At 44.1% G+C, this 57,671-nt stretch carries 49 protein-coding genes (2 of these 49 running past the window's edge); 30 read left to right on the top strand and 19 right to left on the bottom strand.

The window, feature by feature from the left end; all coding sequences use genetic code 11:
* On the top strand, window positions 1–561 hold the 3' portion of the coding sequence (locus OIK42_RS19715) for a hypothetical protein (protein WP_273642898.1). Its footprint begins 381 nt before the window's first position; the window shows 561 of its 942 coding nt (coding positions 382–942); the start codon falls outside the window, past its left edge; its stop codon occupies window positions 559–561.
* A gap of 55 nt (window positions 562–616) precedes the next feature.
* Here OIK42_RS19715 and OIK42_RS19710 read toward each other — a convergent pair whose 3' ends face one another.
* The 7 genes from OIK42_RS19710 to OIK42_RS19680 form a co-directional block, all read right to left on the bottom strand.
* A complete protein-coding gene (locus OIK42_RS19710) occupies window positions 617–1,972 on the bottom strand; it encodes a hypothetical protein (RefSeq protein ID WP_273642897.1) in 1,356 nt (451 codons plus the stop codon).
* A gap of 167 nt (window positions 1,973–2,139) precedes the next feature.
* Entirely contained in the window at window positions 2,140–5,136 is a 2,997-nt protein-coding gene (locus OIK42_RS19705) for a phosphoadenosine phosphosulfate reductase domain-containing protein (protein WP_273642896.1), read from the bottom strand.
* Window positions 5,137–5,207: 71 nt separating this feature from the next.
* Entirely contained in the window at window positions 5,208–5,468 is a 261-nt protein-coding gene (locus tag OIK42_RS19700) for a hypothetical protein (protein ID WP_273642894.1), read from the bottom strand.
* Window positions 5,461–5,712 carry a hypothetical protein gene (locus OIK42_RS19695; RefSeq protein ID WP_273642892.1) on the bottom strand — a complete coding sequence of 84 codons (252 nt, stop codon included), beginning with the start codon at window positions 5,710–5,712 and terminating at the stop codon, window positions 5,461–5,463. The genes OIK42_RS19700 and OIK42_RS19695 overlap by 8 nt, the downstream gene beginning before the upstream one ends.
* Window positions 5,709–6,935 carry a DNA sulfur modification protein DndB gene (locus tag OIK42_RS19690; protein ID WP_273642890.1) on the bottom strand — a complete coding sequence of 409 codons (1,227 nt, stop codon included), beginning with the start codon at window positions 6,933–6,935 and terminating at the stop codon, window positions 5,709–5,711. The genes OIK42_RS19695 and OIK42_RS19690 overlap by 4 nt, the downstream gene beginning before the upstream one ends.
* A gap of 116 nt (window positions 6,936–7,051) precedes the next feature.
* Window positions 7,052–7,327 carry a hypothetical protein gene (locus tag OIK42_RS19685; protein WP_273642888.1) on the bottom strand — a complete coding sequence of 92 codons (276 nt, stop codon included), beginning with the start codon at window positions 7,325–7,327 and terminating at the stop codon, window positions 7,052–7,054.
* Between the two features lie 301 nt (window positions 7,328–7,628).
* Window positions 7,629–7,886, bottom strand: a complete 258-nt coding sequence (locus tag OIK42_RS19680) for a hypothetical protein (protein WP_273642887.1) — start codon at window positions 7,884–7,886, stop codon at window positions 7,629–7,631.
* Window positions 7,887–8,044: 158 nt separating this feature from the next.
* On the opposite strand from OIK42_RS19680, the gene OIK42_RS19675 reads away from it, so the two are divergent.
* Genes OIK42_RS19675 through OIK42_RS19655 form a run of 5 tightly spaced genes read left to right on the top strand, consistent with a single transcriptional unit; the run spans window position 8,045 to window position 13,274 of the window.
* Window positions 8,045–8,782, top strand: coding sequence for a thioredoxin fold domain-containing protein (locus OIK42_RS19675; RefSeq protein WP_273642886.1), 738 nt, complete (start codon window positions 8,045–8,047; stop codon window positions 8,780–8,782).
* Window positions 8,779–9,570 carry a thioredoxin domain-containing protein gene (locus tag OIK42_RS19670; protein ID WP_273642885.1) on the top strand — a complete coding sequence of 264 codons (792 nt, stop codon included), beginning with the start codon at window positions 8,779–8,781 and terminating at the stop codon, window positions 9,568–9,570. The genes OIK42_RS19675 and OIK42_RS19670 overlap by 4 nt, the downstream gene beginning before the upstream one ends.
* A 31-nt stretch (window positions 9,571–9,601) precedes the next feature.
* Complete coding sequence (locus OIK42_RS19665) at window positions 9,602–10,342, top strand: TraV family lipoprotein (protein ID WP_273642884.1); 741 nt, start codon at window positions 9,602–9,604, stop codon at window positions 10,340–10,342.
* Between the two features lie 2 nt (window positions 10,343–10,344).
* Window positions 10,345–12,918 (top strand): TraC family protein, encoded by a 2,574-nt coding sequence (locus OIK42_RS19660; protein WP_273642883.1) that lies wholly within the window; start codon window positions 10,345–10,347, stop codon window positions 12,916–12,918.
* A gap of 11 nt (window positions 12,919–12,929) precedes the next feature.
* On the top strand, window positions 12,930–13,274 hold the full coding sequence (locus OIK42_RS19655; RefSeq protein WP_273642882.1) for a hypothetical protein: 345 nt from the start codon (window positions 12,930–12,932) through the stop codon (window positions 13,272–13,274).
* A gap of 585 nt (window positions 13,275–13,859) precedes the next feature.
* Here OIK42_RS19655 and OIK42_RS19650 read toward each other — a convergent pair.
* From OIK42_RS19650 to OIK42_RS19640, 3 genes are read right to left on the bottom strand one after another with little or no spacing between them, the layout of a single operon-like run.
* Window positions 13,860–14,945, bottom strand: a complete 1,086-nt coding sequence (locus tag OIK42_RS19650; RefSeq protein ID WP_273642881.1) for a hypothetical protein — start codon at window positions 14,943–14,945, stop codon at window positions 13,860–13,862.
* 12 nt (window positions 14,946–14,957) lie between these two features.
* On the bottom strand, window positions 14,958–15,872 hold the full coding sequence (locus OIK42_RS19645; protein ID WP_273642880.1) for a hypothetical protein: 915 nt from the start codon (window positions 15,870–15,872) through the stop codon (window positions 14,958–14,960).
* 11 nt (window positions 15,873–15,883) lie between these two features.
* Window positions 15,884–16,726, bottom strand: coding sequence for a recombinase RecT (locus OIK42_RS19640; protein WP_273642879.1), 843 nt, complete (start codon window positions 16,724–16,726; stop codon window positions 15,884–15,886).
* Window positions 16,727–16,872: 146 nt separating this feature from the next.
* Between OIK42_RS19640 and OIK42_RS19635 the strand changes: the two genes are divergently transcribed.
* The 5 genes from OIK42_RS19635 (at window position 16,873) to OIK42_RS19615 (ending at window position 21,018) form a co-directional block, all read left to right on the top strand.
* Window positions 16,873–17,973, top strand: coding sequence for a PD-(D/E)XK nuclease-like domain-containing protein (locus OIK42_RS19635; RefSeq protein WP_273642878.1), 1,101 nt, complete (start codon window positions 16,873–16,875; stop codon window positions 17,971–17,973).
* A gap of 84 nt (window positions 17,974–18,057) precedes the next feature.
* Entirely contained in the window at window positions 18,058–18,819 is a 762-nt protein-coding gene (locus tag OIK42_RS19630) for a hypothetical protein (protein ID WP_273642875.1), read from the top strand.
* Between the two features lie 12 nt (window positions 18,820–18,831).
* Window positions 18,832–19,311 carry a metal-dependent hydrolase gene (locus OIK42_RS19625; RefSeq protein WP_273642874.1) on the top strand — a complete coding sequence of 160 codons (480 nt, stop codon included), beginning with the start codon at window positions 18,832–18,834 and terminating at the stop codon, window positions 19,309–19,311.
* Window positions 19,312–19,318: 7 nt separating this feature from the next.
* Entirely contained in the window at window positions 19,319–19,912 is a 594-nt protein-coding gene (locus OIK42_RS19620) for a hypothetical protein (protein ID WP_273642873.1), read from the top strand.
* 155 nt (window positions 19,913–20,067) lie between these two features.
* Window positions 20,068–21,018 carry an NYN domain-containing protein gene (locus tag OIK42_RS19615; protein ID WP_273642872.1) on the top strand — a complete coding sequence of 317 codons (951 nt, stop codon included), beginning with the start codon at window positions 20,068–20,070 and terminating at the stop codon, window positions 21,016–21,018.
* 77 nt (window positions 21,019–21,095) lie between these two features.
* On the opposite strand, the gene OIK42_RS19610 is transcribed toward OIK42_RS19615, so the two are convergent.
* The 4 genes from OIK42_RS19610 to OIK42_RS19595 all read right to left on the bottom strand — a co-directional run bounded on the left by OIK42_RS19610 (window position 21,096) and on the right by OIK42_RS19595 (window position 24,513).
* The gene (locus tag OIK42_RS19610; protein ID WP_273642871.1) at window positions 21,096–21,563 is read right to left on the bottom strand and encodes a single-stranded DNA-binding protein; all 468 of its coding nucleotides are present in this window, start codon (window positions 21,561–21,563) and stop codon (window positions 21,096–21,098) included.
* A gap of 44 nt (window positions 21,564–21,607) precedes the next feature.
* Window positions 21,608–22,276: a ribonuclease HI family protein gene (locus OIK42_RS19605; protein WP_273642870.1), complete on the bottom strand. Its 669-nt coding sequence runs from the start codon at window positions 22,274–22,276 to the stop codon at window positions 21,608–21,610.
* Window positions 22,276–23,661: an RNA-guided endonuclease IscB gene (gene iscB / locus OIK42_RS19600; RefSeq protein WP_273642869.1), complete on the bottom strand. Its 1,386-nt coding sequence runs from the start codon at window positions 23,659–23,661 to the stop codon at window positions 22,276–22,278. Before iscB ends, OIK42_RS19605 begins: the two co-directional genes overlap by 1 nt.
* Before the next feature lie 357 nt (window positions 23,662–24,018).
* Window positions 24,019–24,513: a hypothetical protein gene (locus OIK42_RS19595; RefSeq protein ID WP_273642868.1), complete on the bottom strand. Its 495-nt coding sequence runs from the start codon at window positions 24,511–24,513 to the stop codon at window positions 24,019–24,021.
* Between the two features lie 147 nt (window positions 24,514–24,660).
* Here OIK42_RS19595 and OIK42_RS19590 point away from each other — a divergent pair, with 147 nt between their 5' ends.
* The gene (locus OIK42_RS19590) at window positions 24,661–24,999 is read left to right on the top strand and encodes a hypothetical protein (RefSeq protein WP_273642867.1); all 339 of its coding nucleotides are present in this window, start codon (window positions 24,661–24,663) and stop codon (window positions 24,997–24,999) included.
* A gap of 24 nt (window positions 25,000–25,023) precedes the next feature.
* Here OIK42_RS19590 and OIK42_RS19585 read toward each other — a convergent pair whose 3' ends face one another.
* Window positions 25,024–25,692 (bottom strand): hypothetical protein, encoded by a 669-nt coding sequence (locus OIK42_RS19585; protein WP_273642866.1) that lies wholly within the window; start codon window positions 25,690–25,692, stop codon window positions 25,024–25,026.
* A gap of 170 nt (window positions 25,693–25,862) precedes the next feature.
* Here OIK42_RS19585 and OIK42_RS19580 point away from each other — a divergent pair, with 170 nt between their 5' ends.
* The 12 genes from OIK42_RS19580 (at window position 25,863) to OIK42_RS19525 (ending at window position 44,474) form a co-directional block, all read left to right on the top strand.
* Window positions 25,863–27,350, top strand: coding sequence for a hypothetical protein (locus tag OIK42_RS19580; protein WP_273642865.1), 1,488 nt, complete (start codon window positions 25,863–25,865; stop codon window positions 27,348–27,350).
* Between the two features lie 168 nt (window positions 27,351–27,518).
* Window positions 27,519–31,694 carry a hypothetical protein gene (locus tag OIK42_RS19575; RefSeq protein WP_273642864.1) on the top strand — a complete coding sequence of 1,392 codons (4,176 nt, stop codon included), beginning with the start codon at window positions 27,519–27,521 and terminating at the stop codon, window positions 31,692–31,694.
* 645 nt (window positions 31,695–32,339) lie between these two features.
* Complete coding sequence (locus tag OIK42_RS19570; RefSeq protein ID WP_273642863.1) at window positions 32,340–32,729, top strand: hypothetical protein; 390 nt, start codon at window positions 32,340–32,342, stop codon at window positions 32,727–32,729.
* A 185-nt stretch (window positions 32,730–32,914) separates the two neighbouring features.
* On the top strand, window positions 32,915–34,279 hold the full coding sequence (locus tag OIK42_RS19565; RefSeq protein ID WP_273642862.1) for a Fic family protein: 1,365 nt from the start codon (window positions 32,915–32,917) through the stop codon (window positions 34,277–34,279).
* Between the two features lie 134 nt (window positions 34,280–34,413).
* Entirely contained in the window at window positions 34,414–34,953 is a 540-nt protein-coding gene (locus OIK42_RS19560) for a hypothetical protein (RefSeq protein WP_273642860.1), read from the top strand.
* 91 nt (window positions 34,954–35,044) lie between these two features.
* Window positions 35,045–36,802: a DUF7380 domain-containing protein gene (locus OIK42_RS19555; RefSeq protein ID WP_273642858.1), complete on the top strand. Its 1,758-nt coding sequence runs from the start codon at window positions 35,045–35,047 to the stop codon at window positions 36,800–36,802.
* A gap of 291 nt (window positions 36,803–37,093) precedes the next feature.
* Window positions 37,094–37,588, top strand: coding sequence for a signal peptidase I (gene lepB, locus OIK42_RS19550; protein WP_273642857.1), 495 nt, complete (start codon window positions 37,094–37,096; stop codon window positions 37,586–37,588).
* Window positions 37,575–38,942, top strand: a complete 1,368-nt coding sequence (locus OIK42_RS19545) for a TrbC family F-type conjugative pilus assembly protein (RefSeq protein WP_273642856.1) — start codon at window positions 37,575–37,577, stop codon at window positions 38,940–38,942. Before lepB ends, OIK42_RS19545 begins: the two co-directional genes overlap by 14 nt.
* Window positions 38,939–39,079 carry a hypothetical protein gene (locus OIK42_RS19540; protein WP_273642855.1) on the top strand — a complete coding sequence of 47 codons (141 nt, stop codon included), beginning with the start codon at window positions 38,939–38,941 and terminating at the stop codon, window positions 39,077–39,079. Before OIK42_RS19545 ends, OIK42_RS19540 begins: the two co-directional genes overlap by 4 nt.
* Window positions 39,080–39,211: 132 nt before the next feature.
* The gene (locus OIK42_RS19535; protein WP_273642854.1) at window positions 39,212–40,366 is read left to right on the top strand and encodes a TraU family protein; all 1,155 of its coding nucleotides are present in this window, start codon (window positions 39,212–39,214) and stop codon (window positions 40,364–40,366) included.
* A gap of 167 nt (window positions 40,367–40,533) precedes the next feature.
* On the top strand, window positions 40,534–43,866 hold the full coding sequence (traN, locus tag OIK42_RS19530; RefSeq protein ID WP_273642853.1) for a conjugal transfer protein TraN: 3,333 nt from the start codon (window positions 40,534–40,536) through the stop codon (window positions 43,864–43,866).
* A 35-nt stretch (window positions 43,867–43,901) separates the two neighbouring features.
* Window positions 43,902–44,474 carry a hypothetical protein gene (locus OIK42_RS19525; protein WP_273642852.1) on the top strand — a complete coding sequence of 191 codons (573 nt, stop codon included), beginning with the start codon at window positions 43,902–43,904 and terminating at the stop codon, window positions 44,472–44,474.
* A gap of 34 nt (window positions 44,475–44,508) precedes the next feature.
* Here the strand turns inward: OIK42_RS19525 and tenpIN are convergent, their stop codons facing one another.
* A complete protein-coding gene (gene tenpIN, locus OIK42_RS19520) occupies window positions 44,509–44,970 on the bottom strand; it encodes a type III toxin-antitoxin system TenpIN family toxin (protein WP_273642851.1) in 462 nt (153 codons plus the stop codon).
* 389 nt (window positions 44,971–45,359) lie between these two features.
* Here tenpIN and OIK42_RS19515 point away from each other — a divergent pair, with 389 nt between their 5' ends.
* The 3 genes from OIK42_RS19515 to OIK42_RS19505 all read left to right on the top strand — a co-directional run bounded on the left by OIK42_RS19515 (window position 45,360) and on the right by OIK42_RS19505 (window position 50,174).
* Entirely contained in the window at window positions 45,360–45,839 is a 480-nt protein-coding gene (locus OIK42_RS19515; RefSeq protein ID WP_273642850.1) for a hypothetical protein, read from the top strand.
* Entirely contained in the window at window positions 45,836–46,258 is a 423-nt protein-coding gene (locus OIK42_RS19510; RefSeq protein ID WP_273642848.1) for a hypothetical protein, read from the top strand. Before OIK42_RS19515 ends, OIK42_RS19510 begins: the two co-directional genes overlap by 4 nt.
* A 106-nt stretch (window positions 46,259–46,364) precedes the next feature.
* Window positions 46,365–50,174 carry a conjugal transfer protein TraG N-terminal domain-containing protein gene (locus OIK42_RS19505; protein ID WP_273642847.1) on the top strand — a complete coding sequence of 1,270 codons (3,810 nt, stop codon included), beginning with the start codon at window positions 46,365–46,367 and terminating at the stop codon, window positions 50,172–50,174.
* A 63-nt stretch (window positions 50,175–50,237) separates the two neighbouring features.
* Here the strand turns inward: OIK42_RS19505 and OIK42_RS19500 are convergent, their stop codons facing one another.
* The gene (locus OIK42_RS19500; protein ID WP_273642846.1) at window positions 50,238–50,510 is read right to left on the bottom strand and encodes a hypothetical protein; all 273 of its coding nucleotides are present in this window, start codon (window positions 50,508–50,510) and stop codon (window positions 50,238–50,240) included.
* Between the two features lie 818 nt (window positions 50,511–51,328).
* Here OIK42_RS19500 and OIK42_RS19495 point away from each other — a divergent pair.
* Window positions 51,329–52,825, top strand: coding sequence for a hypothetical protein (locus tag OIK42_RS19495; protein ID WP_273642845.1), 1,497 nt, complete (start codon window positions 51,329–51,331; stop codon window positions 52,823–52,825).
* A gap of 59 nt (window positions 52,826–52,884) precedes the next feature.
* Here OIK42_RS19495 and OIK42_RS19490 read toward each other — a convergent pair whose 3' ends face one another.
* Window positions 52,885–53,841 carry a hypothetical protein gene (locus tag OIK42_RS19490; protein WP_273642844.1) on the bottom strand — a complete coding sequence of 319 codons (957 nt, stop codon included), beginning with the start codon at window positions 53,839–53,841 and terminating at the stop codon, window positions 52,885–52,887.
* Window positions 53,842–54,031: 190 nt separating this feature from the next.
* On the opposite strand from OIK42_RS19490, the gene OIK42_RS19485 reads away from it, so the two are divergent.
* Both OIK42_RS19485 and OIK42_RS19480 read left to right on the top strand, forming a co-directional pair.
* On the top strand, window positions 54,032–55,873 hold the full coding sequence (locus OIK42_RS19485) for an ATP-dependent helicase (RefSeq protein WP_273642843.1): 1,842 nt from the start codon (window positions 54,032–54,034) through the stop codon (window positions 55,871–55,873).
* Window positions 55,874–56,013: 140 nt separating this feature from the next.
* Complete coding sequence (locus tag OIK42_RS19480; RefSeq protein ID WP_273642842.1) at window positions 56,014–57,156, top strand: RNA-guided endonuclease InsQ/TnpB family protein; 1,143 nt, start codon at window positions 56,014–56,016, stop codon at window positions 57,154–57,156.
* Window positions 57,157–57,278: 122 nt separating this feature from the next.
* Here the strand turns inward: OIK42_RS19480 and OIK42_RS19475 are convergent, their stop codons facing one another.
* Window positions 57,279–57,671, bottom strand: partial view of a hypothetical protein gene (locus OIK42_RS19475; protein ID WP_273642841.1) — the 3' portion only. It continues 105 nt past the right edge of the window; only the last 393 of its 498 coding nucleotides appear in the window; the start codon falls outside the window, past its right edge; it ends in the stop codon at window positions 57,279–57,281.

Below are 57,671 nucleotides of genomic sequence, written 5' to 3'. Positions count from 1 at the left end.
GCACTTCAGGATGAAGTAATGAATGTTTGCAATAAGGTGTTTGGAGGACGCAAGGTAAAATCAGGAAGCTACCTCTTGAGCGATGCCGCCAAAATACTTGATGCCGTAGAGAGAAAAATGGAATCTGATTACTTATCAGGTTTTAATTTTCTTACTCAAGAGACATATAATAATCTACAAATTGTAAATCGAAGTATTTCTTTTCATTTGAATAAGTTCAAAATGCAAACTTCTGAAACAATGCTGGGCTTTATTAAAGATGACAAACTTACAGATGAAGAGAAAGAATCATTTATAGCGCCAATTTATCTGGATTTGTACAGTGCAAAATTTAAAGTGATTATTCTTGATTACAGCGTTAATTACGATGTGATTCAAACTCTCAAAGCAAGAGATAATCTGGCAAGCCGGAGTTTTAATAGCGCTATACGCAGACAGTTTAAACTTTTCACTGATGCTGTAAAGAATAGTCATAAAAATATGCATTATGACGTAAGGTGTAGAAGGGCTATTCGACGTGTTGAAAATATGTCTGATGTATGGCTGGACAAGGTCAAATGACTGTTTAATTAGTTAATGTGACCAAGCGTAATTGACATAGCCACACTTTGAAATTTCACCTAACCTGGTTTTTCTTATTTGCTATTTTTATCATGTGTCTACTGTAAAGCACTGCATCGCTCAGAAAGCGGATCATTCCATAGATGCTATTAATTTCGGAGCGCTTGTCGTCGTCACTATATTGTTCTAAGGATGTGGCGTAACTTTTCATTAGCTCTAAATACTTTTCTACCTGAAACAGCTGAGACTTGGCTTCCTTTGCGTTGAGTTTTCTAAGCCCCAAGAAATATACGTCTTTAAATGATTTTCTATCGTCAGGGTTAGCCCTGTTCCAGGCTAGTACCGCTCCATGCCCCTTACTGCTGTAAGGGGTATCAGACATGAACCCACAATTCTCGCATTGAACGTGAAAACGCTTTGCATTAGTGGAAGGATGTCGGGTTTGATGCATCTTCCACCGGCTGTTGCATTTATGGCATTTGTGCGCTGGAAGGTTGGCCGTTGAAGGATTATTAAAAATTGGATATAGCAGTGAGTGTAAGTCATGAGACTGAACTTGGTCGAATATCTGCTCATGCTCTGGTTTTGCTGGAGCGTCAGATTGATTAGCGAGCTGTAAAGCTTTTGCTTCCATTTCCCGAACGCATGTCTTGCCATGGTGTTGCTCAATGAACTCCGACATCAATTGGATTAAATGATTTTTTCTGACCGCCTCAAAAACCGGCTGTTTTCTTAATCGTCGCTTAGTCGCTTGCAGTTGCTTGCTGACGGCATCAAGCTGGATGAGATGTAATTCAATCTCATCAGAGATTACCTTGGGAATAGAAGAGTTACGAAGCTCTGCAAGACGCACTTTTGCATTATCTGTTTTGGCAATCCAGGCGTTGGTTTCTTCTTCGTCAGCGGGTTCGCAATCGTATATAGATTCCACAGCTGCAAGAAGAGGTGCTGGAATTTCATCTATGACCGCGAGCTTGTTTTTTAAATGGCGGCCAGGTTGGCCGATTTTGATGTTTCTTGGTGCGTGAATGTGAAACTCATTGTCACCAGAAAAAAATATGTAAATGCCAGATTTCCAAACTTCAACAAAATCATCCATTGTCAGACCCGTAGCGGTCATGTTGAACGAATGATTAACCTGTATTCGTAAGTGCAGCGTTGAGAGATTTATATCTGTTCGTGCATCTTCCTGGGCGGCAAAGCTAACTGGTGTGACAGATAGCACAGAAGGCAGTTCGACAAGCAAATTTGCATCGCCATCTGTGAGCGATTTGAAAATAATGCGAGTGGCAGAATGATTGATCCAATCAAGCGATTCCTCTGGAGAACCGATGAATTGGAGGTGAATCCCATTTTTGAAAGGAGTAAGTGACTGATTTTCAATAGTCAGTTTTGCTGCAGAGTTATTCAATTTCTTATTCCTGAAAAATGGAAACGAATCTCCCATGTTGAATGGTGATAAAAACGTCCAATAACCGGACAAAAAACACCTTCAACTGTTTTGCATTGTTAATGCGGGATTGGGTTTTTCCGTTTCCTATGGATTAAACGCGAACGCCTCTGAGGCCCGATAATGAATTACCACGATATGTCGGTAACGCCAGAGATGTCCGAATTAAGGTTAAATGTATCGTTGAACGAATCAACAGCGTAGCTGGTATCTAGTTCAATTGGCCATATTAACTCATCGATGCCATTGTGCATCAATACGGCGCTGTCCTTCGACAATAGGAGCCGCTTTTCCACTTGTTCTATGGTGTGGGCCTTCACCTGCTCTTTGATTCCACGCAGAGACTGAGATAGCTTGCTACTGTAAAGCACAATCTCATGTTTAGCCAAGGTGTTGTCTTCAATATGGCGCTTTGTATTGCGAGGGACGATGCCGAGCAAAACGTTCATGTCTGAAAAGTGAACCTCAATATAGCGCATGACACCTAAATTCAACTTCAGAGACTGACGATAATCTTCACCATCAAATGCATATATCTGGCTCTGGATAAGCGTATTGGCGATCAGAATTTTCTTTACGGCTGCCTCATAGCTGTCTATTGCATCATTCCACATTGAATTAAGCATTGCCTTTACCTCGGCAACCGGTTTTGATTTAAAACCCTCAGAAGACTTTTTCAGGCTCTTCCGTATTAGATTTCGCTCAGACCTTAGCTTAAGAAGTATGCCTGCCTTGTATGTCCGATATTCATCCATAGGATAAATGGCTTCGATGTTTAAGTGGCGATTAGCTTTAAAGTTATTACGGTAGCTTGACAGCTTAGTGTCTTCCAGCAGGCCCCGGCGCTCAGATATCGCGACCACAGCAGATTCATCTATATCGAAAAGGCCGATTGAATGGAAGTATGCAGTCCGTGACAGGATCCGGAGCGTGTTGCTCTTGGCTGACTTGTTCAGCTTCAGCACGCCATACCGAAGGAATGACTCGAATGCGCCAATGCCACCGTAGAAATAAACCGACTCGTCATGCTTCTCGTGCAGCGCTACGAAGTCATCATGCTGGCGCAGGGCCTCTTCCGCGCCACCGAACTGATTCCAGTCGTGCATGGCTGCATAATCAATGTCGTAGCCCACGATGGCGTCAGGATTATCCGCCAACAACAAATCCTTATCCCATGAAGTCGCTTGTTTGTAGATGGGTAGGCTTGTGGTCAAACGTTCTTCAAGAGATGGCTTGGCCTCACGCTGGGAGAACGATGGGCTGTCTAAGCTGGTTCTGCCACGCTCAGTTACCTTGTACTGGCCGCCTTTACGAGAAACCTTCTTGATTGCTCGCTTGGAAAACCGGTGCTTCACTGGTTTGTTTAATGGTTCGTCCCTGTAAATGCGCGACCAATGTTCACTTGTCAGTCCCTGAATTTGAACTTTATCGGAATTCCGAAGGCCCTCTATGTGTTTAGCGTCATCGCCTTGAAGAAAATAACGGGCGTGAGAAACCGGCATAGTCAGTGAATGCTGCTTGGAGTAAGTGTCACATCCGGTTGAGGCTTCTTCGTCTAATAGTGCCTGGCTTAGGATGCTTGGGCGCTCTACGCCAGGAGTTGGGATAACCATAATGGCGTCGGGAATGTCATCAACGATGGCATTTTTAGGATCAACTTCCGGGTAGGGGATGCGAACATCTTTGCTGGTCTGATCCCAAATGTATAACGCCCGGTTTGGTGGAAGCCGAATACCATCCCGGCTATGAATAGCGGATAAGTATATTGCAAGCTCCAACGACATTGGGGAGATCAGAGGGTTAACTGCATAGTCTTTATAGACCTTGGCCATTTCAGCGCGGTCACGGTCATCAAGCGTTGAGTCATTGATAATGTCTGCATACCCGGGATCTTCCATCTCGCGACCCTGAGCAACCAGATTGCGGAATTCCTCTGCACGGATGTCATCATCCCATGTGGCTTGAGAAAGGAGCCATATTAGCTTGTCTATGGTTTGGGCATTCAGAACATTAGGTTGCAATGCTATTGTTCCAGTTGTCAGGTCAACGGCTCTTGAGTGATAAGTTCTGTAGCGGATATCTTGGGCAACGTACATGATGTAGTTGCGTACCTTCAAAATATTGCCGGAAATCTGGCTGTGCCTAACCATTTTTGCTTGGGCTTCACCGGATTTGTCGGTAGTGGATTTAGCGCATAGATAGCACCCTGTGCGAGCTGAGCCGCCGCAGCCGCCTACTTTTGCTGTTTCGCCTTTGATTCTCTTTGCACTGACTGGGCAGCTGCCTTCTTTCGAGTCAGAGTAGATCATGTGCAGTAAGCGGTGATTACGTGCATAGCTTGGGATATTGTCATTGCCTGACAATGATATTTGGATTGGCAGCGTGCCTGCCTGGCGGATAATGGTCCAGATGTCATCGTCTGTCATATCCATGATTGGCGCAAACACTCGCTCACCAGAATCGGTGTTATCCAAAAGCGAATCAACGCTTACCTTGTCAGTCCCTCTCTTTCGCATATTGGCGCCTCGTCGAACGCTTTCAGATAGGCGTGAGCCAAGTAGGGTGACAACCTGACCTGTATAGTCGTTTTCGATGCTGCGCTCAATACGAGCAGCATTTTCCACTTTCATTATTTCGCTGCAGTCATTATTCGTTCTGGCCGAGCTAATAATTTTTAACCCAGACAGGAATAGGGCTGCCCACTGCTTGGCCAGAGGTGGTTTGCCAACACGCAAATCCAAGTTAATGCCCTTTTGCTGGCAAAATTCTTTTAGGCGGTCACGCTCGTATAGTGAGAGCATTTGAACCAAGTGATTCTCAACCAGGGTATCGATGTGAGAAACAACAAACGGTGATGAGCCGTCCAGCACACCCTCTTCCATAAGCTCAATGTGAGCCCGTAAAGCAGCCAGAAGCACTACAGTCGAATCTTTCCCGAACGAAGTCGCGCAGACCGTGATGTAATGACGACGGATGGCCTTAATGTTGGCTACGGCTTCATAGAACTGCTCGTAAGCACCTGACTCGATGTCGTCTACAAAGCTTTTGGCGTCAAACACTTCTACAAGAGGATTTGAGTTTCCACCCTCGAGTAGATTGATTGGTATGTTTAGTGAAGCGTCCATCAGGTACCATCTGCTATTGATTGATACCTGGTATTTTACTGATTGCTGGATTATCGCAATTGAATGACGTGTTAGGTGAGCGGGGGAGGGAGTTTAAGATCGTCGAAATCAGGCTCACGCCAGTTTTTCATGGATAAGGTTAAAGAGTCGCCAGCGCCGGTAATGGTTACGTAACCAGAGTTGGAATCAGTAGCTTTCAAGCCAGTAAAGAAAGCCTTGGCAAACCAACGGGCGCTATCGGTATCGATGTTGAATGATGCAGCTTCATCGCCACCTGCACCACCGGCTCCGTCATGGCCAATTTTTATTTTATAAAATCCACTATTAAACATTTTGAACGCTCTCCGCTGAGTGTTTATCAACTATAAAATGGTGTAAGTCACCTTCGACATGATTTTTAAGCTTCCATCCATATACCGAGCAAATATGCTTCATACGGGCATGAGCTCTTGGTTCTTCCGTGACAATATGAGCGAGCTTACCATTAGGCAGCTCATTTAAGAATCGCCTGACGGGAAGTGAAAATGCCGGGCACTTCAACTGCCTGGCATCGAATTGAGCTATAGAAGTACTCATTGCGCTTCCTCTTTAGCCAGCTGCTTGGCTTCTTCACGCTTGGCCTTCAGCATTTGAGCGCGAGCCATTAAGACTTCTTCCTCAATGGATTCGAGTTCTTTAGGTACCTGCAAGCCCAACTGCTCGCACAGGTATGAAACAGTGGCTTTATGATTGAATGCTTTGTCTTCAAACCTGCCGCGATAATTCATGCAGCGTCCCAGCCATTCTTTATTATCGACGGACAGGTCAAGGCTTGCCCATTTATCAAAGAAGGACCAGTCAACCTGCTTCTGGCCACTATCAACAACGTTCATAACGATGATTTTACCAAGCAGAGCAACGCTCTTTAAAAACACAGAGGTACCAATAACCGTTTGGCTCCGGAATTCGGCTGAAATCTCATCAGCATTGAATATGGCCTTTATTCCCGGATGCATCTGAAGCTTTTCCAGATAACGACTAATGAAGCCTAACCAATATTTCTGAGTAGCTTCATCAGCAAGCTTTTCCTGGCTAGATTTGTTAGTGGTGCCGGTGAGAATGGTGATGAAAGAAACCATCTGGTTGAGCGTCCACAGCTTGCCGGTGTTACTGCTATTGGTTACAGAAGCCTTAGTGAAATCAATCTTGCTTTTCAGGACAGTACTTTCAGATACGACCTTTGCAAAGCGGTTGATCACCATTCTGTTATCCATAGCCACACATTGGCTCTTATTAGGCGAAATGGGCGTTTGGTTTACATCGGCGAATATCTGCGTGTCACGTTTTATCCCTTCTGAAACAATGAACTTGATGTCAATGCAATGCTCAGCAAGCTCCGGGCTGCTTTTCAGCTCACGCTTAATACCTGAAAGCCGGCCTTGGCCATCGACCAAGTACCTGAATGCATCCGAAGGGATAGTTATCTTAAATACGTTGCCGGCATTTAACTGCTCAGCAATGATTGACTCACTAATGCTAATCAACTCAGGGAAGATGAAGTCACCATTAGAGCCTATGTAGTTGGCGATATTGCGAGAACGACTGACTACAAGGTCACGCTGTAACTTTAGGTTGGTAGACAGCTCTGCGTCTGGCACCAAATCATACTGTTCAGCCAGCACGCCGAAAGGGATTTTAGCAACATAGGTAAAGCGGTCACCCTCTTTGCCGCCTACGGCGAACAGAGTGAAATCGGTAGTGCCATTTAATTGCTTGTAAAGCCCGTCGAGTTCTTTGATGTCTTGTTGGGATAGCTGCATGATTTAACCTCTTAAAGTCAGATATGCAGCTAGGGTATATTTGTTTTGATTTGTCGCTACTGAATGGAAAATTGTTTTACTTTGCCCTTGCCTTTTCTTAGCAGCATAGCAACTTCTTAAAATCTAATTATCTTTCTGCGTAATTTCATTTTCTTAATATGTTCACAAACCTCTTTGTAATCATTTGTACTTATTAGGTTTTTGTTTTCATCGACGGTGTTTATATAAAAATCTGTCAGCATAATAATGTCGTTTTCGTAGCTTGTCGAACCATTGGTGTACTTTTCCAAAGCCCCCTTATATTCATTCAAAATGGTGTGTTTAAATGTTATGAAGTCCCCTTCTGCAACAAAGCGCTCTTTTGTATTTATCAACCTTTCAGGTATATCCATTATAGCGTTCTCAATTATTGAATAGATGTTTAAAGATTTAAGCTTTTTCTTTAAAGCCCTGTAATTAGCCTAACTAGCAACTCTCGATATGTGTCATTTGCTGATGGTGCTACTCCTTTCCAGTGGTAACCAACAGGCGTAGGGCAGCCAAAAGCTCTATGCCACTGTTCAATGGAGCATATCCAATGCTTGGTCTGTTAAATTTTTATTGCTCATGAGGTTTCACTTTTAGATTTACATTTATTTTATCGAGGATGTTTTAGCCAAGCAAATCTCGAAAACTATTAAGAAAGAAGACCATTTATGGAATCTTCAATTCTAAATATGCACTCCAAAGGTTAATGGCTTGCTCATCGAGCGCTTTTTTTGCTGGAGCATTCTTTCTGGTTGCCATTAACTCCCTTGCCTCCTGAATCTTCTCCTGAGAATCAGCGACATCAGAGTTGAACTGATACTGCACATAGTAGTTAGCAATACGAGCGAATAGGTTGTCAGTAGCTGCACAACCAGTATTTAGGAGCATCAGTAATGAGATGAAAGCCATCCGGATGGTAAGCATGGTAAAGCCTGTCACAGTAAATTTTGGAGTGTGAATGTTAGCTCATGGGGGGCATGTTAACCCGTCGATAGAGGTGTGGTTTTATGCACGTCTATTGAACTGCGACGTTCATAAAGTGCTGCATAATGCTGACATCTTGAATAAGTAGGGTTATCCAAATGAACAAGGTTTTATCAATTTTACTGGTGGCTGCACTGGCATTTACGGTAAAGGCTCAAGAGTTAAATAAGACTCAGATAAGTAAAAAGATGCAGGAAGTCACGCCTTTCGAAGTGCAGGAAGTCAATGATGACTCGACCGGTTTGTACGAGATAGTTACAGATAAAGGGATTTTCTATGCCACGAAAGACGGTAAAAACCTGATTTCAGGCCGTGTATATGAATTTGAAGGCGGAATGGCCAATAAAACTCAATCCCGGATTTCTGAGTTGGCAGTATCCAAAATTGAAAAGCTGAAAGATTCGTTTGTGACTTTCAAAGCGCCAAATGAAAAACATGAAGTGTTGGTGTTTTTCGATGTTAACTGTGGTTACTGCCGCAAGATGCACAATGAGTTAAGCCAATACAATGCTGCAGGCATTACTGTTCATTACGTCCTTTATCCTCGCAATGGCATTAAAGATCCTCGAACCGGAAATACACAGTTCAGTAATACGTACTTAACTATGCAGGATATTGCATGCTCGCCAAATCCTAATATTTCGTTGGATATGGTTATGCGCAGTAATGAATTGCCGACAGCTCGTTGCGAGAACCAGGTAGCCGAAAATTATGCTTTGGGAGAGTGGCTTGGTGTAAGGGGTACTCCAGCTGTATATGGTATGGATGGCAAGCAGGTGGTGGGCGGATATGCTCCTACCAACAAACTGTTGGCTGTATTGGAGCGTGCGAAATGAAGAAGTTATTAGTTGCAGCTGCTTTGGCCTTGCTTTCAGTTTGTTCATCTGCTCAGGAACTATCTAACGCAGCATCTCTACCAGATGATTTGAAGACTTTGATGGAAGATGCGCGTCCCGACCAAAAAGTGTACCGAGAAGAAGTTAAAGAGAACCTGGAGAAAAAAGGTCGCGTTATCGGTATCCGTGAATTGCCTATGAAAAAGCTTTTCTTCGTGGAAGCTGAGAATGGTTCATATGTGATCAGTGCTGATGGTCGCTTTGTAATGGACGGCATGCTTAAAGACGTCTGGCACCGGAAAACTATTCGAACCCTGCAGGATGCTGAAAAGGTGCAGCGCACACCAGTTTCTAACATCGGGTTCAAGCCAGAAGAGCAGCTTGCTCATTTTGTAATTGGCAATCCAGATTTGCCCAGAAGTGGCGTTGCTTTTGTAGACCCTATGTCAGCGTATACCGTGAAGTTTTTGCAGCACATTCAAGAGAATGAAAGCGAATATAACTGGACGGTTGTCTTGATGCCGATGGTCGGCGGCTCTAACTCTATGGACCGAGCAAGAAAGCTCTGGTGCGCGGTAGATAAAGAGCAGGCTAAAAATGATTTGATAAATGGCACATCTGAATCCTATTCGGATTTAGAAGGCGGTTGTAGTGAGCAACCTATCCAGATGGCTAAGTACATGGCTTCGTTGTTTCAGATTGAGCAACTGCCACACATTATCCGAGAAGACGGTCTGAGTATAGGCGGTTTCCCAGTTGAATTTGATAAATGGTATGCGCAACCGTAATGGCAGCATCCGACGCGAATAGGATTAAATTATGAAATCTCAATCAATCACAATAAGGTCAACAGCCGCAATTTTGCTGGCTGGTTCTTTAGCAATGTCCGGGTGTACCACAATCGGTAAGGAAAACTTTACTTGTGAGAACATGAAGAAGGGTGGAGTGTGTGCCGGGGCTCGTGACGTTTACGAATTGACCAATAATCGTGAGTCATTGGAAAACCTTACTCAGGAAGACTTGGCGCATCAGAAAGGTTATGCAATAGATGGTCATGAGGGGCATGTTCACGCACAGTATGAAGCAAGCGAAGATCGTTATATTGCCGGTGCTGAACTGCCATCTCAACAATCAGGTGAAATTGTGGTGTATGAAGAGCGCACGAATGAACAGCATTCTCGTGATTCATATCAGGCTGCAAAGGTCATTCCTCAAACGCGCTACGAAACAAGCCCCGAAAACCCATTCAGCGCTTGGCCAAACAATGGTGAGCCATTGGCTCCCGAAGCCTTGGCGGTTATGTCAGAGCCTAAGCCGATGCGTATCTTGGTGTCTTCATATACTGATCCAGCAGGCTTTTTAACTCTGCCTGGTTACGTCTATGTGGAAGTTGAGCCTAAGACATGGCGTATTGGTAATTCTGCCAATTTCCGTCCTACCCGGGTGGTTCCACTGCAAATGAGAAAGCAATCTCAACAAGAAATGATCCAGCAAGAGCAGCGACGTAAAGGTGTATCACCTCTTAACATCATCACTCAGCCACCAACGACAGGTAAGTAAATATGGGCGTTGTATTAAACAAAAAAGCAAAGCTCCTAAAGCGGGATACTACCGCAGACCTGTTCAGTGTTGTTGAGTACTGGGATGAAGATAAGATCTTCATTTTGGATGAGCCAGCAATTGGAGCTTTTATTGTTTGTCAGCCTACACCAGGGTCAAACGATGACATCAGGAACTCACTGGAAAACTTTTTTAAAACAGATTTCCCAGAGGGCACTATTGTTCAGATGCAGCTGGCGTCATTGCCTGACTTAGAAAATCGACTCTACGGATACAATCGGGTTCGTGGCAATCGGATGTTGGGTAAAGACCAAGAGCAAATCGAATTGCTTTCAGATTCAATCTCAAACTTCTATCGTCGTGGTACCCAGCAAAATATCAATGACAATGGATATCGGTTCCGTGACTATGAATTCTGGATCTCGATTAAGGTGCCAATCAAAAAGGCGATACCTTCTGAAGGTGAGCTGAAGGCTTTCAAGCGCAAAATCCGAAGCACGGTAAGCACGCTGTCTCAGTTTGCTCCGGAAATTGCGAATGAGTTCCAATACAAGCGCCGGATGAGCGTAATGCTGAACATGTATGGTGATGCTAGTTGGAAAGGAAAGCCACACCATCATGATAAATGTCAGATTGATCGCCCCTTGAGAGAATTGTTTCTTGATCCGGGTAAACGTATTGAGCCGACTGATAAGGGCGTAGAAATATACGATCAAAATGGCGATATGTGCCAGTTCGTGAAGTCAATTTCAATCACTGACATGCCGGAGAAGATGCTTTATGGCCAGATGATCAACCTTTTGGGTGATTGGGAGCAGGGTAATACCCTGCTGGATGAGCATTTCATCCTGTCACTGAATGTGGAGTACCCAAACCAGAAGTCGGCCAGAGATAAGTTTACTAAGTCGCGCACATTCATAACCAACCAGGCAAAGGGTTCAATCCTTCAGTACCTGGATAAGTTGCGTTTCCAGAAGATGGACTTTGACGCGGTGAATCGAGAGCTTGATCAGACCGGTTCACTGTTGATTAAGTACAGCATGCAAATGCTTAGCTTTACCAAGGATGAAGAATCAGCAAATGATTTCGTAGACAAAGTGCAAGGTATGTACAGTAAGAAAAATGTCAGCATTATGCAGGACAATTTCTTCACTTTGCCGTTCATGTTGGCCGGCCTGCCATTTGGAGTTGATGCTGAATTTGTAAAATCTTCACATCGGTTCAAAAAAGCAACCACGAAGGCGTTACCATTTTTAACGCCACACATGGCCAGTTGGAAAGGTAACACGCCGAATCCTACTCTTTTGTTGGGGTCGCGCTTTGGTCAAGCTGTATCAATCGACTTCTTTGAGTCGGATACCAATTTCAATATCTATGGGGCTGCTACCTCGGGTGCAGGTAAGTCGTTCTTCATCGGCTTTTTGACCAATGCCATTTTGGGTGTAGGTGTTAAAGAGCAGGATAATGACAGCATTCGTCAGCAATATGATGATGGGGCTCAGGTGTTCATTATCGACGTAGGCCGAAGTTATGTAGGTCTGGCTGAGCAGTATGAGCAGTCACAGTTTTTGGCGTTTGGACGTGATTTTAAATACTCGTTGAACCCTTTTAGCAATGTTACCGACTTCTATGGGAAGGAAGGTGAAGCCAATTTGATCAGAACCCTGATTAAGACCATGGCAAGCCCAAGTGGAAACATTACAGACTTACAAAATGCTGAGATCCTGGAAGTCCTGAAGATAGTTTGGGAAGACAAAGGGAAGGAAGCAACGATAACAGACTTTGCTAAAGAGTGTTTGAATCACGAGCTTGTTGAAATGCATGCCATTGGACGTCAGTTAAAGCCTTTCTGTGATGAAGGTATTTACGGTGACTTCTTTGGTAATAAGTATCCACCGGTTAACTTTGATGGTCGATTGGTAGTCTGTGAGCTTGAAGAGTTGAAATCAGATTCACACTTACAGGTAACTGTTTTGATGGCGCTGGTTATGGGCATACAGAACAAAATGTACCTTTCTTACGAAGGGGATACACCTCGTCGCCGGATGTTTATTCTCGATGAGGCATGGGAATACTTGAAGGAAGATAAGAACGGCGCATCAATGATGCAGTTCTTTGCTGACTTCCTGGAAACAGGGTGGCGTCGATTCCGTAAATATGGTGCAGCTGGCGCATTGGTTACTCAGTCTGTAATGGATGCATACACCTCTGTAGTAGGTCGGGCAATCATAGCCAACTCGAAATGGATGCTCCTGATGAAGCAGCAGCCAGAGCAGGTTGAGCGCCTTAGAGAGGAAAAAGCATTTACCGGCAATGAAACAGATTTCAAGCTGTTGTCATCACTGAAGACTGTTAAAGCGCGTCCTGCAGTCACTGACGAAGCGTTTTCCGAAGTGCTGGTGAAAGACGGCCTTAACTCACAGGTTTGCCGTCTTTACACTGACCGTAAGTTCCAGCTGATCCTGACTACTGACAAAAAGGAAAAGGATAAGCGTCAGGAATACATCGATCAGGGCATGTCTATGGAGCAGGCAATTAGCCAAATGATGGAAGACGAAAAGCGAATGGCTTTGTAATGGTGGATATCATGAACAATCAAATTGTTATCGATCTTGACGGTGAGTACGCCGCGCCGATGATAGATGCCAGTTTACTAAACCTGGTGAATAAGGTTGTTTGTGATTGGCCAGAAGAAGTTACATGTGCCACTCAAGAGATTGATGGTGAAATTCTTCTGTGGTCGGCAAATATTGAGGATGTCCGTAAGGCTAGGGTGTCTGCGTGTAAAAACGCAGGCCTCATGCCTGAGATTGGGATTAAGTACCAGGTTGATTCAACCTACTACGAAATTTCAGAACAGGCCTATGTGGCCACCGATTGGGATACAGCTGTTGTGAGCAAGGCAGACTTCCAAGCGAATTTAATTCAATAGAACTCAGTTCTTGAAAGGCCTTACCTTTTCATGCTTAAAGCCAAGCGGGCAACCTATAGCAGAATACTGGCCCCGCCTAGACAAAACTATCAAATTGATGGCATAGTTTCTCTATCTCAAGATAAGTGCATTTAATAGCTCTATGACCATAAAAATCTCTTCACTAGCAATGCTTATGATGCTTTCAACTTCAGTCATGGCAGACGAAGTGTCAATGCTATTAAATTGCACTCACAAAAATGATGACGAAGCCAATATTTCCCTACTTGTAACCCCCCAAGCAATGTCATTAGAACTTTTCCCGATGCGGATGGCTCACAGATATCAAGGGAGTACATTAGTACAGGTTTAACGGATGAAAGCATAAGTTACAATGCTTCATGGAAAGAAGATTGGTTCGGCAAAGAGAAAATCGTCTTTGCCAGATATACGATATACGAAGGAAATGAAGGCGTAATTGAGGCTTTTTTTCACGCGGCAGGATTCATTGATAATGTTTTTGAGCATGCAACAATAAACGCCTACAACTGCACCGCAAGGTAAAATTCAGACAGTAAGCTCCAAATTCCAAGCGCCTTGAGTTACCTAAAACAGTAAAGCCTGCTCCTGCTCATCTGCATAGTTTCCGATAGCACGATACAAAAAGGGTAGGGCGCCGCTTGTTTTGCCTGGGTACCTGATTGTGGCTCTTTCCTTTATCTGCACTTCGTTTCTAAGGCTTAAAACACCATCTACCACATGCCCTCCAATGTAGGTTGAAACATTGGATTCACTCAACATTGTGCCTGGCTGACTTTGGGTCGGATCAAGTTGTAGAATGAATTTAGAATTAGTTTCCCGCAATAGCATTCCTTTATTGCGACCAAAGCGATAGGTGTTCATCCATGACTCTGGCTTGTTTATAGAGCCTGAAATAAATCTGCACCCGTCTGGCTGGTCAAACTTGGTAATAAGACCTTCTATAATTTCCAGTCGGTCTTTTAGCGGGGTATCGGCAAAGCATTGGTCGTGCAAATAGCCGGCATCGACCACAAACAGGTTTTGGCCATCGAAGAAACCCTCGAGACAGGCGCCCCTGAATCCATCCACAGACATAATCGATCTCAGATACGACTCAGCCCGTTGTGATATTAAATTCGACTCTTGCAGCGGCTTGTTTGCGAAATTGATGTCTTGGATGGCCATATTGCCGAAAGCATCAACTTTGGCGATCACATGCAGGCCAGCCGGAATTGGCTGGCTGATGAACCGATGATGCTCATGCTGGTGAGCCCCATAGAAAGCAACGTTGTTAGAGGCATTCAACCTGCCAAACTCAAATCGTTTATCGAACAGGTTTTGGATGGGGGCCTCGTACTCATCAGAAACCTCAAAACCTTCCATTTCTTCGATAGTAAGAATTTCGTTTAACTTTTCTTCCGCAAAGTAACGCTGGGAGTAAATTCCAACGTCAGGCACATATGAACAAGAGTAGGTGTCAATTTTCTGCCCGTATCGCATAACACCAACAGTAAACTGACCATCTGGAAGTTCACTAATCACGATGCGAGTAAGCTTGATGTGGCGGCGTGAGCGACCTTCCAGCTCCACGTACTTAATGATGTTGGGTTTCATATGCTGGGCAAAGTTTCTTCTTGCCTTGCTCAGTTCTATATTCTCTTTGCGTAACATTGAAGTTCCTAATTAAAAGCCGCCGAAGTCCTTCATGATGTCTTCGTCGATGTGCTTTTTGGTTTCGGTCTTTTTCGGCTTGCCAGCACCACCGGTAATTATTTTGAGTTCTGGTGGTGAAGTGCTTTCCTGCTGCTTTCTTTCGATAGCATTGAATGCAAAACGCTTGGTTCCGATGTGCTTACCATAAGATGAATAGACCTTTAGGCCACCATTTGAATGGGGGTTGAATCTGCCCACACCGAACGCTTTGAGCTTTTTGTAAAGCTCAAAGTGACTGTCTGACAATATGGACTGGAGAACGATGAAGATGTCTTCATCATACATCCGGGTGAATAATGCACTGAAAACAACATCTAACCATTCACCTGCTGTGAACGGGTCAACACCGTTATAGAACTTGTCGATCATTTCAGTCTTGATGGCCGCCACTTCTTTTTCATTCAGTACGACTGAGAACTCCTGTTCTGTGCCTTTGATAGTCCCATTTAAGTACACCATTAATACCTGAGCATCATGGTTGTTCGCTGCCTGCTGGTGGAAAACATGCTTGTCGTTGCCATAGCGTTCAAATTTATCGCCCAATCGAACAGCTTCCACGGCGTCGATTTTGATTTGCTTACCATAGTGAAGCAATGACTTAAAAAAGCCGGATTTGAATCTAATTACAGGCTCAAACGTCTGATGGTTTTTACTTAAGGCCGGGACAACCATTACATGGCGAATTAACTGATCTACGGTTAAAGATAACTCCGCATCTGCTTCCAAAATGGCATTGATAATGCTCTCTTCTTTAATGTCAGACAGTGACACTGAGCCACCCTCAAAAGAGCCTTGGCGAGCAAACTGCTCATTTAACCAAACAGTTAGCTCGCGATTTTTCTGTGCCCCATACAGGCCGTTTAATGCAATAACGGTATCTCTCACAGCATTTCTCCTTAAGCGTTCACAGCTTGTGGGTTGTCATTCTCGGCTAATGCCTCTGCCATCATTGCTTCAAAAGCGTCTGCGGTTTCCGTTTCTGACTCCAGCGTGCCTTGGTCGTCTACGATTTTTCCGGTATCCATGAATAAGTGTTGATACTCACGGTAAGCACTGCGCCACAAAGCAGCTCTTAGGCAGCGTTCACGCCAGGCTGTTCGATACAGTGAATTGTTTGGATCGCCAGTGAACTCTGTTTCCATCTGGATGTTGTCATTTTCAATTTGTAGCAACTCGGCTGCTGACATTTTGAAAGACACAACGCTGTTATCCATCAGTCTAATGGTGACAAATCCGCATGAGATGTTGTCATCCTGGTTGCGCCCAGTACTTGCAAAGCTAGGTGCTTTATCGGCGCCCAACCAAGTGAAGCTGTCAGACTCGTAAACAATCTCTGAAGTGATCACCTTCACCTTTCCGGAATTCATCGCAATCCGGCGCATGCCGCGATATCCCAAGGTAACCCCTAAACCAACCTTATTTGGGTCACGATGCTCGCCGTAGACGTAAACCTCCTTTTCATTAGGGTCGAAGGAGAGCCCATAGGAGCTGATCATCAAAAAGGTGCTTTTAATGGAGCTGGCAGAGGCCTGCTTTATGGCGGGTCGTTCCTGACTGCCATTGTCATTGGCAATCAAATTAAAAGCGGTAATGAATTCTTTCTGTGCTACATGCAGATGCACATTTTTATCAACATAGTTGGCAATAAACGACGCCTTAAACTCTTCATCTTTATATAAGGCAATTAACTCATTTCTGTTCAGCATGTTTGTTGCTCCGGTGTTTGAAACTGTAGACATGATAAGACGCCTTGAATTTCTCGCCACCGAATGAATCTGGCTGTTGAAACCCTATGAATACAAGGGGTATAGCGATGTGGGACGTTTGGTAGCGGGATTTTTAAACCGTGTTTAAATGTTCTCAAATCGAATGTGACGAGGTGTTTATGTCAGTAGCAGTAAGTATTGATGAGCTAACAGGAGAGGTATTTCCATCTGACAATTTATTGTCGAACTGGGCGGAAAGAGCACAGCCTTCATATGGGGATAGTGGAGAGGAACTTTTCAGGGATTGTCAGGGTGAGCTTATCGAGGGGATTTATCTCGATATGCCGAATGATGTTTATCACTCTCTGCCGGCCCTTAGTTCATCAAAGCTTAAGACGTTCATGTCTTCACCAGCACACTACTACCGTGAATATTTATCCGGTATTGAGCGGAAGCGAACATTAACGCAGAAGAGAACGTTTGATGCGGGTACGCACGCTCATACATTGATCCTGGAGCCAGAGGGTTATTACAAGCAGTTTTTTCGCGATGTTGTGCCGTCTGATTATCCTGATGCCTTGCAAACCGCAACTCAAATTGAAGTGGAGTTGGTTGCATTAGGGCTGAAAAAGTCTGGAACAAAGGCTGAAAAGGTTCAACGTTTAATTGAAGCCAATCCAAAGATTCAGATTTTTGATGACATTAAAGAGAAGCTTTATGCCAAGCAGGGTGAGCCTAAGCAGGAGATGGTTGAGGGTGAAGAAATCACCACATATGGCGGGAAGGTTCCTGTCGATGGGCAGGTGTGGGATGACGCCCACCGGGCAGCCAAGACCACCCGGGATCATGCTGAAGCAAATGCATATTTCCAGAATGGTTTGCCAGAAGTGGCCATCATTGCTCGATGCCCTGTCACGGGGATGATGTTGAAGGTCAAGTTCGATTGGTTGCGCCATGACGATACTGCTGTAGATATGAAAACTACAGCTTCAACTAAGCCGGAAGAGTTTCTAAGGCAGTTAAACAACCTTAGTTACGACGTCCAGCAGGAGTTTTATAAGTATGTGGCTTTACTCGCGGGGATTGATGTCAGGGAGTTTACTTTCGTGGCAACTGAGTATGTGAATGCTGATATTTGCCAGCCATACGTGTTAAGTGAGAAGCGAACATATAGTGCCAAAATAAAGGTCGATGGTGCATTACGCCGTCTTAATGAATGTAACAAAACTGGGAGGTGGTATGGGTGGTCGGAAGACGATTGCACAATTGTATTTGAGTAAGTAGACCCCCGAATTCAAAACCGTCTATTAACAAGATGGCATGAGAGATTAACTTAAAATACTTCACTACATTGGAGAGTGACTATGAAAAAGACATTATTACTTACGGTTGTTACTGGTTTGTTTTTGGGTGGCTGTGCTTCCTCTAATGGGGATTTGGCCAATCGCTTAGAAGAGCTGGAAGAGCAGCGTCTGGATGTTCAGGAAGCCCGTGAAGAGGTCATGCAGGAACAGCGTGAAGAAGAAATTGAAGCCGCCCCGGACTGGGTATTAGAGCCGCCTCAATCTGATGGCACAGGCATGTATGGTGTCGGCATCGCAAAGTCTAAAAGCCTGTCTCATGTGATAAAGGCTGCGCGATTACAGGCAGAGTTTGATCTGGCCAAGATGTACAAGCAGGAGCTGTCCGGCTCTGAGCGTGCGTTTGAGCGTGGCAATTCTGATGGTGATGTAGTCACTCAGACTGAATTTTTGATCGATAAGCTGGTGGATTCTGTGCCGATTGTTGGTTACGAAGTCATTGAGCAGGTTGTAAAGCCTATCCGTGGTGTTAATCATGCTTATGTCTTGCTGAAGCTGCCATTTGATGCGTTCAACAAGGTGTTGCAGCAGGAGCGCAATAAAACTCTGGATAAGACTGTCAGAGCGTCATTTGATGATCTTGAGCGTCGTTTAGATAAGCGTCGTAAGCAGGTGGAAAGTGAAAAGCTGGCACAGTTCAACCGTGAGCAGGAAGCACTCCAAAACCGCGCTGAAATCATCCGTAAGCAATCGGAAGCAGATAATGCTTCCAAGGACACTAACCCTGAAGCGACAGGTGACAGTGTTCGCACTGGCGCATTTTAAGGTTTTGTCGCAATGATGATTGCTGGCCACATGATAGTCGCTGCCTCTGCCTTCGTGAGTTATGTTCACTGGGCAACAGGCGGCGCTTGGCAAGCAGATACAAGTTTTGCTTTAACCTGGGGGTTGGTCATGCTGGGAGTGTTACTTCCTGACATTGACCATCCAGATTCAACCATAGGTCGGCGGTGTAGGTGGCTATCTTATCCCATACATATCGTTTTTGGGCATAGAGGGTTCACACATAGCCTTCTGGCTTGCGCTTTGATTGTGTTGCTGGCCTATCAATTTGAAGCGCTATGGATCTACTGGGTCGCGGTAGGATACTTCCTCCATTTGCTTGGAGACTTTCTTACCCCTTCGGGTGTGACTTTGTTTTACCCATCAAGAAAAACCTACAGAGCATGGTTGGTAGCGGATACCAACTCCATTGGTGAATGGGTTTTATCTCTTGGAATTGCCAGCGCTTCTCTAACTTATGTAATAGGCTTTTAGTAAATCAATGAAAAAAAATGTACCGGATATTAATTTTGACTCTGAAAATACAGGCTCGGCAAGAGAGCAGATTGCTCATCCGGATGTAGGTGGCCTTACTGAAGGTCTGCTGGTGAGAAAGGGCGGAACGAGTGAGCAATTGGATAACAGTGAGAATTCTCATAAGTTGCATCACAGCATGATAGAAATGGTTACGGCCGAAGAGCTGGTGGATATCCTGGGGATGACGGTAGAAGCCACGCCTTGTGTTGTTAAGGGGCCTGAGAACACCAGAATGGTGCTTATTAAAACCTACTATGGCAAACTGACCTTTGAAGCGATGGGTGACGCAAGCGGTTGGGGCGAGGGCGAGTACACTGAATCTATTCAGGCATTATGTGAGTTTGATCCTATTGTTCATGCTGATTATTTTCAAATGAATGCTATCAACGCCATGTTCAATGTTTCCACCTTGTACAATGAAAAATCAAAGATAAAGATGAGAAGTCAAATTATCCTTGAAGGAGGTCGGTGTGTTGCTAATATATTGCAGCAGGTGAACCGTTTTGCTTTCGATGCTGAAAGGGCGTTTAGAGAAATGGCTACAGCGAGGTTTTCATAAATGCGGCCTAACTGGTTAGACCAGTATGGTAGTCATTCACTGCTAATATTAAAAATAACAACTAACCCGAATTCTACGGATGCATCGCGACTTTCGAGACTAGGGTGAAAAGGCCGGCTGCTTTGCCGGTTTTTTCGTTTCCGGGGTAAAGGGATTTGATACTACGTATTTATATTGATGGATACAATCTTTATTACGGCTCTCTAAAGCATGGACCCCATAAATGGCTAGATCCGGTAAAGCTAATTGAGCAAATTGTCAGAGAGTCAGCCCCTCCACATTTGCTGAATGCAGCAGACATCGACCTCAAAGTGAAGTACTTCACATCTCTTGTTGAGCCAAAAGTTACGTTTTCCAAAACCGCCAAGCGTGACCAGGAAGCATATCATTCCGCTTTGTTAGCCTCTTACTCTGATGATGTTCTGGATATTATATTTGGCTACCATAGCGTGCGGCCGTATAACCAAAGGTTGGTTGATAAAGATAATCCCAAAGCATTGCATCCGGATTGTGAGAATGTCTCAGTTTGGCGGATAGAAGAGAAGCAAACTGACGTAAATATTGCCGTTGAAGCCATGAAGGATGCTCTGACAGATACTCGGCAGCAGCATATGGTGTTTGTATCAAATGACACTGATTTCGTTAGATTGTATGAAACCCTGCAATCGATGGAGCATGTGAATGTGGGTATAGTAACGCCAGGCTTTGAGGAAAGCAGGAGTCCATCCCCTACCTTGGCTAGATGCTCAAGCTGGCTAAGGTTGTATTTTAATTCAGAAGAGCTAGAAGCCGCGCAGTTCCCATACAAGATCACAGAGCAACATCGAGAAAGAATCCCAATAAAACTCCCAATCAGAAAACCTATGGAGTGGTTTGGCCAACGACAGCTGGCCTTGGAAATCTTTGATGTGTTGTTTGCGGCTTTAAGGAAGAGAAATAAAGTGTTTCAGTGGCTGGAACAAGAGCCATATCCCACATGTATAGAAGGCCTGGAGCCGCTACCAAGGCCAGCAATTGAGATGTTAGATGATGTGAAGTCGGCTGAGCATGTACTTAGACATGCTGAGATGTATGCTGCACATATTAGCAATGGAAATGATAGCTAACAAAAAAGCCTCATAAAATGAGGCTTCTGGGGAATGTTTCTACATAATAGATTAGATTTTATTCTTGTTCAGAACGGCTAGTTATCATCAAAATCGAAGTCAGGCAGCGGAGCTGGCTGCTGGTATCCACTTCCTTGACTAGGTTGTTGTGTTGGCGGAGGCTGTTGACCGCGCTGATTACCTCCGGAGCGCTGACCTCCATCGTCAACACTACCACCACCTAGCATTTGCATTTGGTCAACAATGATTTCAGTAGTATAGCGATCCTGGCCTTGCTGATCCTGCCATTTGCGGGTTTGCAGTTTACCTTCTACGTAAATTTGTGAGCCTTTCTTCAGGTACTCACCAGCTACTTCCGCCAGGCGACGATACATGGTTAAGCGATGCCATTCAGTACGCTCCTGCATTTGACCTTGCTGATCCTTCCAACTTTCGCTGGTAGCCAGGCTCAGGTTGGCAACGGCGTTGCCGTTGGGCATGTAACGTACTTCTGGGTCGTTACCAAGGTTCCCGACCAAGATGACTTTATTAATACCACGATTCATATCCTACTCCGATTTTCAAATTCGATTTGTGTTTAGCTTAACAGTTATCCTATTAGTGCAACCTTTTGAGGCTTGTGCTTCAGGCGTAAAAATGTATTCAGATGAAAGCAGCTTTTGTGCTTATGGAAACAACTGCAAGTGCATGTTCTGGAGCGGGGCTCAAGGATGCTTATCCCCCGGCTGTCAGAAATGAATATACGACCATCAGTTAAGGTTTTAACCACTGGTATACGATTTACGTGTTCGGCCTTCGGAGCCTCACTGGGCGCCTGTGCTGCTTTTTTTGTAATTGTTGGTGCTTGGCTAAAGAAAGACTCGTTCGTTTCAAGAGCCATCTTTGATAGTTCATCTGCCCGAGTGTTATGCTGTCTTCTCACCCAGAGAAATTCACAACTGTCAAACTGATTAACAAGGTGCATGACCTTGCCGTGAAGTTTCAGCAGTGAATCCTGGTTGATTCTGTAAGTGCCATTTAATTGATTAACGACCAATTTAGAGTCACCAACACATTCAATGCTGGTTATACCCATGTGAAGGGCTCTTTGAAGCAGCAACAGGACAGCAAGGTATTCAGCCTCATTGTTTGTGCCGGTACCTTTAGGCATGTATCCATAGTCAATTTCTTGCCCGGCATCGTCATTGATAGAAATACCAAGGCCGATAGCCCCTGGGTTAGGGTTGCACGCCCCGTCAAAGTGGCCTTTGTATTTCATCAAAAATTCGGCAAGGATACCGCGACTCGAATCTTTGAATGAGTCGTCGGAGGAATTGCCGCTCCATAGTTAAAGTTATAACCATCGCTGTGCTGAGTTATCCGACAGTTTTTGTAAAATATCCCCTGCACAGCACCGTTTTTGGTTTGCACGTTGAAGTAGCCGTTCTTGCGAACAGCGACTCGACCAACATGCAGACCTTGCTTTTTTCCATTAGGAACATTGGCTACCACCAAATCCCCCGTTCTAAATCCATGAACGATTGAATGTGACTTGGCCGAAGTACGCGGAAAGCCGTACTTATCAACACGACACATCTGTCGTGAGCCATGCCCTTTGGCTGAAGCAACAATGATATAATTGCATTCCAGCGATACCGCGCCACCGTTTTGGCCGACACACGCTGCATCAATCCAATGGTCTTTGAGGTATCGCTGCTCAGAACGATTCTTCTTAGTCAGACCGCCTGACCAGAAGTGGGTGTCTGAAATAATGGATTTGATTCGATTACCGATGGCGTAGCGTGTAGCATTGACCGCAGCGGCATCTTTCAGTGATGGACGGTAGCCAGTCATAATGCGAGTCATATTTTTTGACCGCATAAGGTTCACCTTATCAGCACGTTGTTCGCACAGTGTAACCCATGCGTTCGGATGCAGTTTACCTTTGTCCTCGTTGCATTCCCGGCAACTGAGTACATGGTTAGCCAATCGGTTTGAGCCACCCAGTGCTTTGGGAATGATGTGCTCTTTCTCAAGAACGGCATCCCTTGTCAGTCCGTGGCAATACGCACATATATGCTGGTGCCGGTACAGCAAGTATTCGCGCAACTCCCAACCAAACAGTGAGCCTTGCTGGTATTCTTTTCCGGCGATAGATGGATTCTCTATCAACTGCATGTCAAAGCGCACGGTTTCGACATTGGCTGAAGTCACAGGAGCGGAACCGATTAAGCGTTTTGCCCACGTTTCCAAGTTGTGAACCCGTGATGTTAAGGATGGCGGAAGCCATCCCTTCGGGCGGGTACGGTTTAAGAAGCGCGGCTGACGATAGCGCGTCTTTCGGTTTCGTCGTGAACGACGGATAGCGCGACGGCTTTCGAGTGCATCCCTGATCTGTTGTCCACGATGGACAATGTGTTGTCCGTAAATGGCAACACGACCACGTTGAAATAACGCGACCAGTGCAATCCCGGTAGTTTTGCTTCCCGGATCGACACTTAATGACACTGGCTGAGTATCACCACCCTGTCTCTCCTTAAGGATGATGGTGAAAGGATAACGACGAAACACCGCTGCTTTACCATCACGTAGGAGTTGGCGTGCTCGCGCTTGACGACAAGGCATTAAAGGTTGTTTCTGATTGTCGAGTACCAAAACTCTCACGATATCAATTCTCCAAATTAATGTCTGTTACCAGACGCTCTCCGCATAAAACGGGTAATGTTTGCCTCGACCAAGTTAGTCGGAGGTTTGAAGAAAACGACACTGGCTTAACCCATTACGCCTGTTTAATCGCTTCCCGCAGAGCGTGGAACTGGCAAGTCATCCCACGGTGCCTATCTATTCTCCGATAACGGCTCCATCAGTTGCCCGACGGGGTCTGGTCAACTCAGGCTTTCATGCCCCGACTTTATTCGCTGAGCGAAAAAGTCGTGGGTCGTTGACGATGCAAATTCCTCCAGTTAATCGATAAATGCATTTTCTATCAAAGGCGAGGTGGCGCAACCATTTGAAGTGCTGCTAATGGGTCTCTTTAATACTGGGATCTTCTTGCGAAATCAGGATGTTCAAATGTGTAAGCCTGATCAGGGGCATTACTTGATTATTAGTGATTGAATACAGTTTCCCTGTATCTTTATAAAACAAGAATTTCTGGACGCTCCGCACGTTGTCGTAAGTGATGTAAATCACTTCCCCGGCTGGTATATCGAATCCTTCGCACTCGCCAAGGCGAGTTTTAGCGTCAACCACTACCTGATCATCTTCGTTGAGAGCCGAAGTGGTGAATCGAGGTGAATTCGTGTGAATAGAATTTAAAGTACCCGGTGGCAAATCATTGCCAAAAGAGATTTCGTATAGTGTCTCTCTGACAACAGAGTTGCTGCAGGTGCCTTCATTGTAAAACCAAGATCCACCCAGCTCACTTGACTGACCATTCCTTATATCGTCACTAAACCAGCTGCAGCCAGATAAAGTTAGAGCCGAAGCGGCAAGAATAGTAGTAAAGAATCTCATATTTTTGTCACAGTTGCTTAATTTGCGAACATTATAAAGCGGTAGTAGATAATAGGATGTCACAGACATACGAATTTTTAATGCTCTATGAACGTCATATGGTCGGCGGAATATGTAAGATCGCCATCATCAAATTTTGTGGAGTTTATGATGAAGGCGCTTGATTACGTTAAGCGAGGCGACCGGTCAACCACCGTGCTCGATTTTGCTAAGAACCTGGTAAACGGGTCAATTAATATAGGGTTGGCAGAAGACATGGCTGATGAGCTTATGTCGGCAAAGGCGCACTTTGAAGCCTTTTACGGGGATGAGTCAAAGGAATATAAGATGACCAAGATCGTCCTTAACTTGGTCAGAACAATAGTGCGCAGTATTCGCATACAAAATGAGTCGCCCAATCAAACGTTGGAGAATTGGGCGAGTGCAATGCCAATCAGGATTCAATGGATTGAGCAGTTGTCACATATCGTCAAGCCAGAACATTAAGGTAGGGACAGAGAGCCCTAGCAGTTATTTGTTTGCTCTTGGCGCAGGGAAGGCGGAGTGTTTATACATTTGTAAACACATATTTTTAATAGCAGTTAGCGCAGCATCGGAGCTCACGCCCTCAAAATTTCTGGTATGTTCAGCCAAAACAAGCATTCCCATTAAATGTGCCTCTTCAATTGGAACGGGGCAGTTCATGAATCGATTGGTGCTTGCCTCAAACACCTTGAAGTAAAAGTTCTTATGTTGGTTCTGAATCGAGAAACCCTTGTTGGTATCGCCATGCTGGGAGTATTCACAGCCGGGCAAATAGCCAAGCAATGTACCGATTACGACAGGCAACTCCTGCTTTGTAAGTTGGACGCCGATTTTATTTTTCCAATCATATGCCTTGGTGCCGTTGTTCAGCTTGGCAGCTGCTTCAAACCTGACGGTGTGCCATTTCTTCTGAGTAACATCTGCAGAGACTTCGATTGCATATTGTTTGCCATGCGATTTAATGGACTTGAATTTCTTCTTCGCACCGGTTTCTGCCGCTTGATTTTGATTGGTAGTAGCGTTATCGACGCCAATTGATGGTTGACTTGGATGTTGATCTTGTCGCGCCCTGTAAGGCGCGTTATTAGCCTGTGAGCGCCCTGTATATTGGTTGGTTGCTGTGGTGCGATGACCCATGTTTGCGTGTGGTCGCATAATATTTTCCTCTGAATCTTTACGTAAACAATAACCACGATTCGATATCACGCTACCGGTTGAAAGCGCACTTATCCCGTAGACACTTTGATTTACCAAGGTCTATGGAAGCCCACTTCATCTAAGCGACATTACAATGCCTCCCAAATTGCGATAGTAACGGGATTTCTATGAGAAATTTATTTCTACTTTTAACAGCTTTAATCAGCTCGTCATTGTGGGCGGAAACGGTCACATTGGAGAAGGTAAAAACCTTCCCGGTTGCCCAAGAAATGACTTATGAAGATGGTCAGCCAGCAACGGTAATTGAGACTGCAAACATCTTTGATGAAGAAGGTAAAGTTGCTCGTGGGCCGCATACCATTAACTTCACTTTGGATGGAGCTTCCAGTTACGCAGTCATGGTAAATGGCCAGAGGGTTGAGCCTGGCGAAACATTTACTTTCGTACAGAATCTGACCACTTCAGGCCACAAGCTTATCTTGCCAATTTATCCGGCAGACGGCGGGATTGAAGGTGTGGTTAATTACGCCTTGAATATTCCAGATGTGAAATCAATGGTTTGCTTGCCGGGGCAGCAGGAGCTAGAAGATGGTTGCTTGACAGTCACTTACGATGTACTGGCTATCAACTGCTCCCCAGAGTATGTGAGTGACACCAGCGATGGCATTCGATGTGTTAACTACTCGACTGCGCCTATTACATTGTACTGTGATGATGGGTACGAGAAGAATGGTGAGAATTGTACACGTGTCACGGTACAGGCAGCGCCTTATAATTGTTCCGCTTATCCTGGTTCATCTCTTGAGGGGGTTATGTGTGTTCAACAGGAGTCTCATCCAGTGTCAAAGTGTGGCGAGGGGTGGGATGACGTAAGTGGTCAATGCAGAGGTACAGCAACAAGTTACAGTGCGACCTATGGTTGTAAAAAGGGGAGTTGGAATGGCTCCGAGTGCGAAAGAACGATTAGAGACAGCTACTATTATCTAAGAACCAACTGTCAATCTAAAATAGAAGGTAATGATGGTTCTTGCTATGACTATTATGTACCAAGTTGTAGGGATGGATATACATACGACACTTATCATGAACAGTGTTACAAAGATGGTGAAACCTCCGCTCCATATACGCACTACGAGGGGGATTGTAATAGTGGGGACTTTCTAAAATCTGACTTTTGCCTAGTTACGTCATCCAAATCTGAAAAGGTACCTTATTGCACTAGGGGCACGTATAATAGCGCCGAACATGTTTGTGAGTACCAATCTTATTCTGATAAAGAATATTATTGTCCAAGTGGTGGTAGTGTTTCGGGTTCGAGCTGCCTGACATATAATTTTGAGCCATATGGCAATTATTGTTTGGACGGTGGGGATTTTAATCCATCCACTGGAAATTGCGAGACAGATATCAATGAGCCTGCCGGGCGACATTGTGATGAACCATTCCTTATGGAAGAAGATGGAGAGAGTTGCAAGCTGACCGAAGAGTATCTATTCAAGCATTGTGATGATGAAACATTCTCACCTTCAGCAGATTATTCAACTTGCGAGAGAACCTTGACTGAAGACCCAGTACTGGAGTGTCCAGCAGGGTATGAAGTGGACGAGAAAGGGGTCCAATGCGTTAAAAAAGAAGAAACGCCATTTATAGGGTAGTTCTGAACAACCTTGTTAGCCTGCAATCATGCAGGCTTTTTTCTATCTGTTTCGCAATTTATCCCATAGACATTAAGCATTACCCCTCTCTGTAGAATCGGCATGTGGTCACACTGCTTTAAAATGTAGACATCTTAGGAACTCTGCGAAGTAAAAATGGGTGATTTAATGAAGCATAAATCAACAGCGAAAGCTGCACTGAAGCTATCAGTGGTTTCATTGGCGCTGATGCTCTCGTCAAACGCAAACGCTAAAAGCATAACCTTCACTGGCCAAGTAGAAGCAGTGAACCCGACCGTCCAGATTGAGTCAATGGGCCAACCGGTTGCGTATGTAAAAGACTTCAAGCTTACGGTTGAAAAAGACGGTATTGAATGCGACTTCGTGACTGATGAGTTTGCTGCAGATAACACATACATCAAAGGCGCGAAGCCGTTGTGTTTCTTCGAGTGGACGGGTACATCACACGGTTTGGTAGTTGATGCGCTGGAATTAAAAGGCGTGCTTGAAACTGCCTCTACGGTTGATTTTGATTATCGAGTATCAATTGTCGATGATGGTGTTAAAACAGAGCTGCTAACCGGTACATATTCATTGGATGTTGAGTCACCTGAGATTCCTAAGATCTTAGACATTGTTGCTGATTGGGGTGATGAGGAAGTGGAAGGCCTGGAGCAAGAGAATTACAGTAAAACACGTAATTTGAGGGCTGTGACGATTAAGGCTGAAACGCGTCCATTTAGACAGGTGCTTTCTATCGATGGACAGCAATGTGAGGTTGATATCGATGAAGAAGAGTGTCGCGTATTTCTTCCTGACTACATTCCTGGTGACGCAGAGCCGGAAACGTTTGGTCGAGATGTTAAGCAGGTTGGCGTTGCAGATATCAAAGGGTACTTTGATGAGGCGCTGGCTGAGGTTGGTATCAACTATGACTACCGCTCACCAGAGGTGACCAATTTCATTGTGAATGGCACCGGGGATATGGGGGTGATCACCCAAAATATCGAAGGCACTGACTTCACCCTCAACGAAAATGAAGCCTTGCTGGTAATGCAAACACCCCATGCCGGTAAAGATGGAGATTGGTGGATTCCGGTAGCCAATACAATCAAGCTACACATCCAAGATGGCCAGATGCCTACTGATGAAATTGAGTTCAACGGGCGTGTGATTGATTTCTCGGTACCGAATTTCCGTTATGGAACGGAGTACAGCGTAAAGGCAATCGGTGAACCGGTTATCGCCAATGATAAGGTTGTTATTAAGTACAGCATTAATGATGTTCCGGACGGTATCTATCGTGCGGAAGTAATTGCCTCGGACAAATTCAACAACAGTCGGACTGCTGAATATACAGATCGATTAATTGACCGATTTGCACCAGATATCAGAGGTCTTATAGGTTCTGTTGAGTTGCGTGAAGGTTCCGGGGTAGATACGTACTTCCTGGAAGACGTGGCTTTCTTTGCGCATGGGGGGTGGGCGGATGGCTCTACCATCACATCCGTGAAGATAAATGGTGAGGATGCAGACATTGATGTAGTGCAAGACAATATTGTGCTGCTGAAGCGTGATCCAGAAATTCTACCCAGTCAGGTTTTGAACGTCGAAGTAGTGGCTTCTGATAGTGGCGGTAATGAGATGGTTCGCAACTTCAAGCTTGAATACATGATGTCAGAGTTCAACTTCAACAATCCGCCGCCGCAAGTTTACTCAGAAGTCACTGAGATGGATGTGGATTTTTATCAGTCTGAAGGTGATAAGTGTTATTTCGCGGCCACTGACGAAGCTGCAGCTGCGCTTTCACTTTCTATCCGTAAAGGCTGTACGGTTGAGTTTGATAACATTCCAGATGGTTTAGAGCCTACTTTCCAGGGGCGGGGATATAACCTGGAAGGCGTTATAAACGACATTGGGACGCACGAGATTGGTTACACGGTCTATTACCATAATAACAATGGTGAAAAAGTTGCTGCATATAGTGACTCTATGACGATAGAAGCATTGGAGCGTCCCGAGCTAGACTTTGTAATTTCCGATAAAGGTAGAATTTCGGAAGGCTTGTATTCAATGCCCCACAATTCAAAGCGATTAACGGATTACAATCTGGCTGCTGCGAATTCGTACATTGATCTGAATATATCAGCTCAAGGAATGACTGAAACAGTAAACTATCGTGGTTCTGACAGGTTTAGTTTAAAGAATTATAGAGGCCGTATTGAGCGTGTGGGTGAAACTAGTGCGCCTGTATGGTCAGAAGTAGAATATGAAGTTGATGTTCAGTATCGTCGCGTGCCAGAGTCTAAGGTGGCTGAAAACTTTACCGCAGTAATCACTCCAGATTCACGGACCAAGGCTTATGTCATCAGTGATGTTGTCGGTGAAACGACAACTGAAGACACTATTGAGTTCACTGCCAATGTTGGTTTCTACGACCGTCGTGCTAAGTCATACATCTATGATACTGACAGCATGGGTGAGTGGACTGCCCAACTAGCTTATCGGAACGATGAGCGAGAGTATGTCCGTATTGGCGATGCGGTTCAGGTTAACGCATCTGGTGAGGCTAAATTTATAATGGATGGCCAAACCATTTTCGATAGTGGCAGTTATATCTATGTGCTGATGGATGCCATTTCAGGCGTTCCAGGATTTGAACAGCAAATTGATTCTCGTGCTCATCGAGTTGAAACCCTTAAAGGCACCGCAATCGAAGGTGAGCTAAGTGACGTAGTGATCACTGAAGAAGTGCCATTTGGTACAACTGTACGATTCCAGTATGCCAGCCGTAATGATAGAGATGCCTCAGCAGGAGTTGTCTGGGAAATGTCTGATGATGGTGTTGCTTGGAGTGAAACTGAAAATGTGACTAATTTCTTCAGTGTTAGAATGAATGAGCCGGGCACCAAGTTCTATCGCGTTAGAACAGAAAACAGACTGACTGGTGTGATTTCTTACAGTGCTACAGTGGAAGCTGTTGGTTATGAAGTTGCTGACATTGAAGTTGAAGGTGACACAACGTTGCTGGAAGGTCAGGAAGGTACATTCACGGCTGTTGTTGCGGATGACTTGGTTGGTGCTTCAGATGGTGTATTTGAGTGGTCAGTAGATGAAGGAGCTACATGGACTGAAGGAACTGATACCTTTAACCATATGGCGAATTCAGATTTCTATGTGAACGTTCGGTATCGTTTAGATTCCACAAGTGAAACCGTGGGCGAGCAATCTTATGCTTCAGATAAAATGAAAACTAGGGTTCTTGCTCCAGAGCCATTGAGAGTCAATATTGATACCCCTCGTTACGCAGAAGCTGGCTTTGTAGCGAAGATATCTGGTTCTGCAAGGGCGTCCAGCTCAAGCTTGAATTTAGATATCATAGAGGAAATAGAGCTTCCAGACGGCGCTGTTGTGAACGCAAGCGAAGTGGAATACCTGGTAAAAGAAACCGACATTGTTGGTGGAATCGCTACTTTTAAATATTCTGCTTGGGTTAATGGACTGAAAGCAGAAACCTTTGCTTCAGAGACTGAAACCGTTGTTACACATAGGTATGAGTTCCCTGATGGCCAGTTTGAAGTAGATACAAAGATTGCTGTGGCACCTTCACAGGGCTCGGCCAGAATCAATGGTATCGATACTGACGTGCCTGGCGTTGAATTTACGTATGAGTGGCTGGTGGATGAGAATGCAATTGAGATTACCAGAAATAGTAATGACTTCATCTACTTCACCGTTCATGAACCTGGGCTTCATCTTGTCACAGTAAGAGTAAGAGATAACCGTGGTAATGAGCGTGACTTCTCAGAGTTCGTAGACATTCTGGATGCCGACCCTATGGAAATTGAATTAGTTGAGTCACCGAGCAATGAGTTCAACCGTGCTCCATTAAGAGTCGGCATGAGAGCATATGCAGACCCTGGCCATCCAAAAGATTATGCTGATACCTATCAGTGGTTCTTGGACGGTGCAGAGCTGTCGAGCTCCACAGTGTCATCGACTGACATTGAATTCAATGAAGCTGGATCATTTGAAGTTAAGTTGGTGGTGACTTCTGAGTACGCTCAGGTGGGTGAATACACGACGGTTATCAATGTATTGCCAAATATTCCGCCAATTTGTTTGCCAGAATTGGAAGACAGCGGTGATCGTTACTATGTCCGGTCAAACTGTACTGACGAAGATGGCGAGATTGTGAATTACTATTACACATGGGAAGGCCAAGTCGACTTCCGTGCAGGTAAGGTGATTTACTTCCGTAAGTCAGATTACCCAAGCCTGACAGTGACAATACGCGCTGTAGATAATGGCGGAGAATTTGTCGAAACGGATGTAAGCTGGTAAGTAATAGAAAGCCCGGAATCACCCGGGCTTTTTCTTATCGCTGTTTTGCTGTCAAGAATAACAACCCCTCTATTAAAACTCATGTCTATAGTGGCGCCACTATTTGAATTGGTAACATTTCATAACGAAAATATAGCATTTCACAGGAAGTCATTGTGTCTATGTGCCAAGGAAGCTGATAAGGCTATATTGAGGTTTCACGATTATCATCGTCAAAAATACGAAGTTTCCGGGCCACGGCAAAACTGTAAAATTATATTTGGGTTTTGGCTACCCCGATAAAGAAACCGATTTTTCGGAAATCACCTTCACGGAAGTTACCATATATTATTTCGTGCATACTGCATATTCGATTATCATTGACATTGAAAACGTGCCGATTAGCTCTCTCTTCGAAGAAGAAAAGAATAATAGCCAAAACTGGAATCGATATATGGAAAGATGATATCGAAACTACAGTAAATTATCTTGAAAGTAATAATTACAACGGCTGGTATATCGAGTCAGCCATCGGTTTCAGTGGGTTCGTTGTGGCTAAATCGGTTAATGATACATAACAACAAAATTATGTCGCCCGCAGGCGGCTTCGCAATTATAGCCTGCCTGTGCCCCATACTTAGGTGTTAGCACCCACAAGGAAATTTTTTGAACTCAAGTAGCATAGATAAACATAAGCACGATCCTTATATTAAGATTCTAGGAAACAAAACTGCTGTCGCTTCTTTTGCTTTAGCTATGGGGTTAATTGGTATTGGAATATCAGTGTTTCAATCAGATTGGTTATGGTTTTCCAGATTCGGTTCATTGATAACGGTTTCTGGACTATTACTCATAAGTTCCCCAATTTTTGTTCGAGGTGTTTATAAAGCCAATTCATCTACGTCTGGTTTTGCAGAGCTCGATCACGAAGGTAAAGTCATGGTGACGAGCTCAGAAGACCGTGCAATTGGCTCTAAAGTTTATCAAGGTGTTTTAATAACGATCGTAGGCACCGTCATTTGGGGTTTTGGAGATCTTCTCAACAATGTGTGTTAACAAAACGCTTTTGTCACTCACTTCGTTCGCTGGGACGTAAACACGGGTCCGCTTCGCGATTATAGCCCCATGTTTGCACTCAAAAGCTTAAATTTAGCTCCCTTATCTCAATTTTTAACTTTTTTGAGACAAAGCCTGGTTTTTCATATACTCTTGTCTCAATTATTCACAATTTTGAGATTAATATGATTGCTTCTCCACCAAAAGAACTTATCAGTAACCCTTTGCAGCTTGCGCTGGAGAAGCACAGTGAGCACCTAAAAGAATATATCGGACTTTTATCTCCTACAGATAATAAAGGAAGATACCTTCATTATGACCAGCTTCGTTATAGATTTTCCAAAGATCTAGATAAAGATTTAGCATGGTCAATTGTGAAAACTGCTAGATTGAGACAATTAAAAAGAATTCTTCCTATCGGTGATTCGAATGAATTAGGGCGTTTTTTTCTGACTCCCAACATTCAAAAAGCCATAAGTGAAACAGACAGGAACACAACGACCGCTTCTCTCGAGTGGATGTGTTCAAAAATCGGTGAAGAAAAGCATCTTGAATACTTATTAAATGATTTGGTCGAGGATGAAGCAATAAGCAGCAGCCAACTTGAAGGGGCTGCTACTACTACTGAAGTTGCAAAAGACTTGTTAAAGAGGAAACGCAAGCCTAGAAGCCTAGATGAAAAGATGATCGTCGGTAATTTTAAGATGATGAAATTTGCATGGGAGAACAGAGAAAAAGATCTAACACCTGATTTAATTAGGGACTTACATCAAATCGGAGTCGATGGGATTGACGATGATAACTACACCCCCGGTGTGTTTAGGAAAACTGATGATGTGAAAGTTGTTGATGCGGAGGGTAATGTTGTTCATCAGCCACCTTTAGCTGAAAATCTGAAAGCTCGTTTGAAAAAAATCTGTAGTTGGGTAAATGAAAGTCATCACGATACAGATAATCGTGACTACTTCCATCCATTGGTAAAGGCGATCATAATTCATTTTCTCATCGGTTTTGAGCATCCATTTAGAGATGGTAATGGGCGAGTTGCACGGGCACTTTTCTATTGGTATATGTTCAAAAATGATTTTTCTGCATTTAGGTACATCACTATAAGCCTGCTGTTAAAAAATGCACCTGTTCAATACGGGAAAAGTTATCTGTATACAGAATCAGACGAAATGGATTTGACTTATTTCATTGATTATCAATGCTCAATCATTATTAGAGCGATAAACAAATTTAAGGATTCTTACCAACGAACTCTAAAAGAAGCTGAAGAGTTTAACGTTTGGCTATGGAAGTCTGGTTTATATAAAAAACTATCTGATAAACAGCAGAAAATATTCCAAGTAGCACGGAGTGGTGTTGCTCATTTTTTTACGGCTTCGAATGTCAAAGAAAACTTAGGATGTTCCTATAATACCGCATCATCTGCACTCAATGGCCTTGTCGATATGAAACTCTTCAAAAAGGAAAAACAAGGTCGTGAATGGGTGTTCAGCATGGTAAGCCAAAAGAAAATTCTTAAAGATTGGAATGCGAAAAAATAGATCGGGAGCTAACAATCACATTATGTCGCTCGCCGGCTCCCTGGGACAGTAACGCATGGGCACTGTCGCTTCGCTCGGATTTTAGCCCATGCGTAACTCTGCCTTATGTGGGCGTCACATCGCACAGGAGGTATGTGTTGAGTTTATTATCTCTGGACAACTACCATCACCTACTCGAAAAATGTGAGCAGGAATTAATACAGCTAGGAGAGTGCTTTTCGCATCCAAAATATGATTATTTGCTTTTTAATGTGGTGTTCGGAATGAATCACTTATTTGAGTGGTATTTGAGAGATGAGTCTATTCAAAACTCTTGCAAGACTGAATGTGTAAGGCAATTTAATCCATTTTCCGTTGGAAAGGTACCCAAGGAGCTTAAGTCTTATTACAATGGCTTAGAGGACTTCCCAGAAACCTGCGCGTATCAAGAGACAGTAAGAAAACTATGTAATAAGGCAAAGCATTTCAAAAAGGTCGAAATTGAAAAGCAGGGGGAAAATTATACCGTGACCAGTGGCTCACCAATTGCGGTATGTGGGCACCCTGAAGCAGTATGTGGTGCCTTCGACCATTATTTGTACTCAGTAAGCATTAATGGACAGGACGTTGACTTATATCAGATGCTAAAAAAGCTTCATAGGGACTGGATGTCTTTCATCAGAGCTGCGATGTAAGAATCCAATTACATTCGCTCCCGTTGGTCGCCGAACGTCGCTGACGCTCCGCTGCTTATTGGTGCGGTAGATTTCCTATAGGATACCTGAAATGACGGCGAATGAGCGCGCGGCGAACATTGCAGATGATGTGATTGTGCAAAGTGATCGCTATGATTGCGACTACTACCAAGGCGACCTTCGACAACGTTGTGACGATGAAGCGTTAACAGAAAACGAGCGTGCGTGTTTGAAAACGTTGGCGGCCATAGCCTCTTATCATTCAAAATATGAGGATGCTGGTTCGCCGTATGGTCCTTTAATACAAACAGCAGACGGGCGGTCTCCAATCCCATCTGATATGGTGGAAGACGAACTTCAAGAGCTCAAGACCACCGTTCAATACCTGAATCCCAGTGTACTTCGGGCAAGAGTTTTCGATGTTCTCTGGCTAAGAAGCCGTGATCCGAAACACGCATGGACAGCGATTCAGGAATTTCTCACTTGTGCAAAAACTCACTTCGATATTGAGCATTGGACATATTGTGCAGAATACGCGGAGCGAGCTTTACGTCTTGCAGCACTTTTTCGGCGGAAGGAAGCAAAGTACTTTAAAAGCGTCTATAACTTGCTTCTCTCATGGGTGCGTGACTACTCGGCGGAAGACAAGAAATTCTTAACAGCTAGGTCAATATCTTTACTGCTTGACTTCGGGTCGGACGATACTGATGAACTCCTTAGCATTGCCAAGGAATCAGCCGAACGCGCAGAGAATGAAGGTGATTTTCACCGTGCTGAAGAGTACTGGAAACTAGCTGTCCAAGCAGCGAGAAAATCGAAGAACGAAGACGAGGTAAATCAAGCTCAGGCGTCCTTAGCTGAAACTTTAGCGTCCAATGCTCGTAATTTGGGTGGTGGCATGTCCGCTGCACACTGGATGCAGCAGGCAGTTGAAGCTTACAAGGCAGTTCCGGGGTCAAAGAAGCGTCGAGATGAGTTATATGGCGAGCTGCTTGAATTTCAGGCGCAATCATTGAATGAAATGGGGAAATTTGAAACCCCAATAGACATGTCATCTTGTATCGCGCAAACAGTCGAAACCATTTCTGGAAAGACGTTCAGAGAAGCGTTATTTGCCTTCGCTTTTGGAGTCACCAAGGTTCCTGATTATAAGAGTCTTGAGAAGCAAGCAGAGGAACTTGCTCATAGATTTCCGTTATCCCAGCTGTTTGGAGCGGTTCATCTTGATGGCGAAGGTAAAGTTATCGCTAAATCTGGAGGAAGTTTTGAAACCGGTGCGGTTACTAATCACAATTTGTACCGTTATGCGGCGCTAGAACATCAGGTTTCAGTGGCAGGCTGTATACTTCCGGCTGCTGACATCCTGCGAGTTGAACACCCTATTTCTTTGACAGAATTAGAGTCGCTTACAGCAAACAACCCGTTTATTGCTCCAAGTCAGCAACGAATGTGGGCGCAGGGTCTAATCGCGGGGCTAAATGAGGACTATGAAATAGCACTACCCATAATTGTTCCCTTGCTAGAAAATTCATTGCGTCATGTGTTGAAGAGTTTCGGAGAACGCGTTTCGACACTCAATACCCATGGTGTTCAAGAGGAACTTCGGATCACCGCAATACTTGATCATGAAACAACACTCGAAGTTTTCGGGTATGACCTAGTAATGGATTTGAAGGGGCTTTTACTGGAAAGAACATATGGAAACCTAAGAAATAAAGTTGCGCACGGGCTTGGGGTTACTGGCACTTACTATTCAGCGACAGCCATTTATCTTTGGTGGTTGTGTTTTAGGCTAGTTCTTACTCCGTATGCGAAGCAGCTTTCCAGTCCTGAAACAACGGAAATCTAACAAAAGCACAGAGACGTACTCGTCTTCTACTGCACGTTCCACTCCAAATGCGTCCAAATGATGTTGATGGCCGCTTCTAAGCATGTGGGTAGAACTCTGTTGAGACGTTACCAGTATGAAACTATATTACTCGAATTAAATGCAGTTTCGGTAATAGTAAGCATTTAAGTGTGATGCTTTATTACTCTCCTACAGGCATCGCTGTCCACAGACATCTAAATTTCCTCCCCTCTATCGTCATTGCAATTTCTTTGTAGGACTTATCATAACCACCATCAAATAAGGTGAGCTATGCGCAACTCAATTTTTCTTAAACCGCTGATTTTTACCATGCTGGTTATGGCGGGTTTGTTCCACCTGTTCAGTATGAGATTCACTATTGCCGTTCCAAAGCAAAGTGTTAGGTGTCTTCACGCCAGATTTCTATTGATTGATAAATGGGATACGGATGTTGCTATTGGTGACTTGGTTTACTTCAAGTTTGCCAGCAATGCTGGACCTTTATATGAAGGCGCGGAAGTGGTTAAGAAAGTGGTTGCCATGGGTGGCCAAACTATCGATTTCGACGAATGGCATGTTGTTGTAGATGGTGTGAAAGCTGTTGAGCTGGATATGACACAAGGCCTTGCCAGAACAGGTCAAGCAATCAGTGAGTTGAATACGCATCTCACATTGAATGACGGTGAGTTGTTCGTTATGGGAGAAACCCCGCTAAGTTATGACTCTCGATACTGGGGCCCTATCAAACAAGAAAAAATTATGGGAACAGCATATGCGATTTATTAAAAAAGCACTTCCTTTTACGGCTGTGTTGATTTCCTTTGCGACAGTTTCTCAGGAAGATCCTATCAGCAAAGTAGATGAACTGCTCAAGAGCGGTCAGTTTAAGAAATCTATATCGAATCCTCAGTTAGGCCAAAAGCCAGAGCTCAATGAAGCTTTGAGCGGCGTTAAGTCGGTGAATGAGGGCGTTTCTCTAAATCCACAAGCCAAAGAATATCTGGAGAACCAAGAGCGCTTATTGAAGCAGCAAACAGAAAGGATGTCAGAGCTAGGCTACTTGGATGGTTATGATGCTGAAACACAAGCTGCCAAAGCTCAACGCTATGAAAATGCTGCCAAGCTGATTGCCGATAACACCACTGCAGAGTTGGCTAACTCACTTCAAAAGTATGCTGGTCTTAGCGAAGGTGAGGCGAAAGCTTTCAATCCCGCATTCTCTGCACCTTCTAAGGATGTGTTGGGGATATTCATTAGCTTTAGCATGCCAGAGCAGAAGATTTTAGAGGCTTTTAAAGTGGCTGTTCAGTCAGGCGCCGAGGTGTATCTAAATGGCTTGCATCCAGAGCATGAGGGTATTGGCCAAACGATGAAGTTACTACAGCGTATAGGCAGCAACATGAAGGTGAAGCCGGTGGTTAAGTTCCAGCCCAAAAAGTTTGAACTATTTCAAATCAGTGTGGTGCCAACAATCATCCGTAGCACGCCCGAGAAGACGGTAACAGCAGATGGGATCATCAATGCTGATTGGCTAAAGCGTAAGTATGAGGATGCTACAGGGAGTAAGGATTTGGGCTCGTTCGGGCCGGTTTTCAAAGTCGTTGAAGAATCAATGATTGAGACAATTAAAAAGCGAATGGCCGGCATGTCATGGGAAGGTAAGAGAGAGAAGGCGATCAACACCTACTGGCAAAAGATTGCTTTCACGAAGATGCCGAAGGCTGACAAAAATGAAACTTGGTACATCGATCCAACCGTAAGGGCAACCAGCACCATTACAAACCCTAGAGGGGATACATTGGCCAACGCAGGGCAGGTATTGAACCCGTTAGCCACCGCTACTGTGCCAATGTCAATCTATGTATTCGACGCGAATGACAATTCTCAGCTGCAGTGGGTTCATGAACAAATCAACGCAGGTGAAGACATGGGGAAAGTGATGATTATGTTCTCCGAAATTAATAGAGATAAAGGGTGGGACCATTTAGGAGCACTCCGCAAACACTTTGGCCGCGAGCTATATCAATTGCCTCCGGAAATGGTCAAGAAGTTTCACCTTTCAGGTTTGCCAGCAAAAATTTCAACCGATCTGCAAAAGCAAGTTATGAAAGTGCAGCAGTATAAACTAGGAGAAGAGTGATGAGGTTTTTGCCTGCGTTATTTTTTATAGCTGTGGGGATATGGATAGCGATTGAAAAGCCAGATATCGCAGCGGTGGCAATGGTGTATATCAATATGGCCATTGACTTCATTTCTAACTTATTAAACGGCGAATAATTGGTGACATATGATTAAGCAAGCTGATTCTAGTATGTATTCCACAATATGTTCAAAGACTTTTCTGGTGATTTTTCCGGTGGTTTGCATGTTGTTTTATCTCGCGAACCATTGAGCTAAAGGGTGAAAGTAATGAAGTCTATAAAGTTGCTTGCAGGGTGGCTTTTAGTTATGGCTATATCATCAACAGTCCATGCACAAAGTACAGATGTGAACCCTATGTGTGATGACGCAAATGTATTAACTAATGTATTTGACCAGGTGTGTTGGGACTGCTTTCTAGATGGTATTAGCCTGATGGGCGCGACAATTGCTGAAGCTCCTGATGGCGCTGCGAGCAACGGACCAGTCTGTTCATGTACAGATGCACTTGGAATACCTGAGTATGGTTATCCACTGGGATTCTGGTCGCCCAGCAAGTTAAATGAAGTAGTTACAACTCCTTGGTGCTCACCATCACTAGGCGGCATAAAGCTGCAAGACACTTTATCAGGGTTGGGTATCAATGATATGGAAGTAGATGAGGATAAAAGTAACAACTCATTCTATCAGTATCACTATTTCTCATACCCGCTGATGACCATTTTGAACATGCTAGTTATGCCCAATTGCACAGATGGGTACATGGATTTTGACCTAATGTATTTGTCTGAAATTGACCCTCTTTGGAATGATGACATGCTGAGCCTATTGCTTAACCCGGAAGCAATAATATTTGCAAATCCGATTGCGGCGTTATGGTGCAGTGCTGATTGTGTGACAACCACGGCTAATGACCAGCAGGAAGAGTTTTATGGGTGTGCAGGCTGTGACGGAATGTTGTACCCACTGACTGGCAACGTGAATTATCAGAATGACCCTGTCGCAAGTTCATCGCTCATTACTCAGCGTGTGTTAGCGTCTTTGCATAGAAAAGGGTTAGCTCAAAAAACTGTAGGTAATGACGCGATGTGTGGGCCTGACTACTATCCAACTATCCCACGTTCACAATATAAGTTTTCTTTGATTTATCCTGTGCCAGAAGCAGGCTCTCCAGAACTTAAAACATCGATACCTACACTGGATGAAGGTACCGACCCGGCAAATTTGCAATCTGACTTAGGGGGCTCAGTTGGTGATGGCACCGACGCATTTAAAGATTGCTGCCATCCAATGGGTATGAGTACAGCGAGGTGGTGTACGCCATTTGGGGGCAGGACGCGGCCAGGTAAAGACAACGCCTATATTTATATGATTTGGAACTGGCGTGATTGCTGTGTGAGAACCGGCAGCGGCAATAGCGACTAGCAAGAGCCAGAGCGTAATAACAATTCGAGGCCTGCTTCTGTGGGCCTCTTTTCCCTCTCTCAAAGTCAGAGCTACAACAGACTTGGCAAATTAACAGGCTCTACCGCGACTTGCGTTTAAAGTTCGCTATTAAAATGCCATCGACTATTCATACGTGGCGCTAATAAATGACTGTTAATCGATCTTTTGTATATATTTTTACGATGATTTTTTTTCTGCAATCCAATGCTATGGCATTCGGGCTTGTGTTTGCGGGTGCGGCGGTATTGTTCCCAAGAGTGTCCTTTGCCCAAGAAAGCGAAACGGAGATCCTGGATGAGTTGAAGGATAAATATAATCTCAATGATCCTCGTAAAAACCACCAAACAACTGGCATTACCCAAAAGATGCAAGAGCAGTTGAATCGTGGCTCTACAGACCTAACCGGTTATATGCAAAACCAGCTAAACAAGCGCCCGGCTGCAAAAACCTATGACTTCAGCGACACAGCTGACAATTCAAGCTCAGAAACCATCTTAAATGATGAACGTGGAATGGCGCTCAGTATTGGCGCTACTCACGGAACTCCGGCTTCTGTTGGTGATGGCGGCATAAAAATGTCCTATACAAAAGATGGAACTCGAACGTTAAGTAGGGATGATAATGGTAACTTAGTAATAGGGAAGAAAGCCGGTGGCGGCACTGTAGAAAATCTTGAGAAGGAAGACTACTTATCCTCTGAAATTAATAACTCAGACCACTATTTTCAAGCCGATGGCGCCTATGGTGATAATCAGAAAGTGCTCGATGAAGGAAAAGAATCTCACAATGTCCTGAAAGCCGGCGCAACTTCCTCCGGCAGGGCATATCAGATGCTTACACAGTCGGCTCAACAAGCAGTGAATACCGACATTAATCCTAACGCATCATGGCTAACTCCGACCAACAATCATATTGAGCAAGTTGAAGCCAATAACGGCGGTGATTTCTTTGAGGCATGCACGAGCACTACGTCCACTGTTACTGAGAGTCTATATGCGCCTGCCTATGATGAGCATACCTGCCAGACTACCAATACGAGAAATGAATTTTTCTGTGAAATTTCGAGAAAGATTAGAGTGCCAATTGTTGTAGGAGGTGCTGGATTTACAACGTGCGGAGTTGGTTGCTATGAGATGGAGCTAGGGAACGATGAAGGTAACAACTATATTGACCCGACAAACGCGAATAATTGTGGTGTTTATGAATACGGTAAAACAGTCACTATAAACTTAGGGGATGGGATAGAGTTAGATCGTGTGGTGCTTGATGGTTATGTTGATGACCATATCGAGTTTACGGTAAATGGTGAAACTGCCTACTCACATATTGATTCAACTAGTTCTTACACAAGAAAACTACCTGGTATCGATCATCCTAATTGTGAGGCCGGTCAAAATATTAATTTGGGAAGGCACTACTTCTCTGGCGATAAAACATTTGGCTTCAAGCGACATATTACGGCGGATGCTTCAAATACATATGAAATTAAAGCGAATGTTTTAGTTGGTGGTGTTGGTGAGTTTTACTCCAAAGTAAGGTTTTATTTTAAGGATACAACTGGTGAGGGATTTGGTGAGGTTGAAACGCAGTACCCTGAAAACTGCAAAGACAAAATATCCTCTCAGATATGGAATGGAGCTGGGGTAAATGCATTAATTGACTCAGGGGTATCTGAAGAAGATATAGGGTATAGCTTTTGTCGTTTCGACAGTGTTACGCCGCTAGAGGAAGGCTCAAGAGGCTTCCCACAAGAATTCCTTGATAAATTAGGGCCAATGTATCCAGGGGATACCGCAAACAAAACATGGAAGATAAATCTCGACGGTTACGCCTGTGATCCTTTAGGTGGAAAAGAATACTGTACTGTAGATAAGGATACTGGAGAGCTCATTTGTATGGGCTGGGATGAATTGCGAGAGCTACCAGATTATTGTGCTGAGTATCGTGAAAATCCTGACTGTTCTGAAGTGAATCGAACTTGCACTGAAGACTGGTATGATCGTGATGTGGATGATTGGACCGAGGAAGAAGAGGAGCATGAAGGTGAAGAGTACTGTTATAACGAGACTGTGACTTACCGTTGTGACTCTGGGCGATCTATCAGCCACACCTATGAAAGAGAATCAAATGTGTGCCAGGGAGCAATACCTTGCTCTGGTGGAGACTGTGAGTTTGGTGCAACAGAAAGCAATGGGAAGTTCTTGGATGCATCTCTTCAGGCGAACATCATGCAGAACATTGATGCTGACCGCTCTTGTGAAGACCCGACCGATCCTTCTACCTGCAGGGTATTTAATGGAGAGGCTGAATATTGCTCCGCAGAGGTAACGGGCATGGGCACGAATTGCTGTGAGGCCCCGGCAGGACTGAACATTCTGAGTTATGTCACTATGGCTGATGGCATGATGAAAATGAACAAAATGGCTGCTGACGGTGTGTTCGGTGGAACCGTTCAGAGTGGTTCTGAAGCATTGATTGAATTGGCTGATGGTGCATATACCCAATTTTCCGAACCTGTATATAGCACCTGGCAGAGCCTGTCAGAACCAATTTCCAGCGCGTATAACTCGGTCCTGGGGAATGCAACCGGCGAGGTGGTTACTGAGGCTGGAACGACGGTCGTTGCCGAAGGGGCGGGTGAGTCTGCCATGGGAGCGGCTTTGGCTGAAGTTGAGCAGCAGGTATACGAGTTCGTCTACGACATGCTTCCAGAGGATTTGGCTAGCTTGCTGTTTACTGAGACTGCAACCCAAGAGGGCACAGAGTTAATTGTTAATGAAGCGATAAGTGATGTGATGAGTTCAATCATGGGTGCATACGCAATTTATTCCTATGTAAAACTGGCCCTGACTTTGCTAACCATGTGCGATGAGAATGAAGAAGATATGGGAGTTAAATTAGGGCAGCGTCAATGTTTTTCTGTCGGTGATGATTATTGCTCGGCTAAAGTTTTGGGGATTTGCTACCAGAAAAGGCAAGACTATTGCTGTTACGATTCAATTCTAGCCAGAATCATTATGGAGCAAGCGGGACCACTGTTGAATAAAGATATGAGTAGTTGTGAAGGGCTTTCACAATCTGAATTGTCACGTCTTGACTTTAAAGATTTGGATTTAAGTGAATGGATCGGATTAATGGTTGAAGCGGATTTGGTTCCATCTGAAGGTGGTGAACAGAATCTTACTGCCGGTGGTGAGCTGGTGGAAACTTCATGCGAATCTTTTGAAGTGGAAGATCCAGTCACTGGCGTAGTGACAACTGAGCAAAGGTGCTTTAAGAAAATGGAAGGTGGGCGATTGGTGAATGCTGCTGCCCGTCAGACGGTTTCTGAAAGAACAACTCAGCGAGTAGATGGTGCCGCGAATTACTCTCAGGGAGTTAGAGCCTCAGCCGTTAGCACTGTCAACAATCTGGACTGCTCCGCTTCCCCCAGGCCCCCGGTCTGTGAGTTTGGCTTTGACCCTACGGAAGGGAATTGAGTGATTATTTTTTTAAACTAATGTTAAGAGTAAAAATGACAAAACTACTAATCAGAAAAACTGTTCCAAGCTTCTTCATTATTGCTGGAACCCTAGCTTTATGCGGTTGCAACTCAACCCCTGAGTCAAATTTGCCACAAAGATATGAAGCCTGGTCGGAATTTGTTTATAAAGGGCCGGTATTGAACAATCGGTTTCCAGGTAATCGAGGTGGAAATTCAGGTGGTAGCTTGACGGTTCTTTATAGCGAAGAAACGGAAACCACCGTGGATTATCAAATGAACATGGATACCATCACTCGATGTGAAGGGGCAGAAGGTGTTTGTAGGCATGGTGTCATTATTCCAAAAGTTCATTTTACCGTGGATAAAAGCAATTTGGATATGCACCAGGTATTCATATCTGGCGTTTTTTCTTTTGAAGTCTCAAAGGAAGGGCTATCTCAGTCAGCAACCGGCTATGTTAAAAAATCAATTAGTGAAGGGTTTCCCTTACTTCCTTTGGAAAAGAAGGAGATTGAATTTTCAGGAGTAACAGGGAAGGGGGAAGTAATTGTTGTGAAAGGACCATATGACACAAGTTTTTCTTATTCTTTGAAAATAGAGTAAGTCAGGAACTCTACACGTTTCCTATCCAAATAAGTTATATGTTCAATTCAGCATGGTAGTGTTGTAGGGTTGAAAATCTGTATGCGGATGAGTTGAGTATGTTTCGGTCATTGGCTACGGTTGCTTTTATATACCTCTCAACGTACTTTGTAAAACGTGAAGTTATATAATGCTCTTTGCTTCTTAATCGGGTGTGCTCTCTTGAAGGGATGAGAAACAGTTCGTCTGAAATGTAAGATGGGTTTGGAATTAAAAGAGCTTTGCTGAAATCTAAACCCTTATGCGTTTCACCATGCTTACCTACCGTTGGGAAAGAAGCTTTGTGACGTATATTGGACCGCAGTGGAAGCGCAAAAGTCAGTGTGTTAATTGGAATAAGAACAAATCCATACCCTCTTGTTTTACCCTCTATCCAAGCTCCGTTCACATTATCTAAAGCTTCAGATAGGTGGGTATGGTCTGGGTAAAAAGACTGATCTAACTTCTTCAACTGCATGGATATTCCTTTTATCAACAAAAAGCCCCCAATGAAGGGGGCTTTCGGCAGTCAATTCTGTTTGAAGGCTTCAGTTTTTTACGTGGGGCGCTTCTACCGCCAACATCATTCTGTTTGGAGACTTCAGTTTTTTACGTGGGGTGCTCCTACCGCCACTGACTGCAGGCTAAGTATACTACAACGAGAATGTTTAATACAAGTGCCGCCATTACTGCCCTTAAAGCACCAAAGCTTATCCCTTTAGTGTTTGATGCTCTCAACGAATTTCTCACAGGTGACCGTACAGCCCCTGAAAAAAGGTGGTCTATTGCAAGGTGTTCCAAACGGTTGCGGTAAAATCAATGTGCGGTAAAAGGGTAAGCTCCAACATAAAGTTTAAAAGGTTGAATATGAAAAACTGGTTTAGAAATGCATTTAGAATGGTATTGGTGTTTGTCGTATGTACTGTTGCACTGACTGTAGCGGCTTTTAGCTTAAAGGGTGAGAGCGTCATAGCGGCTTCCGTAAAGGAAGAAACACCGTTTGAGAGACAGCCTAATTTGGACCTGATATTAAAATACTGGGGCACCCTTAACCTTATCGCCTGGAATGAGCAGGTTATTAAAGATGTTGAATTACGCTTGGAGCTTCAGAAATCAAATGGCTCAGTTACACATCAAGATACCCTATCAGCAGCAGCCTCGATTGAAGGTAGAAAAAGCAATGTCTTACTTTTACAAGAGCTGGCAGATGCTACTAAAGCTGAAATTTTATCTTCAGGAATTACTGTGCAAGATCATACGCGACTTGAAAATTTATGCACTGAATCGTATGACCCAAGGTGCCGGCTGATTCCAATAAAAGCAATTCTTTCAGAGGTAAGCTCATGAAGATAATAGCACTATTTTTAACCTTACTCTTGCCAACTGTGGCATGGGCTTCATGCCCAGTCAAATCGGTTAATTTAGGTATCCAGGACGGAGATTATTACCTATTCACCCTGTTGCGTTGTGATGCAAGTGTATCTGATTATGAAGAGCTGGCAATTGATCTGCCTGAATATGTTTTATTTTATCCTCCAAAATTTAGGGAAGATGTAAAAGAGGAATATGATTATGTTTCTGGTCAGTATTATTCAGACAGAAAATACTTGTATCAAATGACAAATAAAACCACTCCATCCAAGTTAAAGTATGTGTATTCAGGCGCATATAGATTAACCACCCGTCAGGCAATAAAAATCCTATCAAATGGCGGGTTGGAGAATGCCAACTTGAGACTGGCCCTATCAGCAGCATTTAGACCATAACATTCCCGCCCACAGACATGCGGATTTACTCTGCTCTGTGGGCAACCCTCTTAGTCAACCATCTTTATAATTCTGCCTAATCATTATTTTTGGGTAGTTGTCTTCGATGGATGAAGTAGAAATTTTAGTTCATGGTAATCATGAATTTATTGTTCAAGCGATTAACGGTATTGCCAGGCTTTCAACTAATGACGGCACGTTAGTCGGAATATCTGCAACCGTTCTTGTTTTGTATTTTGCTTGGGGCTTTTTCAAGCAAATGATGGATCCCAATGCGCCATATCCTCTCAAGGAATTCGCTTTGGGCATTATCATGTGGACGTTTCTTGCTTCACCTATCACGCCCAAATTCGATGTGAAAATCATTTCAGCCCAGGACTCAGGCGCTTTTGCGGTCGTTGACGACGTGCCGCTTTTAGCAGCTGTACCGGCATGGTTGGCTACAAGTGCTTTATCCTCGCTGAGAGAAGTGGTGGAAGATACTTTTATGCCAGTGGTTTATTCGGGAGATAGTGGCGAAATTGACCCGTTGGCAGCCCTTGTGAAAATGTATAACACGCCCCCGCCAAGTCGCGTGTTGTATGGCTCATCTTCATCTGAAGGTTATGATCTTCGGAAAACAATGGATAATTATATGGAAGACTGCTATATCGCTGATCATGAACTCGATGGCAGAGAGCCTGAATCCCCAATTATAAAGATGCGCAACACTGAGTTAACTGAAGATTTCATTGATTCAATTCGGGTTAGCTATAACGGCCTAAACACAAGAGTGTTTTTAGATGAGAGCGGCAGCGCTTTTGGTACCCGTGTATCGTGTCCGGATGCTTTTAATTCTATTAAACTAACCATTCAAAGTGGTGCGACAGAAAATCTACTCGAAGACTACTACGAAGATAAAGGTGTACGTCAGGCAGCCGTAAGGGATTCCATTGCGTTAATTCAGGGCAGCTTTGGCTCCGGTGTAACTGCTTATGATCTGCAGGTCGGGATGCTTCAATCGTACCTGGTGCGAGATGGTCTGGCCGGCACTTCTTATGAAACCGAAGTTGACTCTATGGTATTCCAGGCAATGCGTTCCCGGGTGTATGAAAAGGCTGGAGAGCGTGAAATGTTTTCCCAGATTTCTACGCCTGTTATCACTGCATTGGAATCTCTGACGTTCTTTATTTACCCGCTCTATGCCGTGCTTATCGTACTCGGTGGTTTGGGCATAAAGCACATCGGTAAATATATGACGTTACTGCTGTTTATCAACCTGTGGGGGTTTGTAAAGGTCTTCGTAGATTTCTATACAGCCATATCGGTCGAACAAGCGTTTGCCGCTTCAGCCACATTTAACCCACTCTCGTTTGATGCATTACCTTCCACCATTCTTGAGGTTGAGGGGTATCTGGCCACAGCCAGCATGCTGACTACGACCATACCAATGATCGGAATGTTTTTGTTATTTGGTGGCGTTCACTCTTTGATGGGCACCATGAAAGGCATGACTCAATCCAAGGTAGATGGAAACATGGGCGCACCTACTGTAGCAACAAGTATGAATGCCGGCACCAGGACATTTGCCGACGCTACTCAGCAGATGAACTCTACAACAGGCGGTTATGGCGTAGGGCATTCGAGCCTAACTAACAGTGGCTTAGGGACTGAAATGCTGTCTTCTGTTGGCACTACTGCTAATAGCGCTACTACGACAGCAGCGGCTTCCCAGGTTCAATCAAATGCTCAAGCTTTTGAAACGGCATACGCAAATCAAATTAATAGCAGCAAAGATGTACAGGCGATCAATCAAAACTCTTCTGCTCAGGAAATTGCAAACTCTACCATTGATCAAAGGGTCAAAAGCCTGGCAAAAGGTTTGGAAGACAAATTCGGTGTATCTTCTGCAGATTCAACCAAACTAGCTCTCCGAGTTGGGGGGGAAGCTGGAGTAGGTATGCCTAAGGTAGCCGAGATGCTATCACCATTGAGCGGGAAGGTAGCCATTGGATTATCCAATGACAGACAGGAAGATTATGCTGAAAAATGGGATGCAATGAAGAAGTATGCTCAAAACTGGCAGGAATCGCTAACGTCGAAGTTTGAAGGTTCAGAGAAAGAAAGTTTGATGAACCAGTGGTCCAATACGGACAGATTATCCAAAGGGGAAACGAGTTCTGAGGTTGAAAAAGCCGCAAACACTTTACAGACTTCGTTAAATCGTCAGTCAGCCATTCAAAACGCCGTTAGTGACACCAGTGGGTTTTCGTCTACACAGGCTATCCAATGGAATAAGGCTGCGAGTAACAGCAATCTGAATACGGATGATTTCTGGAATAAAACTTCTGATATTGATAGCACCAAAACGAATGGGGAGTTATTGAAAAGCGCTATTGGTGTAAACAGTGCTGCTGATTTCAGGGCGCTTGCCCAACAGGCGGATGACGGTAATTTCAATGGTGGCCTCGGCACCGATGCTGGCGCCTTCCAAACCGCGATCAGAAAGTTAATGGCCAATGATGGCTCAGAGGGGTTAGGGCGCCAGGCAAGTGATTTAGGGCTTGCTGCCTCCATGTATCAGTTCATTGGAAGTCAAATGAGGGGAGAAGATGATAACGGTTTTAAAATGGCTGGAGATTCGTTAAAGCAAAGGGCTTCTATGATTGGCAGGATTGCGGATGAAAATGCGGAGCTAACTTCTAAAACAAGCAAAGATAAACCGTTTGAAACTATGCGTCAGGTGGATGACTCGCTCCCAACAAACAACACAAATGGCGTTGATGTAGCATCAAATATTGCTGGTATGAAAGGTAGGGCTTACCAAGAACTCAATACCGACATCAAAGGAGAGGTCTTAGCTGGAACAGAACAAGTTCAATCTAAGGTGGCTGAAAAAGACGATAGAATGAAGAACGAAACCGCTATTGGCCTTGCAGCGCAAGTAGCTGATAGCATCCAAGACGGTGTAAACGCTGGGCTCAATACCTTGTCTGAACAAGACACAATGGCTGAGATAAACCCTCTTCATGATTTTGGTACTTCAGTTGGATCGGTCGCATACGATGCAGTTAGTGGCGTTTCTGGTTGGTTTGGTGGAGAAGAAAATATCAGCCCAAAAAGTGAAGCGGCTCCTGTAATGCCTTCGCAAGTAAACTCAGAAGGTAATGAGAGCCCAAAAAGTGAAGCGGCCCCTGTAATGCCTTCGCAAGTAAACTCAGAAGGTAATGAGGGCCCAAAAAGTGAAGCGGCTCCTGCAATGCCTTTGCAGGTAAACTCAGAAGGTAATGAGAGCCCAAAAAGTGAAGCGGCTCCTGCAATGCCTTTGCAGGTAAACTCAGAAGGTAATGAGAGCCCAAAAAGTGAAGCGGCCCCTGCAATGCCTTTGAAGGTAAACTCAGAAGGTAATGAGAGCCCAAAAAGTGAAGCGGCCCCTGCAATGCCTTTGCAGGTAAACTCAGAAGGTAATGAGAGCCCCAAAAGTGAAGCGGCCCCTACAATGCCTTTGCAAGTAAACTCAGAAGGTAATGAGGGCCCAAAAAGTGAAGCGGCTCCTGCAATGCCTTTGCAGGTAAACTCAGAAGGTAATGAGAGCCCAAAAAGTGAAGCGGCCCCTACAATGCCTTCGCAAATAAACTTGGAGAGTAATGAGAGCCCAAAAGGTGAAGCGGCTTTATACGGATATGAAGCAGCAAAAGAATCTGCCAGAGCAGCCGTAACTCAGGATGAGAACGGAAATGCTCGCTTGGAAAAGGATCCATATGGAAACTTTACAGCTTCAGACGGAAGTTCTTATGCACCCGTAGGTGATATAATAACTGCTGATGGTGAATATGTTGGTGAGGGTTATGTTGATTCGGTTGGTAACTACTATGCCTATCAGTATGGTCAATTTGTCGATATGGGAATGGATGATCCAACTAAGAATCAATTTTGATGCAGCCGGTAAAGTAACTCTCTAAAACTTAACTGAATAAAGCCCTCCATTTGAGAGGGCTTTTTAATCATCTTCAGACAAATGTGGAAGCCCACTATAAATATTGGAATAAGAATAGTTGAAGAATTCATCATCTTTTGCATGATCCGATTCATGTTTTCGATTTACTGTTCGGTTTTGAATTGTCTTCTTGTCTTTTGAGAATTTCTTCACAACAAAAGACAATGCTACAACAACGACTTCTCCGGCAAACATTGCAAACCAAGTCACATCACCACCTAATGTAGCTAAGACTAAAACAGGCATTAAAACCAATCCTAACAATAAGTAAACCATTCCTACCTCCAGACACTTCAATCTAGCGTTAATAGTAACGCAATAATTTTTTCTCACCACCGTTTGAACAGACCTCCAAATTATACCACCTACGGCTGTTATTGGCATAAAAACATACCGATAGACATAGGCAAAACGATAGTTGTATTAACAAAAGCACCTAAGCGTGGGTGGTAAGGTTAAGGCTCTTTAACTGAATGTGATTATTCACTTTCGACCGCCGCCACGCGGTATAAACCTAGCGGGGCATATTTCCGTATGACTGACAGCCCTGGAGACAGAGCTAATGCGAAAGCATGTTTAACCTGGATGTTTCAAGATTTCTTGTCTCATCATTTAACCCCAGAGGGCAAATTACTCCCTCTCGGGAAATAATGTGCTCTATAAATTTAAGTTAACCCCGGTTGTATCAAATTACTTTTGATTCAGCTATTTAACCCAGCAAGGGAAACACACTCTCTTGTTGGGGGGCCCTTATTTTTATCAGGACACAATTGCGTTGTGGATTGATTTTAGGTCATATTCATCACCAGAATGCTTCAGGTTTACCTGAATCGTTCTTTAACCCCAGAGGGTGTATCAATGCCCTGTCGGGTCTTGGTGTGCTCTATAAAATTAGGATAACCCCTAGTTGTTTCAAAGCATTTTGATTCAACTTTTTAACCCAGCAAGGGAAACACACTCTCTTGCTGAGGGGTGTTTCCCTTATTTTATACGAGCGCACCGTATTTCCCTCCCAATTTCAGCAAAATTCAAACGGTAGCGCGAATTCAAGTTTAGGTTAGTTTGGTGCTATTTGTTAAGAGTAGTAACTAAAAATGGCAATCAAACCAATTTCAGAAAGCGAAGCATTACGTGATATTAACGCAAGGCTGGAACTCTATTGTGAAACGAATAATCGACCAAAGTTAACCGTAACTGGATTTTATTCAGGCTATCAACTCGACAAGTCTATCTGTCATGTGACGTGTGAGGAGCACGGGTCTGGCGACGTGTTTGGCGCTCCGTGGAGGCCTCGCTTAAATCACCTCAGAAGGTCAAAGGATTTGGAAGCCAAAAATATCGGAGGTTGCCCGAAGTGTAGTGGCAATTACCGGTATACGGAGTCTGAGCACATTGAACAGTTAGAGTCAATTTTGTCCGGCAAGGGTTTGAAGTTAATTGGATTCATGCCTGGAAAGGTAAATCGGGCCGCTAGGTGTAAAATCAGTTGCAAAGACCATGGCAATGGTTGGGAATGGGATAATCCTTGGGAGCCGGCAATAGACAAGCTGCTCCAAGGAAAAGGGTGTCCTAAATGCTCAGGGAAATATAAGGCTCCTGTTGAAGAAAACATCAAAGATGTGAATCTTTTTCTGGCAGAAAGGAATCCTCATTTGGTCGTTATAGGTATTGTTGGCAAATACATAGGCAAGGCCTCGAAAGTAAAAGTTGAGTGTCAGAAGCACGGGAAAGGGTGGTTATTTGGTAAACCGTGGACTCCAACCTTTGAGTCGTTATTCTTGGGGTGTGGGTGCCCAAAATGTTCGCAAACCTACAATCCTACTGAAGTGGAAGTTTTACAAAGTGCCAATGAGTTACTAGATACCACAAGCCTAAAGTTGATAGGTTTTAAAGGGACTTATAAAGGCGCCCATTCACGCTGTATTCTTCATTGTGAATTCCATGGAAATCTCTCAAACTACGATGATTACGCTTTTCCAAAGTTAGACCACATAACAAACGCACTACAGACTTGCTATAAATGTGCAAAAGAGCGTCATACATTGCTATCTACACTGAGGCATCCGCAGCATTTTGAAAAGACCAGAAAGCTATATTTTGTGGAGTTAGCCGACCAAGCAACAGAAAAGGTTTTGGCTTATAAGGTTGGCTTAACTTTTAGTAAAATTTCGCAGAGATTCAATCACTCAAGGCTTCAGGAAAGGCAATTAAAAATCGCCAGATACCAGATGATTGAGCTTCCTAATATAGTTGCATGTCTAGCCGAAGTAATGGCATTGGCATTCCACTCAAAGAAAGTAATCTATTTTGAAAGGCTTCATAATTGGGGTGCGACAGAATGCTTCTCTAAAGATGTTTTAGGTATCGATAGTGAGCTTGGATTAAAGGAGTTGGTTTCAAATTCGTTGAGTTATTTTGAATGCGTTTTAAAAACCACGAAACTAAGCAGGCAGGAACAACTGTTGGCGATGAAGGCCTGGAGAAAGATTGATTTACACAAGCCTAACCAAGGTTTGGGCAAGGGAGATCTGCCTGCACACCCTGAAGTTATTGATGAATGTAAAAAGGTTATTGAATCCTTGGTGGCTTAGATTTGGGTAGGTAACAAAAACCCCGCTGATAGCGGGGTTGGTGATTTAAGAGATGGTGTTTAAAGAGAATTGACGGATGATGTTTCGTTTGCGTCGAAGAAGTACTGTTGAGCATCTTTTGAAACATATGGAATGCCGTTATTCCAGGTTGCTTTTCGTTTGCCGCCAGTTAAAACAAAGTTGAAAGTTTTATTATTTAAAACAATGCCGGGGTAGGTGCTGTTTAGTTTGTTAACCAGGAAAGTAGAAGAACCTGTTCCACCAATTCTAGTGGTGACAATATAATTTCTGATGCCGTTAATTGAGATGGTGCCTGTGACAATCGGCGTGAACTCCAAACCGCAATATTGCCCTAGAGAACTTTCATCGACGTCTTCAAAAACTGTACCTGCAATCTTGTATCCTCCCCATGTGGTTCTTACTTCATCTCCTTCCAAAAGAAGATTTACCGCCTTAGAGCATCCATCTTGACTATTGAATATTAAATAAGCACGGTCCAAATAAGCCGTCTTCTTTCGAGTAAAAACACCTTTCCAAGTAATATCATCATATTGAGCGTCAAGGCCCTTGCGAATGTTGCCTGCAACATAGTCACGGATGTATGTAAAAGAGTCGCCTGTATTTAATGGTGGCACTTTTTCAACTGGTATGAAATCAACTAAACCTGAACGCCATGAACGGAGGTCATCTGATTTTGAGCCAAGTGATAGAAATGATGCTGCACCAACCAGGCCGCTGGTCAGCATACCTGTCATAACATCTGTGGTTTTATCGAATCCATCACGGAGGTTGTTGCTGGCTTCTGCGGGGTTTTCTTCGTCTTCCATGCCGATACCAAGGCCTGCCGGCCTGGCCATTTGAGCAACATTTAGTGCAAGGCTTTTGTCTGGCTCCCATGAGTAAGTGTCTAAAGATTTTACTTGTACTGGAGGGATGGACTCGTGCACCCGAGGTGTAGATTGACAGCCAGTAATCGCCAATACGACTAATCCTGCAGCAATAATATTCTTGCTCATTATGTTCTCCTTAATGTTTGGATGGAGACAGTATAAGCAGAAAATAGCGCTACGCTACCGTTTGAGTATGCTAAATCGGCACCTCTATTTACCAAACATCAATAGACCCAGAAAAATTGACACGTCTATTCGCCGGTTGCTGAGTGCTCTGCATGTAAGATGCCCTCATTCATATTATTAGAGAAGCTGCATGCTAACGGAAGAACAGGCCGGAACAATCGAAAACCCAAATGAGCATAAACTAATCTGTGCTTTACCTGGTTCTGGTAAAACGCATACGTTTATCAGCCTTGCAGATAGGGTACTTAATTCTTCAAACACTAATAGTGTATTAATGGTTACCTTCACCAATGCCTCAGCATCTGAGATGGAAGAGCGGTTAGTTAAGCGGCTGGGCCCACAGCTTGCTAAGCGAACTAAAGCCGCGACCTTTGCGAGTTTGATGTTGAAGCAGTTCGAGCAAATAAGAGTCAGAAGGCGCTCAATTATAGGTCCGGAACAATATAGTTTTGTAAAGCGTGCACTAATCCAGGCACAAATCAGATATGACGATATCAATGAATGGGTTTCTACAATCGAGGCCATGGGGCGTGATATTGACTATATGCATGATGGAACGCCTACCTCTATGGTTTTTGAGGCGTACTTGTCATTACTGAAAAAATACAAAAGATTCGATCTTAATATGATGTGCCGGGAGCTTATTGCTGGCCTGGAAGGTGGAACCGTCAAGCCATATCGATATTCGCATCTACTCTGCGATGAGTTTCAAGATACTGATGAGCTGCAATATAGATGGCTCAAGGCGCACGGCAATCTCGGCAAAACATTGGCGGTTGTAGGGGATGATGACCAATCTATTTATTCTTGGCGTGGCAGTATGGGGTATCACGCCTTCCGTGAATTCCAAAATGATTTCAATGCGTCCGGTTATCTATTAAGTAAATGCTTCAGGTGCTCACCTAACATTCTTAATGCGGCCAAGATGTTTGTTGAAAATAATGAAGACCGAATCGATAAAGATATGGCATCCGTGAAGAAAGAACAGGGAACCGTAAAAATTGTATCGATACCCAATAATTTCATTTCTCAATTTACCCAAGAGTTGCTGCAGATGGATTCGCTTGAAAGTGTCAGCAAAATTGGGGGAGAGCAGGATACTAAAAAATCGGATGGCTTTGAGCAATACAGGTATGTTGCTCAGGCGATTAAGCAAAGCGAAAAAGACGGCTGGGCTATATTGGCCAGAACCAATAAGCAATTAGACCAGGTTGAAAGGGCGCTGTCTGAATTGCAGATGAAAGCGGTAAGGATTGGTGGAAAGTCAATCTTTGACAATGAACATGCAGTTGGATTCATTAATCTGTTTTACGGCCTGGCGCATCCAAAGGCAGCTGACGCCTTAGTGTCTGGTTTGGGTTGGATTGGTGAGTCTGAAGAAACTCTGCACTATATCTACCAGTCATGCAAAACGATGGGGTTTGCTTCTTCACAACAGATGTCAGGTGAAACCTGGAAGCCTGTTACTGCATTCATGCAAGAAATGGCTATGAGAGCAATCAATCTGGAAGAGCAGTATGCCGGGGCGTTCATCGATAAGCTTTGCTCGGCTGTGATCAAGTATCTAAAAAAGAAAAAAGATGCAGATGAAAAGCTACAAGTCACAGTGGTAGAGATCTGCCAAGGAATTTTAAAGGGTAGTAAAGGCAACTTGGTGGCAAGAGCGAAAAACCTGGCAGAGAAGACAAAGAAAAATACCAAGCAGGAAGATCATAATCAAAATGACGCGGTAATACTTGCGACGATGAACGGCTCAAAAGGCCTTGAGTGGCCAAGAGTGTGGATTATCGATGTAGATGATGGGAAGGTACCTATGATCAAAGGCGCCGTCACTCGAGAAGCCATCGAGGAAGAGCGCCGGCTTCTGTATGTTGCAATGACGCGAGCCGAAGAAAACCTGGTGATCTCGCACAGGGAGAACAAGGAAAGTTCGTTTATTGAAGAAATTGTTGGAGTGAATAGCTCTCTGTAGCTACTTGCAGGCCACATTTTTGAAGAATATTTTAGCAATTTCGCCGTAAACCCTCGCCCGATGAGGGCGGGGATAGGCGTAAGGCCTGAAAGCGACTTGTACAGGTTGACTCTACTTTTTATGACTGTATATTTATACATATGTTGAGAGCAACTAAAGTACGCATTTACCCCACACCAGAGCAAGCTGAATTTTTAATGGCTCAGTTCGGTGCTGTGCGTTTCGCATATAATAAGGCTCTGCATTTAAAGTCTCATATGTACCGCAAGCATGAGGTTAATATAAGCCCCAAAAAAGATATAAAACCGCTGCTTGCAGTTGCTAAAAAATCACGAAAATACCACTGGTTGAAACAATATGATTCAATCGCCTTACAGCAGGCGGTTATCAACCTTCACCATGCCTTTGATAACTTCTTTAACCCTAAACTAAAAGCAAAATACCCACAGTTCAAACGTAAGCACGGCAAGCAGTCGAGCTACCACTGTGTCGGTGTAAAGGTGCTCGATAGCGCCATTAAATTACCGAAAATAAAGCCTGTAAAGGCAAATATTCATCGTGAAATTATCGGCACAGTGAAAAGCATCACTGTCAGCTTGAGCAAGACGGGTAAGTTCTACGCATCTATCCTTGTTGATGATGGTGTTGAAGCGCCCGTATTTCCTCACACAGTGAGCAAGGTGACGGGTATTGACTTAGGAATCTCTCACTTTGCCGTTGAGTCGAGCGGCAGAAAAACCACCAACCCTCGATTTGTAAAGCGTGCTGAAAAGAATCTCAGGCGTAAGCAGCGCCAGCTATCCCGCAAGACAAAAGGCAGCGCAAATATAGCCAAAGGTCGTTTGCGTGTTGCAAAATGTCATGAAAAAGTAGCGAATGCTCGCGCTGACTTTCAACACAAATTCTCTCGGACTCTCGTTGACGAAAACCAAGCGGTGATAGTTGAGACATTGAAATCAGCCAATATGATGAAAAACCGCAAACTGGCAAAACACATCGCCGATGCTTCATGGCATAGCTTTGTGATGAAGCTGGAATACAAACTGAAAGAGCAAGGTAAGCACCTAGTAAAGCTCGACCAGTGGTACGCCAGCTCTAAGACTTGTCATTGCTGCGGTTATAAAAAAGAAGAAATGCCCTTGTCGGTTCGCAAGTGGGGCTGTCCCTCATGCGGGGCGACAGATATAGACCGCGATTTAAATGCCGCCCTCAATATCCGTGATAAAGGCATACTTGAATTAAAGGCGGCTGGACAGTCGTTTCTGCTTATGGAAGCTGCATAAGTCTCGATACTATCGAGCAACGGCTATTGAAGTAAGAAGCATCGCCCGACAGAGCGGTGAGAAGTCACTATGAACACACATACGCTTTTAAACATATTACTAGATGAGTCAGCTAAATAATTTTATTCTTTCACTACCCATAAAAGGTCAAATAGTTTTGGTCTGTTCATTGTTTTTAGTAGGTACGAGTCCTTATTGTAATCCTTATGATTGTATGTAACGGACTTTAGGTGGAAGCCGGAAAAAGGATTTTCTTCAAAACTACATAAAAATCCCGTTGTTAGAGTGCGATAGGCTTTGCCTGCTACCTCGTAATATACCAAAATTGAGCGTTTGTTCATAAGATTACCCTGTTTATAATTTTCTTCTAGCATAGGGATAATATCTTTTACGATGTCACCAGAGTATGTGCTTTTAACCCAATCTACAGCTTCATCAAAAGTTAAGTCGCTATAGATGTGTTTTCCACCCAATACTTTGAATGTGGTAGAGCCTTCAAGCTCTTTGAGGATCTC

The sequence above is a fragment of the Alteromonas gilva genome (assembly GCF_028595265.1).
Lineage (GTDB): Bacteria > Pseudomonadota > Gammaproteobacteria > Enterobacterales > Alteromonadaceae > Alteromonas > Alteromonas gilva.
Note: the sequence above shows the minus strand (reverse complement) of the source record. Positions and strands in the feature narration are given on the sequence as shown.

What these genes read in the sequence shown, in the direction of transcription:
- OIK42_RS19705 (WP_273642896.1), bottom strand. Translation starts at nt 5,136, where the DNA reads ATGGACGCTTCACTAAACATACCAATCAATCTACTCGAGGGTGGAAAC.
- OIK42_RS19700 (WP_273642894.1), bottom strand. Translation starts at nt 5,468, where the DNA reads ATGTTTAATAGTGGATTTTATAAAATAAAAATTGGCCATGACGGAGCC.
- OIK42_RS19695 (WP_273642892.1), bottom strand. Translation starts at nt 5,712, where the DNA reads ATGAGTACTTCTATAGCTCAATTCGATGCCAGGCAGTTGAAGTGCCCG.
- OIK42_RS19690 (WP_273642890.1), bottom strand. Translation starts at nt 6,935, where the DNA reads ATGCAGCTATCCCAACAAGACATCAAAGAACTCGACGGGCTTTACAAG.
- OIK42_RS19685 (WP_273642888.1), bottom strand. Translation starts at nt 7,327, where the DNA reads ATGGATATACCTGAAAGGTTGATAAATACAAAAGAGCGCTTTGTTGCA.
- OIK42_RS19680 (WP_273642887.1), bottom strand. Translation starts at nt 7,886, where the DNA reads ATGCTTACCATCCGGATGGCTTTCATCTCATTACTGATGCTCCTAAAT.
- OIK42_RS19675 (WP_273642886.1), top strand. Translation starts at nt 8,045, where the DNA reads ATGAACAAGGTTTTATCAATTTTACTGGTGGCTGCACTGGCATTTACG.
- OIK42_RS19670 (WP_273642885.1), top strand. Translation starts at nt 8,779, where the DNA reads ATGAAGAAGTTATTAGTTGCAGCTGCTTTGGCCTTGCTTTCAGTTTGT.
- OIK42_RS19665 (WP_273642884.1), top strand. Translation starts at nt 9,602, where the DNA reads ATGAAATCTCAATCAATCACAATAAGGTCAACAGCCGCAATTTTGCTG.
- OIK42_RS19660 (WP_273642883.1), top strand. Translation starts at nt 10,345, where the DNA reads ATGGGCGTTGTATTAAACAAAAAAGCAAAGCTCCTAAAGCGGGATACT.
- OIK42_RS19655 (WP_273642882.1), top strand. Translation starts at nt 12,930, where the DNA reads ATGAACAATCAAATTGTTATCGATCTTGACGGTGAGTACGCCGCGCCG.
- OIK42_RS19650 (WP_273642881.1), bottom strand. Translation starts at nt 14,945, where the DNA reads ATGTTACGCAAAGAGAATATAGAACTGAGCAAGGCAAGAAGAAACTTT.
- OIK42_RS19640 (WP_273642879.1), bottom strand. Translation starts at nt 16,726, where the DNA reads ATGTCTACAGTTTCAAACACCGGAGCAACAAACATGCTGAACAGAAAT.
- OIK42_RS19635 (WP_273642878.1), top strand. Translation starts at nt 16,873, where the DNA reads ATGTCAGTAGCAGTAAGTATTGATGAGCTAACAGGAGAGGTATTTCCA.
- OIK42_RS19630 (WP_273642875.1), top strand. Translation starts at nt 18,058, where the DNA reads ATGAAAAAGACATTATTACTTACGGTTGTTACTGGTTTGTTTTTGGGT.
- OIK42_RS19625 (WP_273642874.1), top strand. Translation starts at nt 18,832, where the DNA reads ATGATGATTGCTGGCCACATGATAGTCGCTGCCTCTGCCTTCGTGAGT.
- OIK42_RS19620 (WP_273642873.1), top strand. Translation starts at nt 19,319, where the DNA reads ATGAAAAAAAATGTACCGGATATTAATTTTGACTCTGAAAATACAGGC.
- OIK42_RS19610 (WP_273642871.1), bottom strand. Translation starts at nt 21,563, where the DNA reads ATGAATCGTGGTATTAATAAAGTCATCTTGGTCGGGAACCTTGGTAAC.
- OIK42_RS19605 (WP_273642870.1), bottom strand. Translation starts at nt 22,276, where the DNA reads ATGAAATACAAAGGCCACTTTGACGGGGCGTGCAACCCTAACCCAGGG.
- OIK42_RS19595 (WP_273642868.1), bottom strand. Translation starts at nt 24,513, where the DNA reads ATGAGATTCTTTACTACTATTCTTGCCGCTTCGGCTCTAACTTTATCT.
- OIK42_RS19590 (WP_273642867.1), top strand. Translation starts at nt 24,661, where the DNA reads ATGATGAAGGCGCTTGATTACGTTAAGCGAGGCGACCGGTCAACCACC.
- OIK42_RS19585 (WP_273642866.1), bottom strand. Translation starts at nt 25,692, where the DNA reads ATGCGACCACACGCAAACATGGGTCATCGCACCACAGCAACCAACCAA.
- OIK42_RS19580 (WP_273642865.1), top strand. Translation starts at nt 25,863, where the DNA reads ATGAGAAATTTATTTCTACTTTTAACAGCTTTAATCAGCTCGTCATTG.
- OIK42_RS19575 (WP_273642864.1), top strand. Translation starts at nt 27,519, where the DNA reads ATGAAGCATAAATCAACAGCGAAAGCTGCACTGAAGCTATCAGTGGTT.
- OIK42_RS19565 (WP_273642862.1), top strand. Translation starts at nt 32,915, where the DNA reads ATGATTGCTTCTCCACCAAAAGAACTTATCAGTAACCCTTTGCAGCTT.
- OIK42_RS19555 (WP_273642858.1), top strand. Translation starts at nt 35,045, where the DNA reads ATGACGGCGAATGAGCGCGCGGCGAACATTGCAGATGATGTGATTGTG.
- lepB (WP_273642857.1), top strand. Translation starts at nt 37,094, where the DNA reads ATGCGCAACTCAATTTTTCTTAAACCGCTGATTTTTACCATGCTGGTT.
- OIK42_RS19545 (WP_273642856.1), top strand. Translation starts at nt 37,575, where the DNA reads ATGCGATTTATTAAAAAAGCACTTCCTTTTACGGCTGTGTTGATTTCC.
- OIK42_RS19535 (WP_273642854.1), top strand. Translation starts at nt 39,212, where the DNA reads ATGAAGTCTATAAAGTTGCTTGCAGGGTGGCTTTTAGTTATGGCTATA.
- traN (WP_273642853.1), top strand. Translation starts at nt 40,534, where the DNA reads ATGACTGTTAATCGATCTTTTGTATATATTTTTACGATGATTTTTTTT.
- OIK42_RS19525 (WP_273642852.1), top strand. Translation starts at nt 43,902, where the DNA reads ATGACAAAACTACTAATCAGAAAAACTGTTCCAAGCTTCTTCATTATT.
- tenpIN (WP_273642851.1), bottom strand. Translation starts at nt 44,970, where the DNA reads ATGCAGTTGAAGAAGTTAGATCAGTCTTTTTACCCAGACCATACCCAC.
- OIK42_RS19515 (WP_273642850.1), top strand. Translation starts at nt 45,360, where the DNA reads ATGAAAAACTGGTTTAGAAATGCATTTAGAATGGTATTGGTGTTTGTC.
- OIK42_RS19510 (WP_273642848.1), top strand. Translation starts at nt 45,836, where the DNA reads ATGAAGATAATAGCACTATTTTTAACCTTACTCTTGCCAACTGTGGCA.
- OIK42_RS19505 (WP_273642847.1), top strand. Translation starts at nt 46,365, where the DNA reads ATGGATGAAGTAGAAATTTTAGTTCATGGTAATCATGAATTTATTGTT.
- OIK42_RS19500 (WP_273642846.1), bottom strand. Translation starts at nt 50,510, where the DNA reads ATGGTTTACTTATTGTTAGGATTGGTTTTAATGCCTGTTTTAGTCTTA.
- OIK42_RS19495 (WP_273642845.1), top strand. Translation starts at nt 51,329, where the DNA reads ATGGCAATCAAACCAATTTCAGAAAGCGAAGCATTACGTGATATTAAC.
- OIK42_RS19490 (WP_273642844.1), bottom strand. Translation starts at nt 53,841, where the DNA reads ATGAGCAAGAATATTATTGCTGCAGGATTAGTCGTATTGGCGATTACT.
- OIK42_RS19485 (WP_273642843.1), top strand. Translation starts at nt 54,032, where the DNA reads ATGCTAACGGAAGAACAGGCCGGAACAATCGAAAACCCAAATGAGCAT.
- OIK42_RS19480 (WP_273642842.1), top strand. Translation starts at nt 56,014, where the DNA reads ATGTTGAGAGCAACTAAAGTACGCATTTACCCCACACCAGAGCAAGCT.